A 56,327-nucleotide genomic window follows, 5' to 3' on the forward strand; every position below is an offset into this window, starting at 1 on the left:
AAGAAGCCCATCCTGACGGATGGGCTTTTTTGCGTGTGTTGAAAATGAAAGTGCGGTGAACATCCCGGGGTCACTGCGTTCGCCCGGGCTACAATTACTCTTCTGTTTCTAACCACGCCACAATAAACGCCACTATCTCCGGCAAATTATTCAAATCCAGCACCGGCACATCAACGTTCAGCGTAATATCGCTGGCCACTGCAATCGTGTGTTCATCGATCGTCAACTCGTTCACCGGGTGCCCGGCATCCTGACGAAATAGCAGGATCTTAGCGACGGCTTCATGCTTAAACCCTTCAACCAGCACCAGATCCAACTTTGAAGCATCCATCCTACTGACCAGAAACGCTAGATCTAACTCCTCTTCTTCCGGCGTTTCCGTCATCAGCGCCCAGCGTTGCCGGCTGACAACCAGCGTCTGTGCCGCTCCTGCCTTGCGAAGTTCGTAGCTATCCTTCCCCGGCTTATCTACGTCCATATTGTGATGCGTGTGCTTGATAAGCCCTGGACGGATACCCTTTGCACAAAGTTCAGGGATGAGTTTTTTCAGCAGCGTTGTTTTTCCCGTACCGCTCCACGCGGCAATTGCTAACAATGGGATCATATTCTTTCCTGATTGAGCGTGAGAACTTCCGGGGTGTTTATATTGCCAAATGCCTCTTTCGTGTCGCTAAAATCGACGAAATGGCCGCCAACCTGTCGCATAAATACCATCACGCGGCGTTCGCCACTGGCAAGATAATCCACAATCTGTGGAGCCAGGCTGCGGTGAGCAAGGGCGACCGCAGGGTGGTCGCGCTCGCCATCATGAACCCATACCACTGGGGCATTTTGGCGCTTTTCTACCAGGCGTTCGACAAGATTGTCGGGGATAAACGGCGTATCGCAGGGGCAAAACAGAAACCAATCGCCGGATGTCTGCTGCATAACCGATAACAGTCCGGCAAGCGGCCCAGGGAAGCCTGACAGGGTATCGGCAATCACCGGAAAGCCGCTCTGTCTGTAGATATCCAGATTGCGATTCGCGCTAATGACGACCTCGCTCACCTGTGGAAGAAGACAGTCTGCAACGTGCTGCCACAGCGGCTTGCCGTTAAGCAGCATTAATCCTTTATCCTGCCCACCCATTCTTGAGGCTTTGCCGCCTGCTAACACCACGCCGGTTATCTGGCACTCTGTTTTCACCGCTATCGCCTCTTTTATTGTGGGGTTTACCCTGCTAACGTGTCTCTATCAAGCGTAAGGAGCACGACCATGAAATGTAAACGTCTGAATGAAGTTATTGAACTCCTCCAGCCAGCCTGGCAGAAAGAGCCGGAGCTGAATTTACTGCAATTTTTGCAGAAACTGGCGAAGGAGTCAGGCTATGACGGCGAATTGGCTGATTTAACGGACGATATTCTGATCTACCATCTGAAAATGCGTGACTCCGCCAAAGATGCGGTTATTCCAGGTATTCAGAAAGATTATGAAGAAGACTTCAAAACCGCGCTGTTGCGCGCTCGCGGCGTAATAAAAGAGTAAAAGGTTGTAAGCAGAGCCACCCAAGGCACTGCGAAATGATATCCTGAATCATTCGTATCGTTATCGGATGTCAGGATGAACGACAAGGCTTTCACTTTCCAGACTCTCCACCCGGATACCATTATCGATGCTTTATTCGATCAGGGTATCCGGGTGGATTCTGGACTCACCCCTCTTAACAGCTACGAGAACCGGGTCTATCAGTTTCAGGATGAAGACCGTCGCCGCATGGTGGTGAAATTCTATCGTCCGGAACGCTGGTCGGCGGCGCAGATTCTGGAAGAGCACCAGTTTGCACTGGAGCTGGTCGAGGACGAGGTTCCGGTTGCCGCACCTATCCTATTTAATGACCAGACGCTGCTGACGCATGAAGGCTTCTATTTTGCCGTCTTCCCGAGCATGGGTGGCCGCCAGTTCGAATCAGATAACCTGGATCAAATGGAGTGGGTTGGGCGCTATCTTGGGCGCATGCACCAGACTGGCCGCAAATCGCGCTTTGCCGCGCGTCCATCTATCGGTGTAAAAGAGTATCTGATTGAGCCGCGTGCCCTTTTTGAGCATTCGGTGCTGATCCCCGCCGGTTTAAAAGACCGTTTCCTGAAAGCGACTGATGGCCTGATTGATGTGGTCATGGGGCTATGGCATGGGCGTTTCGATGCATTACGCTTACACGGCGACTGTCATGCAGGGAATATCCTCTGGCGTGATGGTCCGCTGTTTGTCGATCTCGACGATGCACGCAACGGTCCCGCGGTTCAGGATCTCTGGATGTTGCTTAACGGCTCTCCTGCTGAGAGACGTATGCAGCTTGAAACTATCGTTGAGGCTTACGAAGAATTCAGCAGCTTTAATTCAGACGAATTGGCGCTGATTGAGCCTTTACGTGCAATGCGGTTGGTTTATTATCTTGCCTGGATTATCAGGCGTTGGGATGACCCTGCATTTCCGAAGAATTTTCCCTGGTTAACCGGGGAAGATTTCTGGCATCAGCAGATCGCGACTTTTATTGAGCAGGTGAAGGTTCTGCAGGAACCCCCTCTTCAGTTAACGCCAATGTATTAATTCGACACAGTCAGGAGAGAGTGAGTTATGAAAAAGGTTTGGCTTGCGCTGGCAGGTATGATTCTGGCATTCAGCGCATCCGCTGCTCAGATTACCGACGGCAAACAATACGTTACGATCGATAAGCCGGTTGCGGGTGAGCCGCAGGTGCTGGAGTTCTTCTCCTTCTACTGCCCGCATTGCTATCAGTTTGAGGAAGTTCTGCACGTTTCCGACAACGTGAAGAAAAAGCTGCCGGAAGGCACCAAAATGACCAAGTACCACGTTGAGTTCCTGGGCCCATTGGGCAAAGACCTGACTCAGGCGTGGGCGGTAGCGATGGCGCTGGGCGTAGAAGATCAGATCACCGCACCGATGTTTGAAGCGGTACAGAAAACCCAGTCCGTGCAGAGCGTTGCGGATATCCGCAAAGTCTTCACCGACGCTGGCGTGAAGGGCGAAGATTACGATGCCGCCTGGAACAGCTTCGTGGTGAAATCTCTGGTCGCACAGCAGGAAAAAGCGGCGGCCGATCTGCAACTGCAGGGTGTTCCAGCGATGTTTGTTAACGGCAAATATCAGCTGAACCCACAGGGCATGGACACCAGTAACATGGACGTCTTTGTCGCTCAGTATGCTGATACCGTAAAACAGCTTGTTGAGAAGAAATAAAAAAGAAAACGCCGGTCAATGACCGGCGTTTTTGTATTCTGCTTTGATGTTTGTAATCTGATGGTCTTTCTCTTCCCACAGCGCATTCAGCCATAGCTGGAAGCGTCGCTTAAAGTTCTTATCCCCCACGTAATCGCCGTGCATTTCCGGGTCAATGGGACGCAGATTCACGCGGACCACAATGCGCGTTAGCTTACCGCTGAGCATATCGTAGAACGGCGTCTTATCGTTTTCCGGGTAGCAGAGCGTCACGTCGAGCAGCTTATCAAACTGAGCACCTAACACGTTCAGCGCCATGGCAATACCGGCGGCTTTTGGCGGCAGCAAGTTTTGATAAGGCGAACGGGTTTGCAGGCACTTTTCAGGCGTAAAGCGTGAGCCTTCGACAAAGTTGACGATGGTGGTGGGATGCGCACGGAATTTCTCGCACGAGCGACGCGTCGTTTCCACATCTTTACCGCGTCGTTCTGGGTGACGAATCAAATAGCTGCGGGAATAGCGACGCATAAAGGGCATATCCAGCGCCCAGCATGCCAGTCCCATAAAGGGAACCCAGGCCAGCTGCTGCTTCAGGAAATACTTATTCATCGGGATATGCTTACGGAAGATCACGCATAGCACCACGATGTCTGCCCAGCTGTGGTGGTTACAAATCAGCAGATACCAGTTCTTCTTATTGAGTGTCTCGAGCCCTTCAATATCCCACTTGAGCCAGGGATTGAGATGCAATAGCGCCGCCAGCCCTTCACACCAGCAGTACATCATAAAGTTGCAAAATACCGAGACGGAGCGCCAGATTACCGGCACCGGTAAAATCAGTTTAATAATGCCGGCGAGAATAATCGGTATGGAGCACAATATGGTCAATAATATGGTGAGTGCAATACTGATGGGCAGCGTTATCGCAGCGAGTAATCTCGACATAGTTTGTTTATTCAGATAGTTAGTTATTTAACGTGCACATACAAAAAGGCACAAGGCGCTGATTTTACCAGAAAACGCGCTAAATGACGGTTCTTACCTGAAGAGAAAAATTACCGCTATGTCTATCCACACTGTGTGAATTGCCACCAGATCGCTACCATTAACCACGATCAACATATAACATAATGAAAATATTGAATTATTTTGTAGTTAATCATCGATTACATATCATTTGTTATTAGTAAAATAAAACTATTCACAAACTTATCCACAATTTGTTTTGCGCGCGATCGCGAGGATCTGCAAATCTTTTCTCGTTATTTTGGCGAAAAACTCATGTTTTCATGCCGTCTGTGGCATCCTTTACCCATAATCTGATAAACAGGCACGGAAATTATGGTTCAGATCCCTGAAAACCCTCTCATCCTCGTTGATGGATCTTCTTATCTCTATCGGGCATATCACGCATTCCCACCGCTGACGAACCGTGCGGGAGAGCCGACGGGCGCGATGTACGGCGTGCTGAATATGCTGCGCAGCCTGATCCTACAGTATCAGCCAACCCATGCTGCCGTGGTGTTTGATGCGAAGGGAAAAACCTTCCGTGACGAATTGTTTGAAGACTACAAATCACATCGCCCGCCAATGCCGGACGATCTGCGTGCGCAGATTGAACCGCTGCACAACATGGTGAAAGCGATGGGCCTGCCGCTGTTGGCCGTCTCTGGCGTCGAAGCGGATGATGTGATCGGTACGCTGGCGCGTGAAGCGGAAAAAGCGGGCCGTCCGGTGCTTATCAGCACCGGGGATAAAGATATGGCGCAGCTCGTCACGCCGGGTATTACCCTTATCAACACCATGACCAATACCATTCTCGGCCCGGATGAAGTGGTGACCAAGTACGGTGTGCCGCCGGAGCTGATTATTGATTTCCTCGCGCTGATGGGCGACTCCTCGGATAACATTCCGGGTGTGCCGGGCGTGGGCGAAAAGACTGCTCAGGCGCTGCTGCAAGGGCTGGGTGGCCTGGATACACTCTACGGTGAACCGGAAAAAATCGCCGGGCTGACCTTCCGTGGCGCAAAAACCATGGCGGCGAAGCTTGAGCAGAACAAAGATCTGGCCTACCTCTCCTATAAGCTGGCGACTATTAAAACGGACGTTGAGCTGGAGCTGGGCTGCGAGCAGTTGATTGTTGCGGAGCCTGCGGCCGATGAGCTGCTAACGCTGTTCAAGAAATACGAATTTAAGCGTTGGATCACCGACGTTGAGTCCGGCACCTGGATGCAGGCTAAAGGGACGAAACCTGCCGCTAAACTGGCCAGCAAAGCCGTTGACGTTGAAATTGAGGCTGAAGTCGAAGAGACCGCCGCTACGCTGTCGTCCGAAAACTATGTCACCATCCTCGATGAAACCACGCTGGTCAGCTGGATTGAGAAGCTGAAGAAAGCGCCTCTGTTTGCTTTCGATACTGAAACCGATAGCCTCGATAACATCTCTGCCAATATGGTGGGTCTGTCGTTTGCGACTGAACCCGGTATTGCTGCCTATGTTCCTGTTGCTCATGACTATCTCGATGCCCCAGACCAAATCTCCCGTGAGCGTGCTTTAGCGCTTCTCAAGCCACTGCTGGAAGATGAAACGCTGTTGAAGGTGGGTCAGAACCTGAAATATGACCGCGGTATTCTTGCCAACTACGGTATCGAACTGCGCGGTATTGCCTACGACACCATGCTGGAGTCCTACACGCTGGATAGCGTTGCCGGCCGCCATGATATGGACAGCCTCTCTGACCGCTGGTTAAAACACAAAACCATCACGTTCGAAGAGATTGCGGGTAAAGGTAAAAATCAGCTGACCTTCAACCAGATTGCGCTGGAAGAGGCCGGTCGCTATGCGGCGGAAGATGCCGACGTGACGCTTCAGCTGCATCTGAAGATGTGGCCGAAGCTACAGAAGCACGAAGGGCCGCTGCGCATTTTTAATGAGATTGAAATGCCGCTGGTGCCGGTGCTGTCACGCGTCGAACGTAACGGCGTGAAGATTGACCCTGCCGTGCTGCACGCGCATTCGCTGGAGATTGCCAAGCGCCTGGTAGAGCTGGAGCAGAAAGCTTATGAGATTGCCGGAGAAGAATTTAACCTCTCCTCGCCGAAGCAGCTGCAGACCATCCTGTTTGAAAAACAGGGCATTAAGCCGCTGAAGAAAACACCGGGCGGCGCGCCGTCTACGTCGGAAGAGGTGCTGGAAGAGCTGGCGCTCGATTACCCGCTGCCGAAAGTGATTCTGGAGTACCGTGGTCTGGCGAAGCTGAAATCGACCTACACCGATAAGCTACCGCTGATGATCAACCCGAAAACCGGCCGCGTACACACCTCTTATCACCAGGCAGTGACCGCGACAGGGCGACTCTCTTCTACCGATCCAAACCTGCAGAACATTCCTGTGCGTAACGAGGAAGGGCGTCGTATTCGTCAGGCGTTTATTGCGCCGGAAGATTATCTCATTGTCTCTGCCGACTACTCGCAAATAGAGCTGCGCATTATGGCGCACCTGTCCCGTGACGAAGGCCTGCTGAACGCGTTTGCTGAAGGTAAGGATATCCACCGTGCCACCGCCGCTGAGGTATTTGGTCTGCCGCTGGAGAGTGTGAGTGGTGAGCAGCGTCGCAGTGCTAAGGCTATTAACTTCGGCCTGATCTACGGCATGAGCGCCTTTGGCCTGGCTCGCCAGCTTAATATTCCGCGTAAAGAAGCCCAGAAGTATATGGACCTCTACTTTGAGCGTTACCCTGGCGTGCTGGACTATATGGAGCGCACCCGCCAGCAGGCTAAAGAGCAGGGCTACGTTGCTACGCTCGATGGTCGTCGCCTCTATCTGCCGGACATCAAATCGAGCAACGGCGCTCGCCGTGCAGGTGCTGAACGTGCGGCGATTAACGCCCCGATGCAAGGAACCGCTGCCGACATCATCAAACGCGCGATGATTGCGGTGGATGAATGGTTAGAAAGCGAGAAGCCACGCGTTCGTATGATCATGCAGGTACACGATGAATTGGTCTTTGAAGTGCATAAAGACGATCTGGATGCGGTATCGAAGAAGGTGCATGAGTTAATGGAAAACAGTACGACGCTGGATGTGCCGTTGCTGGTGGAAGTGGGCAGCGGTGAAAACTGGGATCAAGCTCATTAAGTATCCGATGAATAACGCTCTTTTTTGTAAGTAAGCAACATAACTTATCTAGTTTTGTGATGAACATTAGAATTCGTTATGTAACAAATGAAAAAAAACTACAAAAAATGCTTTCTGAACGAGGTAAAAAAGAGTAGAGTTAATCTCGTAGGGTACAGAGGTAAGATGTTCTATCTTTCAGACCTTTTACTTCACGTAATCGGATTTGGCTGAATATTTTAGCCGCCCCAGTCAGTAATGACTGGGGCGTTTTTTATTGGGCGAAAGAAAATTTTGCGGCGTGATAAAATTGAATGGTATTGCGTTAAATCAGTGGGATAGAGCGAGCCCGGAACAGGGCGCTGCGCGCCGCTATCCGGGATAAATGCGGGGGTTATTCTTCTGCAGCCTCAACTTCTTCCTGCGGCGGAATATCGTTAAACCAGCTATCCAGCTTCTGACGCAGCTTATCAACACCCTGCTTTTTCAGTGAAGAAAAGGCTTCAACCTGCACGTCGCCATTAAAGGCCAACGCAGCTTCACGAACCTGGTTCAGCTGCGCCTTACGCGCGCCGCTCGCCAGCTTATCCGCTTTCGTCAGCAGCACCAGTACCGGGATTTCGCTAGCGACGGCCCACTCGATCATCTGCTGGTCAAGGTCCTTCAGCGGATGGCGAATATCCATCAGCACCACTAATCCTTTCAAACACAGACGTTTCTCCAGGTATTCACCCAGCGCACGCTGCCATTTGATCTTCATCTCTTCCGGAACCTGCGCATAGCCATAACCCGGCAGGTCGACCAGGCGTTTGCCATCGGCGACTTCAAATAGGTTAATCAGCTGGGTACGCCCCGGCGTTTTTGAAGTACGCGCCAGGCTTTTCTGGTTGGTGAGCGTATTCAGGGCGCTGGATTTCCCCGCGTTGGAGCGGCCGGCAAAGGCCACTTCGATTCCGGTATCGGAAGGTAAGTGGCGGATATCAGGCGCACTGGTGACAAAGTGCGTCTGTTGATAGTTCCAGTTAGTCAAAACGGTCTTCTCCGTTAAATCAGGCAATGCGGGCGATTATACCCGATCGGCAAAAAAAGACTGGTTTTCCTCTTCGTGCATTGACTGTAAGACGATGCCCTTTCGTTTGTAAGACATTTGCCATTATCTCTATGCGAAATTTAGGAAAAAACGGGGGCGACATAATATTCAAATCATTTGAAATCATATAGTTAATTTCGGGCAATATTCTGATTTGTCCATTTTTCACCGTTTCGTTGCTTGTTAGTTTAGCCCAACACTGTAAAGTAGCACCCATCGGTAAGGGCGCCGGAAGGAATTTAGACTCAGGATGAGCGGTCAGGAGCGCCAGGAGGCGAAGACCAAAGGAATCAGCCAGGAAGGCAACGTCTGGAGACGTTAAACACGGATAGGGACAATAACAGGGACTGTTATAGAGCTAACGGATAAACAGGGCGCGTTGAAAGCCAACATGGAATGTAGAACCCGTAAAGGGTTGTGAGTCAGGAAAAAGGCGACAGATTACTCTGTCGCCTTTTTTCTTTGTTTGCTTTCTGCTAGATTCCGGCTCAATTCTATACTGAATAAAACGGCTTAAAGACAGACATCATGAAAAAACCAACCTCTGCACCGCGCAGTAAAGCTCCAGGTAAACAGCGCCGTAAAACGCGCGAAGAACTGAACCTGGAAGCTCGCGAGCGTAAAAACGATAAAAAACACCGTGGTAACGCGGCGGGTAGCCGTGCGACTGGCTCTGACGGTGCATCCGGCTCCAATAAGCAAAAGCAGCAAAAAGATCCTCGTATTGGCAGTAAAAAACCCATCGCGCTGGGCGTTACTGACGCACCGGTCGTGAAACAGCCCAAACCGAAGAGCGAGAAACCTATGCTTTCACCGCAGGCCGAGCTGGATATGCTGGAGAGAGATGAGCGCCTGGACGCGCTGCTGGAACGTCTGGAAAATGACGAAACCCTGACTGCTGAAGAGCAGAAATGGGTCGACGCTAAACTGGATCGCATCGATGAACTGATGCAGCAACTCGGCCTCTCTTACGATGATGACGAAGAAGAAGAGGAAGAAGAGGGCAAGGAAGACATGATGCGCCTGCTGAGAGGCGGCAACTAACGTTTGCACCCGATATACACGTCATCTTTCAAGTTGCCTCTGCGTTGGCTGCGCTCACTCACCCCAGTCACGTACTTATGTACGCTCCTGGGGATTCATTCCCTTGCCGCGTTACTCGGCTTGCAGCCTCGCCCCTTCGGGGCCAGCGCGAGCGCTGTTCAAAACGCTCTAGCGTTTTGTGATGCAACCTGAATGATTTTGTGTATTGGCTTGCCAGTCCTGCTTATAACCCTTTTGGTTGTATGTTATCTGGTGTGGTTATTCGTTAAACTACGACGGTTGTCGCGGCGTCAAAAGTGGCTGCGCAACCGGCTGTTGCTTCGTAACGGAGCAGCACCGGCACGCCGTCGTCGTTCGCGACACCATCGGAAGGAGTGAGCATGTCTGAGCAGTTAATCGACTGGGATCTGGCCCTGATCCAGAAATATAACTATTCCGGGCCGCGCTATACCTCGTATCCCACCGCACTGGAATTCTCCGACGCCTTTGGCGAGTCTGAGTTTCACCACGCCGTTGCGCGTTACCCCGAGCGTCCGCTGTCGCTGTACGTGCATATTCCGTTCTGCCACAAGCTCTGCTATTTCTGCGGCTGCAATAAAATCGTCACTCGTCAGCAGCATAAAGCCGACCAGTATCTCGACGTGCTGGAGCAGGAAATCTGCCAGCGCGCGCCGCTGTTTACCGGCCGTCACGTCAGCCAGCTTCACTGGGGCGGCGGTACGCCAACCTATCTGAACAAGGCGCAAATCAGCCGCCTGATGACGCTGCTGCGCGCGCATTTTAACTTTGATGCCGATGCGGAAATCTCCATTGAAGTCGACCCGCGCGAAATCGAGCTGGACGTTATCGACCACCTGCGCGCCGAGGGCTTTAACCGCCTGAGCATGGGCGTACAGGACTTCAACAAAGAAGTGCAGCGGCTGGTGAACCGTGAGCAGGATGAAGACTTTATCTTCGCGCTGCTCAACCACGCGCGCGAAATTGGCTTCACCTCGACCAATATCGACCTCATCTACGGCCTGCCGAAGCAAACGCCGGAGAGCTTTGCCTTTACCCTGCAGCGCGTTGCCGAGCTGAACCCTGACCGTCTGAGCGTGTTTAACTACGCGCACTTACCCACGCTGTTTGCCGCTCAACGCAAGATTAAAGACGCGGACCTGCCGTCGGCGCAGCAGAAGCTGGATATCTTGCAGGAAACCATCGGCTCGCTGACTCAGGCAGGCTACCAGTTTATCGGTATGGATCACTTTGCCCGTCCGGATAACGAACTCGCTGTTGCCCAGCGCGAAGGCGTCCTGCATCGCAACTTCCAGGGTTACACTACTCAGGGCGATACTGACCTACTGGGCATGGGTGTATCGGCGATCAGCATGATTGGTGACTGCTACGCGCAGAACCAAAAAGAGCTGAAGCTCTATTACCAGCAGGTTGCCGAGCAGGGCAATGCGCTGTGGCGAGGTATCGCGTTAACTCGCGATGACTGCATTCGTCGCGATGTGATCAAAGCGCTTATCTGTAACTTCAGTCTCGATTTTGCGGCAATAGAGCAGCAGTGGGCGCTGAAGTTTAGTGACTACTTTGCCGAAGACCTGAAACTGCTGGCGCCATTGGCGCAGGATGGGCTGGTGGATGTGAATGAGAAAGAGATTAAGGTGACGGCGAAGGGCCGCCTGCTAATTCGCAACATCTGCATGTGTTTTGATGCCTATCTGCGACAGAAGGCGCGGATGCAGCAGTTCTCACGGGTGATTTAGCGATGATATTGCCCGGTGGCGCTACGCTTACCGGGCCAACAGGCCGGATAAGCGCAAGCGCCATCCGGCTTAGCTAAACAGCCCGAGCAGCGCAGCACACAGCACGGCAGCAACGGCCGTCTGTGGTGAATGACCGGCGGCGCCGCTTGAAGCCAAATTAATCAATGATTCAAACATTATCGTCCCCTCGAATTTGCGGGCTGAATAATACTGAACTCATCGAAACAGTAAAGTATAAAATTGCAGCAACTTGCGCGAATCGAGCAATATTTACACTTCACGTTGGCCTTACTCCATTCCCAATTCTTTCAGCTTACGCGTCAGGGTGTTGCGACCCCAGCCAAGCAGGCGAGCCGCTTCCTGTTTGTGCCCCTGCGTGTAGCGTAGCGCGGTGGTCAGCAGCGTGCGCTCCATCTCCGGCTGTGCTTCAGAAAGCAGGTTTTGATGACCGGAACGCAGCGCACGGTCGGCCCACTGCGCCAGCAGCGTTGCCCAGCTATCCGGCAGCGATGTTGCCGTAGTGCTGTCCGGCATGCTGGCTTCAAACAGCTCGCTCGGCAGATCCTGAATCAGCACCTCTTGCCCGGCGGCCATCACCGTCAGCCAGCGGCAGGTGTTTTCCAACTGACGCACGTTACCCGGCCAGGCCAGGCGCGTTAACGCCGCTTCGGTTTCCGGGTGCAGCAGCTTGGCTTCCACGCCCAGCTCGCGTGCGGCAACCTGTAAGAAATGGTGCGCCAGGCGCGGGATATCTTCCCGACGCTCGCGCAGCGGCGGTAGATGGACGCGAATCACGTTCAGACGGTGGAATAAGTCCTCGCGGAATTTACCTTCCTGAACGCGCTGTTCAAGGTTCTGGTGGGTTGCCGCGATGATACGCACGTCAACCTTCACCGGAGCATAGCCGCCCACGCGGTAGAACTGGCCGTCGGCCAGTACGCGCAGCAGACGGGTCTGGACATCCATCGGCATATCGCCAATTTCATCAAGGAACAGCGTGCCGCCGTCGGCCTGCTCGAATCGGCCCTGACGGACGGTATTCGCGCCGGTAAACGCCCCTTTCTCATGACCAAATAGCTCGGACTCAATCAGGTCTTTTGGAATGGCCGCCATGTTGAGCGCGATAAATGGTGCTTTAACGCGAGGACTATGGCGATGCAGCGCATGGGCAACCAGCTCTTTACCGGTACCGGACTCGCCGTTAATCAGCACGCTGATAGACGAGCGGGAGAGGCGACCGATAATGCGGAACACGTCCTGCATAGCGGGCGCTTCACCGATGATATCGGTGGTTGGGTCATTGACCTGTACGTTGCGCGGCTGCTGCTGCTCCTGGTAGTGGCTAATCGCCCGCTCTACCAGCGCTACCGCTTCATCGATATCAAACGGTTTTGGCAGGTAGTCAAACGCTCCCTGCTGGTAGGCGCTAACGGCGGCATCCAGATCGGAGTGCGCGGTCATTATGATGACCGGAAGCATCGGATGGCGCTGCTTAATTTGCGTTAACAGCGCCAGACCGTCCATTCCGGGCATGCGGATATCGGACATCAGCACGTCAGGCGTTTTGGTAGCCAGCGCATCCAGCACCTCTTTTCCGCCTTCAAACGTGGTGCAGGTTAATCCCGCGCCGGTGAGGGCGCGTTCAAGCACCCAACGGATGGAGCTATCGTCATCAACGACCCAGACTATCCCTCGTTGCATAAACACACCTTATTTCTTGATTGGCAGGAAAACCGAGAACTCGGTATGGCCTGGCCAACTGGTAAATTCAATTTTGCCGGAGTGCTGATCGATAAGGCTGCGCGCTATCGACAGACCCAGCCCGGTGCCGCCTTCGCGGCCGCTGACCATCGGGTAAAACAGCGTATCCTGCAAATGCGATGGAATACCGGGGCCGTTATCTTCGATATCAATTCTGGCGGCCAGTCGGTAGCGTACGCCGTGCAGCGTTAACTGAAATGCGGTGCGGGTGCGCAGGACAATTTCGCCCCCTTCCGGGCCAAGCGCCTGCAGCGCGTTGCGCACAATATTCAGCAGAACTTGTTCAATCTGGTCTGGATCGTGCGGAAGTTCCGGCAAACTTGGATCGTAATCGCGCACCAGCGTGACGTTTTCCGGCAGTTCCATCGAAACCAGTTTGACGACGCGCTCTGCCACTTTATGGATGCTCTCGGTGATATGCGTACCGGGATGCTGCGGGCCGAGCAGACGGTCAACCAGGTTACGCAGGCGGTCGGCCTGCTCAATGATGACGTTGGTGTACTCGGTCAGGGCTGGGTCAGGCAGAGCCTTACTGAGTAGCTGTGCAGCGCCGCGTAAGCCACCCAGCGGGTTTTTAATCTCGTGGGCCAGCCCTCGCACCAGATCGCGCGCTGCGATTTGCTGAGCGTGCTGGAGCTGCTCCTGGCTGAGGCGGCGTTGGTTATCCATTGGCGCCATCTCTAGCAGGATAAAACCGTCCGGCAGACGTTGTGCGGTCAGCGAAAGAATATGCGAACGCCCGTCAATCACCAGCGTCACTTCGTTATCGGTAAACCCCTGGCCCGTTTGCAGGCTCTCCTGCATCAAGCCAATGTTCAGCGAGAAATAGCTCAGAAGCTCGGGTAAGGGTGTACCAAAGAGTTTGCGTGCGCTCTGTGCCAGCAGTTGCTGGGCGGCAGGATTCGCATAGTGAACGGCCAGGTCGTCATCGACCAGTAAAATGCTGTTGATTAACGAGTTAAGGATCTGCCCAGCATCGGGCAGTGCGCCTGTTGCCATTTAGCAGTCTCCTGAAAAGGCTTGCACTGTTTTAGTGCAGTATAGCTTTTTACGGGTAAAAAGCGCGAGATATCAGGTTGTTGGTGGAGAAAAAAGCCCATCCTGAGATGGGCTGAAAGTTTCCACGGCAACTTAATTCCAGGGAGTGCGCCAGAGTCCAAGGGCAATGGCGCAGCTACAGCTGGAAAGTACAACTCAAAATACGATTAGACGCTGTAGTACAGCTCGAACTCAACCGGGTGCGGAGTCATACGTACGCGGTCGTTCTCTTCGGTGCGCAGCGTGATGTAAGCGTCGATAGCTTCATCAGTGAACACGCCACCAGCGGTCAGGAACTCGCGGTCTGCATCGAGAGCCTGCAGCGCTTCTTCCAGAGAGCCAGCAACCTGTGGGATCTCTTTCGCTTCTTCTGGCGGCAGGTCGTACAGGTTTTTGTCCATGGCTTCGCCAGGGTGGATTTTGTTCTTGATGCCGTCCAGGCCAGCCATCAGCAGTGCTGCGAAGCACAGGTATGGGTTAGCCGCTGGGTCCGGGAAGCGCACTTCGATACGACGCGCTTTCGGAGAAGCAACAACCGGGATACGGATGGATGCAGAACGGTTACGGGCAGAGTAAGCCAGCATTACCGGTGCTTCATAACCTGGGACCAGACGCTTGTAGGAGTTGGTGGTCGGGTTAGCCAGGGCGTTGATAGCTTTAGCGTGCTTGATAACACCGCCGATGTAGTGCAGCGCTTGCTCGGACAGGCCAGCATATTTGTCGCCGGAGAACAGGTTTACGCCGTTCTTGGACAGGGACATGTGGCAGTGCATGCCGGAACCGTTATCGCCAAACATTGGTTTTGGCATAAAGGTCGCGGTTTTACCGAAGCGGTGAGCGACGTTGTGCACAACATATTTGTAGATCTGAATTTCGTCCGCTTTCTTAGTCATGGTGTTGAAGCGGGTGGCGATTTCGTTCTGGCCAGCCGTCGCAACTTCGTGGTGATGCGCTTCAACAACCAGGCCCATCTCTTCCATGATCAGACACATGGTAGAACGGATGTCCTGTGAGGAATCAACCGGAGGAACCGGGAAATAACCGCCTTTAACGCCTGGACGGTGACCTTTGTTACCACCTTCGTATTTGGTGGAGGAGTTCCATGCGCCTTCGATGTCATCGATAGCCACGTGAGAACCGGAGATGGATGCGCCGAAGCGGATGTCATCAAACAGGAAGAATTCTGGCTCTGGCCCGAACAGAACGGTGTCCGCGATGCCGGTAGCGCGCAGATATTCTTCAGCGCGTTTAGCGATGGAGCGCGGGTCACGGTCATAGCCTTGCAGTGTACCTGGTTCCAGGATGTCGCAACGAATGATCAGGGTAGACTCTTCAAAGAACGGGTCGATGAGAGCGGTAGATGCATCTGGCATCAGAACCATGTCGGATTCGTTAATGCCTTTCCAGCCACCGATAGAGGAGCCGTCAAACATTTTGCCTTCTTCGAAGAATTCGGCATTTACCTGATGTGCAGGAATAGTGACGTGCTGTTCTTTACCTTTGGTATCGGTGAAGCGCAGATCGACAAACTTCACTTCGTGCTCATTCAGCATCGTCAAAACGTGTTCAGCGGACATACTTAACATCTCCCGGATTTATCATTGTCGTCGTGGTAACGAGGTCTTCAATCACTGCTTAAAGTGGCGTTGTTGCCCTGAAATATACAAAGCGAAATCTGTGCCAACTTTTAAATCACCCCCAAAAGGCGTTATCATGCGCACCATAGTGCAAAAGGGCTGCACCACGATAGCGTCTTTGCACCATTATAGTGCTTATCCTGAAGCGATGAGCACCATATTGGTGCAAATTGTGATTGGGTGCCCTTTTTATGCTCCGTGAAAGCGATCACAAAGGAACTCTGCAATACTTGTTTGCGGAGGATCTCTGTGATCCTGTTTTGTAGTGCGATTAATCCGTGTACAATAACGCGCTATTTCTAATGCCCGAGGCAAAGTTGTGATCGAAAATTTGCGTAACATCGCCATCATCGCGCACGTTGACCATGGTAAAACTACCCTGGTCGATAAGCTGCTGCAGCAATCCGGTACGTTTGATGCACGTGCTGAAACTCAAGAACGTGTGATGGACTCCAACGATTTGGAGAAAGAGCGTGGGATTACCATCCTCGCGAAAAACACCGCAATCAAATGGAATGATTACCGTATCAACATCGTTGATACCCCAGGGCACGCCGACTTCGGTGGTGAAGTTGAGCGCGTCATGTCCATGGTTGACTCTGTGCTGCTGGTAGTTGATGCAATGGATGGCCCGATGCCGCAGACGCGCTTCGTGACCAAAAAAGCATTCGCTCATGGTTTGAAGCCAATTGTTGTTATCAACAAAGTTGACCGTCCAGGCGCACGTCCTGATTGGGTTGTTGACCAGGTATTCGACCTGTTCGTTAACCTCGACGCGACCGACGAGCAGCTGGACTTCCCTATCGTTTACGCTTCCGCGCTGAACGGTATCGCAGGTCTGGATCACGAAAATATGGCGGAAGACATGACCCCGCTGTATCAGACCATCGTTGATCGTGTACCGGCTCCAGACGTAGACCTGGATGGCCCGCTGCAGATGCAAATCTCCCAGCTGGACTACAACAACTACGTTGGTGTTATCGGTATCGGCCGTATCAAACGCGGTAAAGTGAAGCCAAACCAGCAGATCACTATCATTGATAGCGAAGGCAAAACCCGTAACGGTAAAGTCGGTAAAGTACTGACTCACCTGGGTCTGGAGCGTATCGATAGCGACCTGGCTGAAGCTGGCGACATCATCGCGATCACCGGTCTGGGCGAGCTGAACATCTCCGACACCATCTGCGACCCGCAGAACGTCGAAGCGCTGCCAGCACTGTCCGTTGATGAACCGACGGTAACCATGTTCTTCAACGTCAACACCTCTCCATTCTGTGGTAAAGAAGGTAAGTACGTTACCTCTCGCCAGATTCTGGACCGTCTGAAGAAAGAACTGGTACACAACGTGGCACTGCGCGTTGAAGAAACTCCGGATGCAGACGCATTCCGCGTTTCTGGCCGTGGTGAACTGCACCTGTCCGTTCTGATTGAAAACATGCGTCGTGAAGGTTTCGAAATGGCGGTTTCCCGTCCGAAAGTAATCTTCCGCGAAATCGATGGCCGTAAACAAGAGCCATTCGAAAACGTAACGCTGGACGTCGAAGAGCAGCACCAGGGTTCTGTCATGCAGGCACTGGGTGAGCGTAAAGGCGACCTGAAAAACATGAATCCAGACGGAAAAGGCCGCGTACGTCTCGACTACGTGATCCCAAGCCGTGGTCTGATCGGCTTCCGTTCAGAATTCATGACCATGACCTCCGGTACCGGTCTGCTGTACTCCACCTTCAGCCACTACGACGACGTTCGTCCGGGTGAAGTTGGCCAGCGTCAGAACGGCGTACTGATCTCCAACGGTCAGGGTAAAGCTGTTGCGTTCGCACTGTTCAGCCTGCAGGACCGCGGTAAGCTGTTCCTGGGCCACGGCGCAGAAGTTTACGAAGGCCAGATCATCGGTATTCACAGCCGTTCTAACGACCTGACTGTAAACTGCCTGACCGGTAAGAAACTGACCAACATGCGTGCTTCCGGTACTGATGAAGCTACCACGCTGGTCCCAGCTCAGAAAATGACTCTGGAACAAGCTCTGGAGTTCATCGATGACGACGAACTGGTAGAAGTTACCCCAACTTCCATCCGTATTCGTAAACGTCACCTGACTGAAAACGACCGTAAACGCGCTATGCGCGGTCCAAAAGAAGATTAATTTCTCTCTTTTGTCGTGACCTAAAACCCCGCCTATATGGCGGGGTTTTTCTTTTTGAAATAGAGAGCGTTTGTTCATGGTCAAAGTTCTCCTTTCCCGCTAGAGTGAAATTTCCACGGCGTGAACGGAGGCAAAAATGCTCTATATCTTTGATTTAGGTAATGTGATTGTCGACATTGATTTCAACCGTGTTCTGGGGACGTGGAGCGATCTTGCTCGCGTGCCGCTGGCTCGGCTAAAGCAGAGTTTCACTATGGGAGAGGTATTTCATCAGCATGAGCGCGGTGAAATATCGGATGAAGAGTTTGCAAAAGCCATGTGCCACGACATGGAACTACCGCTCAGCTACGAACAGTTTGCCCACGGCTGGCAGGCGGTTTTTGTGGCGCTACGCCCTGAAGTTATCGATATCATGAAAACGCTGCGCGAGCAGGGGCATCGTGTGGTGGTCCTGTCTAATACCAATGCGCTGCACACCACTTTCTGGCCTAGCGAATACCCGGAAATCACCGCAGCCTCTGACCATGTCTATCTCTCTCAGGAGATGGGAATGCGCAAACCGGAAGCCCGGATTTACCAGCGCGTACTCGAGTCGGAAGGTTTTTCCGCTGCCGATGCGGTCTTTTTTGACGATAACGCCGATAATATAGAGGGCGCTAACCAGTTGGGGATCACCAGCGTGCTGGTGACCGGGAGAGAAACCCTACCCGACTATTTTATGAAGTCGTTATGCTAAAAACCGTTCATCAAAAACTGATTCATCATACCCGGCCGCTGGTGGCGTGGAGTAAATTCCTCTGGCGGCGCATCGAAGAAGACAATATGACGACGCTGGCGGGTAATCTTGCCTACGTGTCGTTGCTTTCCATTGTGCCGCTGGTGGCGGTGATTTTTGCCCTGTTCGCGGCATTTCCCATGTTTTCGGAAGTTAGCCTGCAGATTCGCCATTTTGTGTTCGCTAACTTCCTGCCTGCAACCGGCGACGTTATTCAGCGCTATATCGAGCAGTTTGTCGCCAACTCCAACAGGATGACCGCGTTTGGTGCCTGCGGCCTGATTATTACCGCGCTGCTGTTGATGTACTCCATCGATAGCGCCTTGAACACTATCTGGCGGAGCAAGCGCACGCGCCCAAAGGTTTACTCTTTTGCCGTCTACTGGATGATCCTGACCCTGGGGCCTCTGTTGGCCGGGGTGAGCCTGGCAATCAGTTCCTATTTGCTGTCGCTACGCTGGGCCAGTGAACTAAACGGCGTAATTGATAACCTGCTGCGTATTTTCCCGCTGCTGCTCTCCTGGTTATCGTTCTGGCTGCTCTATAGCGTGGTGCCGACCACCCAGGTGCCGAATCGTGATGCGATTATTGGGGCGCTGGTAGCGGCATTACTGCACGAACTGGGTAAGAAGGTGTTCTCACTCTACATCACCGCGTTTCCATCCTATCAGCTGATTTACGGCGTGCTGGCGGTGATCCCCATTTTGTTTGTCTGGGTCTACTGGACCTGGTGTATCGTCTTGCTAGGTGCCGAAATAACTGTCACTCTCGGTGAATACCGAAAATTGAAAACAGAACAACAAGAAGCCGAAGAATCATGATTGCATTAATTCAGCGAGTCACCCGCGCTAGCGTCAGCGTGGCGGATGAAGTGACGGGAGAGATTGGCCTGGGGCTGTTGGTGCTGCTGGGCGTAGAGAAGGACGATGATGAGCAGAAGGCAAACCGCCTGTGCGAGCGCGTGCTGGGCTACCGTATCTTCAGCGATGCTGACGGTAAGATGAACCTTAACGTGCAGCAGGCCGGTGGTAGCGTGCTGGTGGTGTCGCAGTTTACGCTGGCGGCCGATACCGAACGCGGTATGCGCCCGGGCTTTTCAAAAGGCGCCGCGCCGGATCGCGCTGAAGCGCTATATGACTATTTTGTACAACGCTGTCGCCAACAGGATATGAACACGCAAACAGGACGATTCGCAGCGGATATGCAGGTGTCGCTGGTCAATGACGGCCCCGTGACGTTCTGGTTACAAGTATGACCACGCTTCCCGTTAGGACGTGGGCGACAAAAGAGAGTGCCATTATGTACCATCTCCGAGTACCGCAGACTGAAGAAGAGTTAGAGCAGTATTACCAGTTTCGCTGGGAAATGCTGCGTAAACCCCTGCATCAGCCCAAAGGTTCCGAACGTGATGCCTGGGATGCCATGGCGCACCATCAGATGGTGGTTGATGAACTGGGAAAGCTGGTCGCCGTAGGGCGGCTGTACATCAACGCGGATAATGAAGCCTCCATCCGCTTTATGGCGGTGCATCCTGACGTTCAGGATAAAGGGCTGGGGACGCTTATCGCGATGACGCTGGAGTCCGTCGCGCGTCAGGAAGGGGTTAAACGCGTCACCTGCAGCGCACGTGAAGACGCCGTACCGTTCTTTTCCAAGTTAGGATTCAAGAACGAAGGGGAGATAACTACCCCGCAGACCACGCCCGTTCGCCATTTCCTGATGATTAAACCCGTTGCTTCGCTGGATGATATTCTGCATCGCGGCGACTGGTGCGCACAGCTGCAGCAGGCCTGGTACGATCATATTCCGCTCAGCGAGAAAATGGGCGTGCGTATCCAGCAGTACACCGGGCAGAAATTCATTACCACCATGCCGGAAACCGGCAACCAGAACCCGCACCATACGCTGTTTGCCGGCAGCCTTTTCTCACTGGCCACCCTCACCGGCTGGGGGCTTATCTGGCTGATGCTGCGCGAACGCCACCTGGGCGGCACCATTATTCTTGCCGATGCCCATATCCGCTACCGAAAACCGATCACCGGAAAACCGACCGCCATTGCCGACCTCGGCTCACTTAGCGGCGATCTGGACCGACTGGCTCGAGGGCGTAAAGCGCGCGTGCAGATGCAGGTTGAGCTGTTCGGCGATGACACCCCAGGCGTGGTGTTTGAGGGAACCTATATCGTGCTGCCTGCAAAACCCTTCGGTTCGTATGTCGAGGGTGGGAACGAAGAGGAGTAAGGTCTCTCTCTTCGCCCAACATATTCAGTGGCCTGCCACCCGTCGGGCCACATCCTCCATCGCCTCCCGCGCTGCCTGGCTGACGCCGCCAAGCTGGAAAAAGCCGTGAATCACTCCGAGATAGCGCTTAGAGGTGCAGGACACGCCTTGTCGGGTAAGCCGTTCATACAGCGCTTCCCCTTCATCGCGGAGCGGATCGTATTCGGCGGTGATGATATGCACTGGCGGCAAGCCGCTAAAATCGTCACGCCAGAGCGGGCTAGCTTCCGGGTGCAGTGGGTCGTTTTCCTGAAGATACATTTCAAAGCCGGAGAGCAGCGTGTCGCGGGTAATGATGTAGTCCTGGCCATTGCTGACATAGCTTGCAAAGCTGGCTGTTGCGTCAAGCATAGGGTAAATCAGCACGAGTTTCGCGGGAGCCCACACGGCAGAAGCCTTCAGCCGCAGCCCAGTTACCAACGCCAGATGTGCGCCCGCGCTGTCACCCATTAGCGTCATTCGCTGGCGGTCAATACCCAGCTGCTGCGCGTATTTGTGGATGAGGTTTGCACCACGCTCGGCGTCGTCATGGGCGGCGGGGAAAATGTGTTCTGGCGCCAGACGATACTGCACCGCAATCACCCGGCATCCGCTGTGCCAGGCTAACTGCCGCAGCTGATTATCGTGAGTGATAAACCCACCGCTGACAAAACAGCCGCCATGAAAGTAGATAATGCAGGGGAGTGAAGAGGCCGCATTTAGCGGCGAAATGACGCGAAATGTCATCCCTTCCAGCACAATATCTTCTGATTTGACACGAATCTCTTTCTCGCCCGCCAGCGCCGTGCTGGCAATATAACCCTTTCTCCGGTCATCAATATTCTGCTCGCGTGAAGAGGGACGACCCGCCGCAATAAACTCAGCAACTAACTGCGCAATGCCGTTTTCCAATGCCATGATGATCTCCTTTTTGCTGTATAAACATACAGCTTTATAGCTTGGTTTATCGCGAATGAAAACGGAGAAATGGGGTGAGGTGGTGATTGTGGATAGCGGCTCGCAAAAATAGGAAGACCGTTAGTTTCTTCGATTTAATTCCGGTACGGTAAGTTATATCAATCATACGCCATTGACGTATGGTCTGGTTTGACTAATATAAGCCAATGGCGTACTGAATATGCTATTTATAGAAACGGAATTCTTTACCGAAGATGTCAGAAAACTGCTGGATGACGGTGAGTATCACCGGCTGCAATTATTCATGGCACAGCACCCTGATTGCGGCGATCTGATTCAGGATACAGGCGGTCTGCGAAAAATTCGCTGGCGGTCGCGAGGCAAGGGAAAGCGCAGCGGTGTGCGTATTATCTATTTTTATCAGAGCCATAAATTTGAGATTCGCTTGTTGCTGATTTATCAAAAGGGTATTAAGGACGATATCACGCCGCAGGAGAAAGCGATTCTGCGTGTATTGAATGAGAGGTGGTAGATGGACAAGGCACTCTTTGAGCGGTTAACCCAAAGCATGGCGCAAATGAATGAGATCATTGAAGGAGATCGGGAACCTTCACGGACCTTTCGCATTGATGCGATGAAGATCAAAGCCATCCGACAGGCTTCAGGATTATCCCAGCCTCGGTTTGCAGAGCTTATCTCCGTTAGTGTCGATACGCTGCGCAACTGGGAGCAGGGTAGGCGTTCGCCAACGGGCCCAGCAAAAGCGCTGTTACGTGCTATTGCTAACGATCCCAGAAATGTTTTGCAGGCGCTGAGCGACTGAGGAAAAACCCGGCAGCATGTGTGCTATCCGGGCTTGTGGAAAATTACTCCCCTTCCCCCGGGAACAAGAACGGGTTAATCGAGCTGCGGGCGAACCCTTCCTGCTCCATTCGCGCGTCCAGTACCAGCGAGGCGAGGTCGTCGGCAACCGCTTCGACTTTCGGGTCTTTTTCCTGATACAGAATCTTCAGGTAAGTGCCGCAGTCGCCGCAGCTTTCGGCTTTGATGGCAGCCTGCTCGTTATCCAGCGACCAATAGTGCAAGTCGCGGCTCTGTTCGCAGTTGCTGCACTTCACGCGCACCACGTGCCACTCGGTTTCACACAGGTTGCAGTGCAGATAGCGCAGTCCCTGAGTGGTACCAATTTGCACCATGCTGGAGACCGGCATTGAGCCGCAAACTGGGCAGAATTGGCGCTGCTCGCCGTATTCGGCGCGGGCTTTGCCCGGAATCAGGCTGGCCATTTGCGCCCAGTAGAGTGATAACGCGGCCCAGATAAACGGCGCTTTATCACTGCTCACGGAAGCAAAATCAGAGGCAAACAGCGCGCTCGCCATCTGCTCCAGCTCCTGCTCGGAGGCTTTCTCCAGGTTCTCGATGACCGCCAGCGCGGGGCCACTCATCTCTGGCTTCAGCTCGGCAATCATTGATTGCAGCAGCGTGTGCCAGTGCTTGTCGCGCGGCAGAACGTGAATATCCAGCGGCGGTTTGCCCTGTTCATTCGCTTCTTTGATGCGCGCGGTGAGATCCATCTTCAGCGGGTGGTCGTACAGCACCACTTCCTGAGCGTGGGCGATCAGCGCCGCAAAGCGCAGGTAATCACCCAGCGGATTATTCTCTGCCAGCTCGCGCAGACGTTCGGCACGGCGGTTGTAGAGGTTCTTGAGTCTGGGGAACAACAACGGCGGGATGGTTTCCGCCGTACGTTTCTCGCTCGAACCCAGCTCATCTTGCGGGATTATGCGAATACTCATTCAGATGACTTTTCCTGTTTCTGGCGGACTTCACGGTACCAGCGCGGGTGGTGTTTCTTCGCCCACGTTTTGGTAACCCATCCCTCCACCATCGCGGTAATGGTGCCTTTCACCCAAAGGGCGGCGTAGATATGCACCATGATAACCACAATTAACGCCACTGCGGCAAATGAATGCAGCATGAGCGCAAATCGGATCACCGGGATTGAGAAAGCAGGCGCAAAGTACGGACGCCAGATAATCACACCGCTCACCAGCAGCAGCACCAGGAAGATAATCGCCGCCCAGAATACGCATTTCTGGCCGAAGTTATAACGCCCGGTGTCACCTACTTCCTCGTTGACGACGATCTTACGAATATTCTTCGCCCAAAAGATATCATCCCGATTGATTAGATTGTGGTGCCAGTAGCGGAAAAACATGATGATAAACGAGGCAAACATGATGACCCCGACAAACGGGTGCAGAATTCGCGCCAGCTGCGGAGTCCCCATGATTTGCATCAGCCAGTTGAAGGAGGGGAAGAAAAATCCCAGCCCGCTTATCGCCGCCAGCATGAAGCAGAAGGCGGTGACCCAGTGGTTGATGCGTTCCGGCGCCGTGTAGCGCACGATGGTGTCACGTTTTTTCATTTGCGCACCTCATCGTCTTTCTCATCCAGATTGTCTTCTTCCTCTTCTGCACGGTTCGGACCGACCCCGACGTAGTGGAAGATGCTCGCGGCGAAGGTCGCAGCAAAGCCGATGGCGGCCAGCGGTTTCCAGACGCCTTTCCAGAACTTCACGGTAGCGCTGATTTCCGGGTTCTCCGGCAGACCGTGGTACAGATTCGGTTTGTCGGCGTGGTGCAGCACGTACATCACGTGCGTACCGCCAACGCCTGCCGGATCGTACAGGCCCGCATTGTCGTAACCGCGGGTTTTCAGTTCGGCCACGCGCTCGCCCGCCAGCACTTTCATATCCTCTTTGGAACCAAAGTGGATAGCGCCGGTTGGGCAAGTTTTCACGCATGCTGGTTCTTGCCCGACGTTCACACGGTCGACGCACAGCGTACATTTGTAGACGCGGTTGTCTTCCGGGTTGAGTCGCGGCACGTTGAACGGGCAGCCTGCGATACAGTAGCCACAGCCAATGCACTGCTCGGACTGGAAGTCGACGATGCCGTTGGCATACTGAATGATAGCCCCTTCTGACGGGCACGCCTTCAGGCAGCCCGGGTCGGCGCAGTGCATACAGCCATCCTTACGGATGAGCCACTCCAGTTTGTCGTTCTGTTCCACTTCCGAGAAACGCATCACCGTCCAGGATTTGGCGGTTAAATCCGCCGGGTTGTCGTACACCCCGACGTTGCTGCCAATCTCGTCACGGATATCGTTCCACTCTGAACAGGCCACCTGACAGGCTTTACAGCCGATACAGGTGGTCACGTCGATAAGCTTCGCCACCTCTTCCTGGTGATCCCGCGCGCGCGGCGCGGGAGTGAAACCGTTAGTGGCGGAACGACGGATAATGTCCTGCGATTGATAAGCCATAGGTCGTCTCCGTTACACCTTTTCCACGTTCACCAGGAAGGACTTGAATTCCGGCGTCTGCGAGTTCGCATCGCCGACGGACGGCGTCAGGGTGTTGGCAATAAACCCTTTCTTCGCCACGCCTTCATAGCCCCAGTGGATTGGAATACCGATGGTATCGATATCCTTACCGTCAACTTTCAGCGTGCGGATACGCTTGGTCACCACCGCCTTGGCTTTGATATAGCCGCGGTTGGAGGAGACCTTCACGGTATCGCCGTGGCCGATGCCGAGCTTATCGGCCAGCTTCTCACCAATCTCCACGAACTGTTCCGGCTGTGCGATGGCGTTAAGCAGCGCATGCTTAGTCCAGTAGTGGAAGTGCTCGGTCAGACGGTAGGTGGTACCGACGTACGGGAACTTATCCGCTTTACCCAACGCTTCCCTATCGCCTTTAAAGATACGGGCGGCAGGGTTGGAGATGACGTTCGGGTGCAGCGGGTTAGTGCCCAGCGGCGTTTCAAACGGCTCGTAGTGTTCCGGGAACGGACCTTCTGCCATCTTATCGAGGGCGAACAGGCGACCCATCCCTTCCGGCTGCATGATAAACGGCCCGACGTTGCTGCCCGGCGCCGCGGTGCTGTAGTCCGGAATATCCACGCCGCCCCATTTCACGCCGTCCCATTTGATGAGCTGGCGCTTCGGATCCCACGGGTTACCCTGTGGGTCTGCGGAAGCACGGTTATAGAGGATGCGGCGGTTCAGCGGCCATGCCCAGGCCCAGCCCAGCGTGTTGCCAAGGCCGGATGGATCGGCGTTATCGCGACGCGCCATCTGGTTGCCGTCCGGCGTCCAGCTACCGGCAAAGATCCAGCAGCCGCTGGCGGTGGTACCGTCATCGCGCAGTTGAGCGAACGAGCTCAGCAGTTGGCCTTTCTTCACGATAACCGCACCGGTAGCCGGGTCGACAATATCCGCCAACGCTTTACCGTTGTTCTCCATCGCCACTTCCTCAGACGCAGGCTCATCCGGCGTTGAGTAGTTCCAGCTCATATTCAGTACCTGCTCAGGTACCGGGCCGCCTTCTTCGGCGTACATCTTACGCAGGCGTAAGAAGATACCGGCCAGGATCTCACCGTCGGTGACGGCATCCCCCGGGGCGTCCGCGCCCTTCCAGTGCCACTGCAGCCAGCGGCCGGAGTTCACGATAGAGCCGTTCTCTTCGGCGAAGCAGGTGGACGGCAGGCGGAACACTTCGGTCTGGATTTTCGACGGGTCAACATCGTTCGACTCGCCGTGGTTTTGCCAGAAGGTCGCCGTTTCGGTGTTGAGCGGGTCAATGGTGACGAGGAACTTCAGTTTAGAAAGCGCCGCGACGGTTTTGTTTTTGTTCGGGAATGAGGCAACCGGGTTAAAGCCCTGGCACAGATAGCCGTTGACCTTGCCCTCTTTCATCATCTCGAAGTACTGCAGGACGTCGTACCCTTTGTCCCACTTCGGCAGCCAGTCAAAGCCCCAGCTATTTTCCGCCGTTGCTTTATCGCCGTAGAAGGTCTTCATCATCGAGACGAAGAATTTCGGGTAGTTGCCCCAGTAGTTCACCTGACCATCCAGCAGCGGCTTAGGCGTGTTGGCGGTGAGGTAAGTTTGCAGGTCAGTCTGCTTCTCGTTTGGCAGCGTCATATAGCCCGGCAGGCTCGTTGACAGCAGGCCGAGGTCAGTCAGACCCTGGATGTTGGAGTGGCCGCGCAGGGCGTTCACGCCGCCGCCTGCCATGCCCATATTACCGAGCAGCAGCTGGATCATCGCCATGGTACGGATGTTCTGCGAACCGATGGAGTGCTGCGTCCAGCCCAGTGCATACAGGAACGAGGCGGTTTTATCGTGCGCGCTGGTTTCTGCGATGTACTCGCAGACTTTCAGGAAGTCGGCTTTTGGCGTACCGCAGATATTTTCAACCATCTCCGGCGTATAGCGGGAAATATGTTGTTTCAGCAGATTCCAGACGCAGCGCGGATGGGTGAGGGTGGTATCGCGTTTAGCGTGACCGTTCTCATCCAGCTCGTAGTTCCAGGAGGTCTTATCGTACTTACGCGCTTCGGCGTCGTAGCCGCTGAACAGGCCGTCGTTGAAGCTAAAGTCTTCACGCACGATAAGGCTGGCGTTGGTATAGGCTTCGGTGTACTCACGGTTGAATTTTTCGTTATTCAACAGGTACAGCATCACGCCCGACAGGAAAGTAATGTCGGTACCGGAGCGAATAGGGGCGTAGAAATCCGCCACTGACGCGGTTCGCGTAAAGCGGGGATCGATAACAATCAGCTTCGCGCCGTTATGGATCTTGGCTTCCATCGCCCAGCGGAACCCCACCGGATGCGCTTCTGCCGCGTTCCCACCCATCACGACGATGAGGTTGGCGTTCTTGATATCAACCCAGTGGTTGGTCATCGCACCGCGACCAAATGTTGGAGCAAGACTTGCTACCGTTGGTCCGTGTCAGACACGCGCTTGGTTGTCGACCGCGAGCATACCGAGCGCGCGGGAGAATTTCTGCGTTAAGAATCCGGTTTCGTTACTGGAAGCAGAGGCGCACAGCATACCGGTGGTCAACCAACGGTTAACGGTGGTACCTGCTTCGTTTTTCTCGATAAAGTTGGCGTCGCGGTCGGCCTTCATCAGCTTAGCGATGCGGTCGAACGCTTCGTCCCAGCTGATTTGCTGCCATTTATTGGAGCCAGGTGCGCGGTATTCAGGGTACTTCAGACGGCTTTCAGAGTGGATAAAGTCCACCAGACCTGCCCCTTTCGGGCACAGCGCGCCGCGGTTTACCGGGTGATCCGGGTCCCCTTCGATGTGGAAAATTGAGGCTTTTGCGTTTTTTGCGCCGTCGCCGAGGCTATACATTAAAAGCCCACAACCGACAGAGCAGTAAGTGCAGGTGTTACGGGTCTCACGGGTGCGCAGTAATTTATACTGCCGTGTTTCCGCGAGTGCGATGCCTGGGGCAAATCCCAGTGCGGCTGCCGTGGTTCCTGCCATACCGCCAGCGCAGATCTTAAAGAACTGCCTTCTGCTGACCTGCATGGTTCGCTCCTTGTTTCGACATTGTCATTGCTTGTAGTTGTTCTCCGTCGTAGTCAGACGAAGATTCTGAATACTAAGATGCCCTCAGTTCCAGGAGGGCTTTGGTTCAGAATACCACAATATCGGTAGGCTTGTTCTAATGCGGTTAATGGCAGGTGAATGGATTTTGCTGGGGTTAACATTGAATCGTGAGATTTATCACATTTAACCCTGTTTATCGCGCTAATTTGGTGGGCGATTAGCGAAGATAACCACAAGGTAGTACCTATAGTTTACACCGTCTTTTTGTAGCAGAATGTCGCTAAAAAATGCGCACTGTGCGTTATTGCACCACAAAGTTGATCCATAATAAGCCTTAATTCCCTCCTGTTGTGATGGAATAGATGCCCCTTATTTTTGATGTCGTTCAGAGTACTTGCCGTGTTTAATGTTAAAGATGAAGTCGAACCCTCGTTGCAGTTGATTGGCGCGGTCGAGCGTTCCGTCTTCAGAAGGCCAAAAATTATGCAACCGACACAGGATATTCTTGCTGAAGAAGTTCCCGTTGCGCTGGTCTACAACGGCATTTCTCACGTCGTGATGATGGCGACGCCGAAAGACCTCGAAGCCTTTGCGATTGGTTTTTCCCTGTCGGAAGGCATCATCGAACATCCGCGTGAAATTTTCGGCATGGACGTGGTGCCAGCCTGCAACGGCACGGAAGTCAGAATTGAACTCTCCAGCCGCCGCTTTATGGGGCTCAAAGAGCGTCGCCGCGCGCTCGCCGGGCGCACCGGATGTGGCGTCTGCGGCGTTGAACAGCTCAACGATATCGGTAAACCCATTCAGCCGCTGCCTTTCAGCCAGACCTTCGACCTGGCCCATCTTGATCATGCGCTCAGACACTTAAACGATGTTCAGCCAGTTGGCCGCGAAACGGGCTGCACCCATGCGGCGGCTTGGATCATGCCGTCGGGGGAGCTGGCGGGCGGGCATGAAGATGTGGGTCGCCATGTGGCGCTGGATAAACTGCTGGGTCATCGTGCGCAGGAAGGCGCGCGCTGGCAGCGGGGCGCCGCGCTGGTTTCCAGCCGCGCCAGCTATGAAATGGTGCAGAAGTCCGCCATGTGCGGCGTCGAGATTTTGTTTGCGGTCTCCGCAGCCACCACCCTGGCGGTGGAAGTGGCCGAGCGCTGCAACCTGACGCTGGTGGGCTTTTGCAAACCAGGCAGAGCGACGATTTATACCCACCCAGAGCGTTTATTGACGGAGTAATGATGCCAGGCAGCCAGCAAAATGCTGCCTGAAAACGCCATCTCCATGATGATAGCCACCGGCGAACCGACAATCACATTGTTTAGCACCCAGCATAAACTGCCCCCCAGCGTGTATCCTCGCAGTTTATTGGTCTTATCCTGAAAAGAGGCGAAGGTCATCAGCAGACTGCCGGCCAACGGCAACAGGTTCGTCATTCCCTGCCAGAAACAGGCGCTACAGATTACCGACGCCGCCATAAATATCCACATTGCCCATAGACGCCGCGTCAGGATCGCTGTCGTAAAGCGGCAAGCCGCAATCGCCATCAACCCGGATGCCACAGGCTGCTCCAGCAGATAAAAATGGAGCGCCAGCAGGCTGGTTGAGCTGGCAAGAAGGGTTAGCGTCATGGTTCGGCGGCGAAAGTGAAAGGCGGAAATATCCAGCCCAAAGCTGATGCCGGCAAGGATCTGGGAAACAAGAAATGTGGTCATAACGGACGCCATTGCACAAATGAATGGCGGAACAATAAGTGACGCCATCGGCGATGGCGTTAACCTTTGTTAAGACGTTGGCGAATACGCGAAAGGCTGACCGGCGTAATCCCGATATAGCTGGCGAGATCCCGCTGCGTAAGCTGTGACTCCCAGTCCGGGAACTGGCTCTGAATATACCGATAGCGTTGCTCAGGGGTATTGAGCAGCAGCATCTGCTCCTTTTTTTCTTTGTAGATAAGTTGCTGAATGAGAAGCTGCATTTTGCAGTCCTGATTTTCGGCGGCATCCAGAAAAGAGAGGGGAACTTCACTGACTTCTCCCGCCGCGAGCGCCTGCAGGCTGTAATCAGCAGGGGTAGCCGTTAGCCAGTTGAGATATAAAAAGCAGCACTCCCCCGCAAAATAGAACTCTTTTACCCGCTCTACGCCCTGGTCTGAGTGATAAACCGCGCGAACAACACCATGATGCAAATAGTAAAAATGATTTTGCACCTCTCCCTGATGCAAGAGCCAGGTGCCTGCAGGCAGCGGTTTTTTTCGGTTCTCCAGTAATCCTTTTTGATCCTGATTGAATAGCATATTTCTATCTCAAAAAAATTGAATGATAAATGCAAATCATTCCGCTATTAGTTGATGGGAGTGTGGCCTACTATTTATCACATCAAGGCAATGTGCCTTATCCAAACAACTAAATTAAAGGGTTTACATCATGAAAAGCATCAAAACTTTTGTCGCAGTTATCGCACTCGCCGCTTCTTTCGGTACCTTCGCTGCTCAGACCGTGACCGCAACCGCCTCTACCATTGACGGTGCAGAAGCGAAAATTGCCGCCCAGGCTGAACAGGCGGGGGCAAGTTCCTACAAAATTACCCAGGCTTATTCCGGTAACCGCGTGCACATGACCGCCGAACTGACCAAATAAGCTTCCGCTACTGTCGAAAGAGCGCCCTCGGGGCGCTTTTTTCGTTTTTAAGCGGTAGACCAGATAAGCCCTCGTCTGGAAGCACTCGCGCAAGTTGCCTGATGGCGGCGTAAATACCTTTTCTGACCTATCGTTTCTCGCCGCAGGCCAGCGCCTGACTATATAAATCCTCTGAAGGATGTCGTTTATAAACGTGTTGAAATCTCATGCTGCAGCGGCTCACCTTTCAACCAGCGCTGGAATTCATCCAGTACGCAGTGAACCAAACGCCGGGTCTCATTATTCAGCGCTCCAGCAATATGGCTGGTTAACTGCACGTTCGGAAGTGTATATAACGGTGATGTTGCATCAGGTGGTTCAGGTTTGGTGACATCCAGAATAGCGGTCAGATCGGGGCGTTCTTCCAGTACGTTGATGAGGTCTTTTTCGTTTACCTGCATGCCTCTCCCGGTATTAATAAATACGGCTCCAGTACGCATTCTTTGAAAAAGATTTCTATCAAGAATACCTATGTTATCAGCGCGGTTAGGTAAATGATTACTGATAACCCACGCACTAGAAAAGGCATCTTCCAAAGAAAGCGTTCGTTTATCCGGCCTTGATGGAATCACCACCACATCAAGAGCGAACGGAACTAATAAAGTTTGCAACGCTTGAGAGATTGCGCCTGCACCAAGTAGCGCAACCCGTTCTTGATAATTTCCGGGCGCGGAATGCTGGTTCGCCAGCACTGAAAATTGTTCCGGGCAACTGTATTCCCGCTGATTACGGTAATAGCCCTTACAGCCTAATAAGATCTGTGCGAGACAAAATTCAGCGACAGGAACAGCATTGGCTCGCCATGCACTGACAATTTTTATCTTACGAGCGAGATAGGGAGCCGAGAAGTAATCCGTCGCACCCGCAGCATAAAAAATAACCTTCAGGCTAGATAAGTTATCCAGCTGTACTTCACTTAAGGTGAACATACCCCAGGTGGAAAAAATGAACTCAATGTCTTTTAGCGCCGATAGGTGCTGGTTGATATTTTCCGGGGTAATGAGTACAGGATAGAGATTGCAGCGAGAAGCAATGTCGGTGAGATGAATTGATTGAAAAACCTGATGAAATTTCTCAGGCTGACAAGAAAACAACGCGGCATGCCAGACCATAAATACTCCGTGCCAGGCTCCCTTGTCTTGAAGGGAGCCTGGGAGGGGTTAAATAATCCCAACGCCTGCGGCGGCGAAACCGAAGACAATCAGCATGATGAGCACTTTGTTCGGGCTCACTTTTTTGTTCAGTAGCTTCAGGCAGCCCAACACCAGCAGCAGCGGAATCAGCCCGACGCAGATTTTGTCGAGGATCTCCTGCAATACAAACGGCTGCCCGGCGATGGTGGTTTTAAAGGTGGTGGTAAATTTCACCATGCTGGCGCTCATTGCACCCACCATCATCAGGCCCATCATGGCCGAGGCTTTGGTGATGCAGGAAAGTAAGCCAGACTGCGTCGCTTCGGCGATGTACTTCGAACCCAGCCGATAGCCCATGACTCCACCGTAGTAGCGCAGCAGTAAGCTTGGGATGTTGTAAATCAACAGGAACAGCAGCGGCCCCAGCGGGTTCCCCTGTGATGCCAGGCCGATCGCAATCCCCGTTGCAATGATGCGCAGCACGCCATAGAAGAAGGAGTCGCCGACGCCCGCGAACGGCCCCATCAAGGCCACTTTGATACCGTTAATACTGGAGGTATCAAATTCTGGGTTGGCGGCATTCTCTTTTTCCATTGATAGCGTCAGGCCCATAATGAACGGCGCCAGATGCTGGTTGGTATTGAAAAACTGGCTGTTGCGTTTGAGCGACTCAACGTAGCCGTGCGGGTTGCCGGTATAGATCTTCTTGAGCAGCGGCGCCAGAATCCAGCCGTAGCTCAGCCCCTCCATACGGGTGAAGTTCATGGAGCCCAGCAGCTGGAACTGGCGGAAGAACAGCTGGCGGAACATCTTTTTCTCATCCTTGCTGTCGTCGCCTGCGCTTACCGCGCTGTTGTGGATATCAGTCATTGAAGAACCCATCCTTATCGTCAACCGACGCACTTGCGGCAGTGGTGGCTTGTTTATTGGCTTTCAACTGGTTGAATTCGTTGAAGCAGATATAAACGGCAACGGAAGCGGCGATAATCGCGATGCCCATAATCGGCAGTTGCAGATAAGCCGCCATGGCGAAGCCGATAAAGAAGAAGGCTGCGATATTTCGGTTCCACAGTGCCTTGAGCAAAATGGCAAAGCCCAGAGCGGGAAGAATGCCGCCAACCGCCGTCATACCGCGCATAACGGTATCCGGAATGCTTTCCACCAGGCTGCGGATCACATCGGTACCAAACAGAATGCCGAAGAAGGCCAGTACCGCAAACGGCACGCCGTAGAACATCGTCATTCCTAGGGTGATGCCGAGCGCGGCGCGGTCGCGCCCCTCTTCAAGCAAAGCGTCATATTTCTCAACCAGTGCGGTATAAACCAGCTTCAGCACCTGGTAAACAAAGACCGCCAGCAGGCTGATCGGCAGGGCTAATGCCACCGCAACCGCAGGTTCAGCGTGGGTGAGAATGGTGAACGCAGTAGCCAGAACCGAACCCACCGCCAGGTCGGCAGGCACCGAGCCGCCGATGGTGATAGTGCCGAGAAAAATCAGCTCAAGCGTAGCGCCGATGATAATTCCCTGCTGAAAATCTCCCAGCACGAAACCGACCATCGCGCCGCAGATTAGCGGGCGTTCAATCAGCGGCTGGCCGAGCGTATGGTCAGCGAACTTGGCGATATACATCACCAGCGCGACAAGTAGTGCAGACGTTAACATAGCGACCTCGCTTAACTAGCAGCGTTATCCAGCATCTCAATCAGGTTTTTCACCGGATGAGAGGGCAGTACCTGGTATTCCACCTTCACGCCGCGCGCGGCGATGGCATGAAAATCAGCCACGTCTTCCGGCGTCACGTACACGGTGTCGCTAATGCGTTTTTTCGCCGCCAGATTGTCGGTGATACGCCCAAAGTTGGCGACGTTCAGGGTTTTGATGCCGTCAGCCTGTTCAACGAGGCGACGCGCATCGGCGGCATTGTTGACGATCACCATAATTTTCATCGCCTCGGAGCGCGGGTCGTTGAGAATATCGCCCGCGTCTTTGACTGCCATAATCGCGCACTTCGCGGTATCAGGAGCCGCCATGCGCAGCGACATCTTCTGCACTTCGTTATTCACGATCTGATCGTTGGCGACCAGAATACGGTTAACACCGAGATGCTTGGTCCAGACCACGGCAACCTGGCCGTGGATCAGGCGATCGTCAATTCGTACTAAAGAAATCATGTGTAGCTCCAGTTAGCAAAAGTAGGGGGTCCAGACGCGGGAAAGGCGAACCAGGGCTTCGAAATAGAAATAATCGCCCCAGAGGTTAGGTTCGTTAATGCCCATGTTGCGGCCAAAGTTATAAACACCTTCACGCAGCAGGCCGTCCTGCGTGGGGGCAAAATAGTGCTCCCGCAAATTGCGCATCATCAGTTCGATGGCATTGCCGTAAGCGGGGCGCAGCGGGTCGGTTAACGGCAGCAGAGTAAGCAGCTCCGCCAGACCGCAGGCGGCAACGGCGGCAGCGGAGGTATCTCGCAGCGCGGTATCCTGCGGCGTGAAAATCAGATCCCAATAGCAGACAAAATCTTCTGGCAGACGGTTGAGAAAATAGTGCGCCAGCTTACGCGCCAGCTCCGGCTGAGCGGCGTCACCGGTATGGCGGAAGCCCAGCGCAAAGCCGTAAATCCCCCACGCCTGGCCGCGCGCCCAGCACGAGCTGTCGCTGAAGCCCTGATGGGTATCGCCGCGCAGCGGTTGGCCGCTGTGCACATCCATATAGAAAGTGTGGAAGCTGGAAGCATCTTCTCGCACCAGATAACGCGCGGCCTGCGCCAGGTGACGCGTCGCGGCTTCCCGCCACGCGGCGTTGCCGGTCTCATTGGCGGCCCAGAACAGCAGCGGCACGTTGAGGTTGCAGTCGATGATCATGCGTCCCTGGCGCGCCGGGTCGTTGAGATCGCCCCAGGCCTGGATCACGCCCGCCGTTTCGTTAAAGCGGTGATACAGCAGCTCAGCGGCGCGCAGCGCCAGACCACGGGCGCGAAGGTTGCCGGTGAGCTTCCAGGCGTTGACGCAGGAGAGCAGATAGAGAAAGCCCAGGTCGTGGGTGTCGACTTTAATCTGCTTATCAAGACGCTCTTCAAAACTGTCGAGCAACCCTTCCGCTACAGTGCGGTATTTGTCGTCGCCGGTCACTTCCCAGGCCAGCCACAGCATGCCGGTCCAGAATCCTTCGGTCCAATCGACCTTTTCTACCGCCGGGTAGCGGCCATCCGTTGCGCTGGCCGCCGGAAAGGTAGCGGTAAAGCGCGGCAGCATGGCATCAACCTTGGCGAGCACTTCGCGGAGCGCTTCGTTCAGCCAGCGTGAGTCTAAGCCCGGCTGCGTCGTAAGGTAGCGGCGATCGAGGGTTTCCAGCGCAACGTTCATGGCTGTGTCTCCGTGGCAAAAAAGTCGTCGATATCATCATCAGCGGCAGGCTGGGCGGCCTGGCGAGCGGCGAGAATTTCCGGCTGCACGTTCATGTACTGCATCGCGCCGCTGGCGGCGGCAATGGCGTCCTCAAGACGTGATGGAGTATCCGCATGATCGGAGAGGCAAAACTCCATCAGCATAATCAGATTGGCACCGCTAATAACCTGAACATGCGGGTATTTCACCAGCATCTGTACGGCGGTGTTGTTGACGCTGCCGCCGGGCATATCGGTAAACAGCACCAGCTCTTTTTGCTGGCCGAGCGTCTGTTGGGCGAGGGCCTCAAAGCGCACCGCCAGTTCGGCCGTGGAGCCAATCTCACCGCAGTAGGCGCAGATGGGCGTGACGCCATGATCGTCTCCAACCAGCAGGTTCAGCGCTGACACAATCCCTTCCGCATAGCGCCCGTGGGTTGCGATGTACATCTCTCGCATGTCGAATTCCTTCATTTTTTTCGGTATCTGTTGAGGATATTGCAACCGCCGTGCCATATTTTTATCTATATGATTTAATAGAGGAAATAATTAGTGTCCAGCGGTGTCGGTGGTGTTGATAGCGGCAAGAATGGGAGTGTCGAAGCGTCTGCCAGCCTGCGCTGGCAGAACGTTTAGTTGAGCGGGGCGGGCGCAATCCACGGTTCCATGATTTCATAAATCATCAGGACTTCGGTGAGCGGCAGGGTGATGTTGTACTTACGGTTGAGCGCCTGGAAGAAGGTGTCGTGCACGGCGACAAAGGCCTGCTGCTCAAGCGTCAGCCCAGCCTCCTCGCGATGGCGAACGCCGTTATTGACCATGACGCGTTCAATCATCAGCGCGATGTGCATAAACAGGTTAATGCGCAGGTAGCTCTCAAAATGAATTTTGTAGAACGCCTCATACTGTTTAATCACGGCTTCGACTTCATCGATAATCACTACCGGGTTGAGGAAGTTCAGGCGGCTGGCAACGCCCTCGACGGTAAACAGCTTCACCACCTCTTCGACCATGGGTTCTAACCCGCCTTCCATCAGCAAGCCGTTGAAGTAGTCTCGTTTAAGCACCTGGGCTTTTTCTTTGATCAACTGTTCGACGCTGATGAGCGGGATGTAGCCCGCTTCCAGATCGGTGGTCGTGATGATAAGCCGTGTGCCGTTGAGCGCCGGGTCTGCGCGGGCGATTTTCCACTTCAGGTCGTCATATTCCATGGTGAGGATGTCGATCTCTTCCTGCGGCAGGTAGCGCTGGACGATATCTTTCAGCTTGCGGGAAATACCCTCACCGGAGATGCAGGAAATGATAATCTTATTACCCGGCAGCATCCCCGCGTAGTAGCGCGTTTCCACCTCATAAGCACCCTTAGCGCCTTCGATAATTGCCTCCATCGGCAGCTTATCCTGGATTTTCCCCGCAATATCCAGCGCCATGGCGGTACTGACGTTGTTAATGACCAGCAGCTCGCCGTGCAGATGCAGCTTAATCTCTTCGTAGATCTCCTTGAGCGAGCCCATGTCGACCAGGATGATTAGCCCGGCCCCCTGCTTAAGGCGTGATAGATGCGCAATCAGCAAATCGATAATTTCGCGGGTGGAGGTGGCGTTCGGCATATCGAAGGCTTTGAAGTAGTAACCGCCGGTAAGCTGGTTTGCGATGCCGGCGATACTGGAGGCGGTCGAACGCCCGTGGGAGACGATAATCCCTTGAATCGGTGAGTCTTCACCTGCCAGCGAATGGAAGGTGCAGCTCAACAGGGGGAGTAGCAGCGGTAGAGGTGCGTGGTTCACATGCCTTTCCAGCAAAGCCATACATTCTTCAGCCAGCAGGCGCGCCTTCCCGGACACATAGTCAGCGATGGTCTGGAGCTCATCAATTTGCTCGGCGTGCTGAGGGGCATGCAATGCATAGGTCAGGCACAGCCAGACTGCTTTGCGGATCTCCTGCCCGCAGGCCACGCCGGTCAGGTTCTCCAGCTCATTAACGGCGTGCATAGTGTTTTGCCAAATATAGCCGCTGTAGAGCGCTTCCTGCGGGACGATGCCGTTCACCGTCGTGAGCAGATGTTCAATTTTGCGATTGAGCAGCATTACGTTGCCGCTGTGGCAAAACTCGCGAAAAATGACCTCGTCATGCATGGCTTTAGGCAGCAGGGCGTGGGCATTCAGGCTGTCTCCCGGTTTGCTGGCCGAAATCACCAGCGTCTCCCCGCCAGGGTGCGCGCCGTGGAGCGTGATGGCATTGGCGTCGCGGTTATCGCTCCAGGCGCTGGCGCACATGACTTTGATCTGGTTTTTCAGCTCGCCAATATTCCCCCGTACGGGTGAGGTGACGAGCTGGTGCATGAGCTGGGTATCCAGGTGGATATCTCGCCGCAGGCTCATCGCTTCCTGATGCAGGAACAGATTCACCTGCGCCACCCGCTCGGTCAGCGGACGGGAGATAAAATTGGGCAGCGTCACGCGCACCGGAATACGACGGCGGAAGGTATTGAGCAGTACCGTTTCGATATTTTCGGTGGTAGCGAAGATAAATCGCAACGAAGCAGGGTGGCGCGTGCGGTTATCGCCCAGGCGGTAGAAATAGCCTTTATCCATAAACAGGAACAATTTTTCCTGATTCTCTGCGGACAGTCGGTGCACCTCATCCAGGAAAAGAAAACCGCCGTTCGCATCATCAAACGCACCACGTTTGTCGCGGTCGGCGCCGGTGAAGGCGCCGCGGGTATAACCAAACAGGGTGGCGGACAGCAGTTCGGGGTTGTTGGCGTAGTCGGCGCAGTTCAGCTCTACAAAAGGTTTATCTGCGGCGATAACCCCACGATCTAAGGCATATTGATAAATGAGCGACGCGAGATGGCTTTTCCCCACGCCGCTTTCGCCAGAAAGCAGGATCGGCAAACCCTCTCCCGGGTAGTCTACCGCCGAGCGACATAGCGCGACGGCTTCTGCCAGGCTACCTTCGGCGCCGGTCAAATTCATAAAAGCATCGGACTGTTTCGACACTAATCTCGACGGCAGTACCCTTTGGCCCCCGTTGTGCTGCACATGAAAGCGAACCGGGCGAGTGTTTTCCTTACTCAAACGACCATCGTCGCATAGCCTGTTCAGATAATGACTGATGACGCTACGGTTAACCTGCATAAAGTCGGCACAGTCCTGGGCCGTGAATCCTGAAGGGCTTTCCGCATAGTGCGTGAGTATTTTGTGGAATAATTTTTCTTTTGCTGACAGCGCCATTTTTCAATGTCCTGCATAGAGTAGAAAATAGCGTCGAAAATAATTGGACACTAGACACTAATGTTTTTATTAGACACTCGATACTCTCCTCGCTTATATAGTAAAGTGAAACCCTGTTTTAACTGGAATGTGATCGCGATCGACCGATGTTTACTGCTGATATCTGCGGGTGGGCGCGAACGCTTCAGTTGCGGTTGTCGTTCCGGGCAACCGGTCAGTTCCTGACCTTGCTCTCCCTCTTGAGGCAAAAATATGTGTTGATGGTCACGATTTTGCGTTCTCATCAAAAAGCCATTTATCCGGAAAACCATTGGTTTAATTGCGGATATTAAAAAAGAAAATAACCTCATGATAAATAAAGTTTTTAATTAATGAATGTGGCGACAATCTCAATTTATAAATGAGATATTAATCACAAAAAACAGGTTGTTTTAATAGGTGTCAATATTAGCACTGGCCTAAATTATCGCAATTATGTGATCTTCGTTGCAAATAGATGTCTTGAAGTCAGGGAAAAATGCTTTCACGGAAACGGGTGAGGGCTGAAGATGAAAATCGGTATTGTCATTAGCGGCGGAGATGTCTCCGGAATAAATAATTTTATTTTCCAGGTCGCTAAAATCGCCAATGCGCAGATCACATTATTTAATGGTGGCATACCGGGTTTATTAGAGAAAAACCACCATGAGGTCTCCTGGTGTGATTTAGTGGATTTTTCTATTTCCGCTATCCCGATGATTACTTCCGGGCGCACGGCACGGAAATTACAGCGCAGTGAGTACGAAAATATTGCCAGAAAAATAAAATCATTACGTATTGATGTGCTGATTATGGCCGGAGGTGATGGCAGCCTGCAATTCCTGAATACGCTCAGTGAATTTGATATCAACTGCTTTGGCGTCGGTATGACGATCGACAATGATGTTTATGGCAGCGACTACACCATTGGTTTTTCTACCGCCTGCGAGCAAATAATCAAAGAGGTATCGCGCCTAAGAAATACCGGCAGGGCGCTTCCTGGGCGCGTTTTTATGGCGGAGATTCTGGGCGGTTACTGCGGCGAGTTAACGCTGCAATCGGCAATAAAAGCGAATGCCGATCTGGCGCTGATCCCGGAGGCACAGATCCCTCTCGACGCCCTTGCTGAGCGGATAAAGCAAAAGCTAAGCTGCCAGAATAGCGTGATTATCCTCTGCTCGGAGGGCTACACCCGCGAGTACTCTCCGGGTTTCCAGGGCGCTATTGATACCATGATAAAGCAGCTTGAACCGCGTATTGGCGTCCGTATCCGCAAAACCATCATTGGTTACGGCTTACGTAGTGGCGACCCGACCTGTGAGGAAATTTATCAGGGTACAATTATGGCGAATGAAGTGGTTCGCTGTATTCAATCTGGTATGAGAAATAAAGCCGTTATTATTAACTCAAGTAATAAACCTATTCCGATTGATTTAGTCAGTATGAAAAAACGTCTGGTTGATACCGACGGACACTATTATAAACTTGCCAAACAACTCAATATAATTTGAGGAGACCCTACATGCTGAAAATTCTCTGCGTATGTGGCTGCGGCCTCGGCTCAAGCTTTGCTATTGAAATGACTGCAAAGGCCGTTTTAAAAAAACTGGAAATTCCGGCACATATTGAACACACCACGGTATCGGAGGCCGGGGCATTTAAATCTGACATGATTCTGACGCAAAAAACCTTTGCCGATATTCTGACAGCCGATGCCAGCGAAGAAGAGATAAAACGTGTGGTGATATTAAATAAGCTGACGGATAAAGATGAGATCGAGCAAAAAATTGTCGCATTTTTAAATGAACGTAATTTACAGGTAGCCGACTATGAATAGTGTCGTTGAGTTTATCGTCAAAGATTTGCTCGGCCAGGCTTCAATACTCATCGCCTTTATTGCGATGCTGGGGCTTATCCTACAGAAAAAATCACCGGGCAAGACGGCTGAGGGCACGTTTAAAACCCTGCTCGGATTTTTAATCATGATGGCCGGTATCAACATCATTGTGGCCACGCTGACGTTCCTGAATGACATCTTCACTCAGGGCTTTGGCATGAAGGGCTACATTACCGATGTGGCGGCGATTGCCGGTTTAGCCAACCGCGAGTTGGGTTCCGAAGTGGCGCTGACGCTGCTGGTGATTTTTGCCGTCAACATCATCATCGCTCGCCTGACGCCGCTGAAATATATCTTCCTCACCGGCCAGGCGCTGCTGTGGATGGCGACTATTGGCGCCGTTATCGGCTATAAAGCCGGGCTGACGGGGCTGCCGTTGATTTTGACCGGTGGGATCTTCGGCGGCGTAATGGCGGTACTGATGCCCGCGCTGGCGCAGCCGGTGGTTCGGCGGATCACCGGCTCGGATGATGTTGCGCTGGGGCACTTCTGCACCATTGGTTACCTGGTGCAGGCGGCGGTCGCAAAAGTGGTCGGCAAAGGCTCTCGCTCTACGGAAGATCTTGAATTACCGGATAACTTCAAGTTTCTGCAGGATACCTATCTCGCCATGGCGGTGGTCATGGTGCCGATGTACCTCATCCCGGCAGTGGCGGCAGGCCCGGCGTATATCGGCCAGTTCTCTAACGGTATTAACTACCTGATGTACGCCTTTATGCAGTCCATCCAGTTTGTGGCTGGGGTCTTCGTTCTCTATAGCGGCGTGCGCCTGCTGCTCAATGAACTGGTGCCGGCGTTTCGCGGGATTGCAATGCGTATCGTCCCCGATGCCAAGCCGGCGCTGGACTGCCCGGTGCTGTTCCCTTATGCACCTAACGCCGTGATTGTTGGTTTCCTGGCGACCACGGTAGGTTCGATCATTGGCATGCTGGTCTTTCCGATGTTCGGTCTGGCGATGATTCTACCCGGCCTCCTTACTAACTTCTTTGCGGGCGGCACGGCTGGCGTATTCGGTAATGCGCTGGGCGGTCGCCGCGGGGCGATGATTGGCGGCGTGGTGCACGGGCTGTTTATCACCTTCCTGCCTGCCATCCTGGTACCGATGCTTGAAAGTTACGGCTTTACCGGCGTGACGTTCAGCGATTCGGATGTGATTAGTTCTGGGCTGGTATTAGGCCACGCCTTCCAGAATAACTGGTTATTTGTCGCGTTGTTTATTGTCTTTGTCGCCGCACTGGCATGGTTTGTAAACGGTAAATCAGCTAAGCCGAAAGGGGAAAACGTTCATGAGTCTGTATAACTTCAACGATATTCTTAACATTGCCCAGCAGAGAGATTTTAAAGCCATCGGATCGTTTAATTTGCACTGTATTGAAATGCTGCCCGCTTTTTTCAAAGCCGCACAGCAAAGCAATAGCCCGTTAATGATTCAAATCTCCACCGGGACGGCAGAATATTTAGGTTATCGTTTATTAGTAGATGCCGTGACCTCGCTGGCAGAAAGCGAAAATGTGCCGACCTGTCTGCATCTGGATCACTGTTCGGATATTAGCGCCATTGAAACGGCGATGAACGCCGGGTTTTCATCGGTGATGTATGACGGTTCTCACCTTAACCTGGAAGAGAATATTGGTAACACGCGCATTGTCGTCGAAATGGCACGCCCGCGTAATATAACGGTCGAGGGCGAGTTGGGCGCCATTGGTGGCTCCGAAGACGGCAAAGCTGTTGCCGTTGAGGATATCTGTTTCACCACGGTAGAGGATGCCAAACGTTTTGTGGATGAAACCCAGGTCGACATGCTGGCGGTCTCCGTCGGCACGGTACACGGGCTGTATACCGGCAAGGCAAAAATCCAGCACCAGCGACTTAAGGAGATTAGCGCGGCAACCGGCGTGCCTCTGGTGTTGCACGGCGGCACCGGCGTGAGCGATGAGGATATGCGCCTGGCGGTGACTGAGGGAATTAACAAGGTCAACGTTGGCACGGAAATGAATGTGCAGTGGGTTGACCAGTGCAAAACCGCATTTGAAAAAGGCAAAGTGAATGACAGCGTGCGGAAGTTTTTAATTCCAGCTAATAATGCCGTGACTCACGTATTAATGGAAAAGATCGCTTTATTTAAATAAACGTCTCTTTATTACTCGAGATTTCGTTACCCTGTTATTCATCAGGGAGGGGATTTGCTATGTTTGAATCATTGAAAACGTTGTGGAAAAAGCAAAACAGCCCGTTAGAAGATTATGACGAACAGTCGCTTCTGCTGGCGGAGGAAATATCCCGATTAGAAGGTGAATTACAGGGTAACCCGAGTGATGGCGAGATACAGAAAGCATTAATGTTGATTTATAACCGGGCGCTGTCGGTATATGCCAAAAGCAAGACGCACCGGCAGGAAATTGACGCACTGTTTATCCGTATCGATGAATTACGCAACATTATTCGCCGTAACATTTAGGGAGTGGGCATGACGATAAAAGAGCTACTCATAGAAGCCGATGCTATTCAGGTTGGCGTAGCGGAGTCGGACTGGCAGAAGGTGATTCAGTTGGCGGCCATGCCGCTGATTAAAAACGGTTACATCTCGGCTGATTACGGTCAGGCCGTTATTGAAAACACCCTGAATCACGGCGCGTATTATGTGTTTGACGAGGGGGTTGCCATTCCGCATGCGCGTCCCGAGTGCGGCGTGAAGCGGAACTGTTTTAGCCTGGTGCTGTTGGAAAAACCGATTCGCTTTGCCGAAAGCGAAGCCGCGGATATTGTCATTATGTTCGGCGCGCAGGACAGTAATGCGCATATTGAAGAGGGGATCCGCGCCATTATCTCGCTGCTGGATAACGATGAGCGCATGGCCAAACTGCGGGCGGCGAACTCGAAAGAGGAGGTGGTGGCGCTGCTATGAAAAGAGATCTTACGCCGAACGGTAAAACCGTCATTCTGGTGAACGGTATACCCGCCTCTGGAAAGAGCACCATCGCACGCCAGCTTTCACAGACGTTTGGCCTGCCGCTGCTGACTATCGACGGTATTAAAGAGCCCTTTATGGCGCGCTTTACCGATATCGATCGCCCCTTCAACCGCCAACTCGGCTGCGCCGCCTACGAGGCTATCTGGTCGATTGTGGAACAGTCCCCGGCGAGCTGTGTCTGGGTGATTGATGCCTGGTTTGGCTTCCAGCCTAAAGAGATGCTGCAGCGACTCGCCCAGAAAGCGGGGGTTGAACGGATTGTCGAAGTCTGGAATCAGATCCCTCCTGACGTCGCGGTAGCGCGCTATGCTCAGCGGTTAGCGCAGCGTTTGCCGGGTCATCCAGGAGAAGAGTATCTACCCGAACTGGCACTGCTGGCCGAGCGGGCCGAACCGATGCGTCTGGGGACAGTGTATTGCGTCGATCAGCAAACGCTGCCCAATATTGAAGAGGTCTACGACTGGGTTGAAGCGCAGCTGCGATAGTGTTGTAAAATTGATCAATTTATTTGAATGATGACAACAAATCCTTCCGCTTTTCGTTGAACGATGTGAGGGCTATTATTTATCACATCAAGGCAAAACGCCTTATCCAAACAACCAAGTGAAAGGGTTTACATCATGAAAAGCATCAAAACTTTTGTTGCAGTTATCGCACTCGCCGCTTCTTTCGGTACCTTCGCTGCTCAGACCGTCACCGCAACCGCCTCCACCATTGACGGTGCAGAAGCGAAAATTGCCGCTCAGGCAGAACAGGCAGGGGCAAGTTCCTACAAAATTACCCAGGCTTATTCCGGTAACCGCGTGCACATGACCGCCGAACTGACCAAATAAGCTATCCGCTACTGTCGAAAGAGCGCCCTTGGGGCGCTTTTTTCGTTTTAGCGGTAGGCCGGATAAGGCGTTTACGCCGCCATCCGGCAATCTGCGCGAATTCTGCCGGATGGCGCGTTGCTTATCCGGCCTACTTTAGTTGATACCTGCCAGACGCAGCAGCGCGGTCGCCACCGCAGCGGCAATAATCACCACGATAAGCGGCGCTTTGCGCCAGGCCAGAAACACCGCAAAACCTACCCCCAGCACGCGCGCCGCACCGGAGAAATGCTCTCCCTCATAGAACGTGGTCGCCAGCGCGACGGAAAAGAGCAGCACCGTGGCGGCATCGGAAAGCAACGCCTGCGAGCGCTCGGAAAAGGCCAGGCGGTTGCCTAGCTTTGCGCCGCCGAGGCGCATCAGATAGGTTCCCAGTGAAAGAATGACGATCCCGGCGATAAACAGCGTCATGTTACCCATTATTTTTTCCTCGCCAGCAGGCCAAACAGAGAAAGCAGGACCGGCAGCCCGACAGGTGCAAAGGGAACGGCAGCGAGCGACAGCGCCGCACCGCTGCAGGCACGAATCAGCGTGGTACGGTTTTTAAAGGCCGGGATCACTAACGCCAACAGGATGGCCGGAAAAACGGCATCCAGCCCGATGGTTTCCGGGGCCGGTAATAACCGTCCTACCGCCGCGCCAAACAGCGCGCCGAGTGGCCAGAAGAGGGCGACGCCAACCCCGCAGAGCCAGAAAGCGGCTTTACGCTGCTCGGGCGCGGGCTGCGAGAGGCCGAAGACCACGCTCTCGTCATTCATGATATGGCAGCCAATAAAGCTGGCGGCGCGCTTGCCCACCAGGTCACGCACCGTCACGCCGAAAGGAATATGGCGGGCATTGACTAGCAGGCCAGCAGCAGCGGCCGCCAACGGGTTACCGCCGCTGGCGACAATCCCGATAAACATAAATTCTGACGCGCCCGCGAGGACGGAGACCGAGAGCAGCAGCGGCACCCATAGCGGAAAACCGTAGGCCATTGCCAGCGAGCCATAAGAGACGCCGACCACGCCGACCGCCAGACAGACGAGGAAAATCGCCTTAATCGTGCTGCCTTTCAGGCAGGAGAACATTTTTAATGACATCTAAATTTACCATATCGAACGATATATCCATTATAATGAACGAATCAGTGTGGTAGTTCAAGATGAACGTTTCGTTCGATATATAAAACGATGGAGTTGTGTATGACACAGCCAATCAGCGTGATTGCCAAAAGCCTGGTGCGTGAGCGAGCGAGGACCGGATTGTCTCTGGCCGAAATCGCCCGCCGTGCCGGTATTGCCAAATCGACGCTTTCCCAGCTTGAAGCCGGGAACGGTAATCCTAGCCTGGAAACCTTATGGGCGCTTTGCGTCGCGCTGGACATTCCTTTTGCGCGTCTGCTTGAGCCGCAGCCCAATAAAACCCAGGTGATCCGCCGGGGGGAAGGGACGAAGGTCATCGCCGAGCAGGCCAATTATCAGGCTACGCTGCTTGCGACCTGCCCGCCGGGGGCGCGCCGTGATATCTATCTGCTGACCACGCAGCCGGGCGCAGACCGTATTTCACATCCGCATCCGCCGGGCTCTATCGAGCACATTATTGTCACCCAGGGGCGAGCACAGGTTGGCCCGACCGCCGCGCCGGAAGAGCTGAACGCCGGTGACTACATCTGCTACCCTGCCGACGAGCCGCACCTTTTTAAAGCGCTGGAGCCGGATACGCTGGCGATCCTGGTTGCCGAGCAGAACTGACCATAAAGACGCGCGGTGATATATCAATAACTGCGCGTATATTTATATATTAAAAATAATATTATATTTTTATTATTATCTTTATTGGATACACCTTATTTATATATTCATGGTTTATTTTTCTTTTCCCCTTCCGACCTGTTACCTCGCTCACGATATTAAACATAGGGTTATTTACCGGCTGAAACAATTTAGCTAGTGTCTTTAGGCTTGTTATGAAATATGTCTGTGCGTAACTGGCGATTTCTACTGGTGTATGAATAACAGTAATACATTCATATCCATTATAAAAAATACCAAAAATCATATTTTGATTTTTCGGCATATTCTTTATTTCAAGGAAAGCAAATAATGAAGAAATCGACGCTCTCGCTGGCAATAGGATTATTGTTGGTGGCCAATACCGGTTTTGCGAAAACAACGAACATGACGTTAGAGCAAAGGCTGGCGCAGTTAGAATCACGTCTGGAAGCAGCAGAGAATCGTGCCGCTAAAGCGGAGCAGCAGGTTGAAACGCTTCGCGTTCAGCAGGCGGCTGAAATTAAAGAGATCAAAGCCACGCAGGGAAATACGCCGGTGAACGGTCAGGCTTCTGCCCAGGAGACCCGCATCAACGCGGATAAGCCTAATCTTATTTTGTCCGGCTATGGCGATCTGAAAATATACGGCGATGTTGAATTTAATATGGATGCGGAAAGTAAGCATGGCTTACTGGCCATGACCAACCCGAGCTATAGCAGCGACCCTTCCAATGAACAGTGGGATATCAACGGGCGTATTTTGTTGGGATTTGACGGCATGCGTAAGCTGAATAACGGCTATTTTGCCGGTTTCTCCGCACAACCGCTGGGCGATCTCTCCGGGACGGTGAATATTGATGATGCGGCGTTCTTCTTTGGTAAAGAGGATGACTGGAAAATTAAAGTGGGTCGTTTTGAAGCCTACGATATGTTCCCATTAAATCAGGATACGTTTGTTGAGCACTCCGGTAATACCGCTAACGACCTCTACGACGACGGCAGCGGCTATATCTATATGATGAAAGAAGGTCGCGGTCGTTCTGATTCCGGCGGCAGCTTCCTGATGAGCAAGCAGCTAGACAACTGGTATTTCGAGTTAAACACCCTGCTGGAAGACGGCACCTCGCTCTACAACGATGGCAACTATCATGGCCGTGAGATGGAACAGCAGAAAAACGTCGCTTATCTGCGCCCGGTTATTGCCTGGTCGCCAACTGATGAGTTTACGGTGTCAGCGGCGATGGAAAGCAACGTTGTTAACAATGCGTACGGCTATCACGATAAGAAAGGTCGTTTTGTCGACCAGTCTGACCGCACCGGTTACGGTATGACCATGACGTGGAACGGTCAGAAGGCCGATCCTGATAATGGCGTGGTGATTAACCTGAACACGGCCTACCTGGATGCGAACAATGAACAAGACTTTACCGCGGCGACAAACGTGCTGTGGAAAGGCTTCGAATTGGGTTACATCTACGCGCATAACAAGATTGATGATTATGCCGGCGTGGTGTGCGACGACGACTGCTGGATCAACGATGAAGGGACCTACGATATTCATACCATCCACGCGTCCTACCAGTTCGCTAACGTGCTGGATATGCAGAACTTTAATATCTATCTCGGGACCTACTACTCTATCCTGAACAGCGATGGCGACGGTTATAATGGCGATGGTTCTGATGATCGCTACGGTGCGCGCGTTCGCTTTAAATACTACTTCTAAAAAAATAAAGGCCTCTGGAAACAGAGGCCTTTTTCTTGTTGTTGTGCGGGCTCGGTGCCAGTTCCCGGCGTCGCTTCGCTCGGCCGGGCTACTATAAGGCTTTTGTAGGCCTGATAAGCGCAGCGCCATCAGGCAATTCGGCGCTTATGCCAGGTAAAACACCTCTTTAAGCTCGGCGCTAACCGGGCTGTTATCCGGGTTAGACGGCATCACGTCGGTCATGTGCTTCCACCAACGCTGGCAAACCTCGGTGTTCGCCACCGCGTTCCAGCGCTCTTCGGACTCAATCTCCACGGTCGCAAACAGCAGGTTACGTTCTTTATCGAGATAAATGGCGTAATGGTGCGCCCCGTGCGCTTTCAGTACTGCTTCTAGCTCCGGCCAGATTGGGCTGTGACGGCGCTGATACTCTTCGTGTGCGTTGGCGTTAACCTGCATCACAAAGGCTTTGCGGATCATAATGCCTCCAGGTACAGCTCGCGCACTTCATCGCGGCTGGCGGTTCGCGGGTTGCAAGGCGCGCATGGGTCGGCTAGCGCTTTATCCAGCCAGCCTTCGATATCGGCTTTGGTGACGCCCAGTTTGCTGAACCCTTCAGGAATGCCCACGCGCGCACTCAGCTTGCGGATGGCGTTGATCGCCTCCATGCTCGCCGCTTCGTCGCTCATGCTGCGGGTGTCCACGCCCATCGCCTGCGCCACGCGGGCAAAGCGCGCCACGGCGTTCGGGCGGTTAAAGTTTTCAATGATCGGCAGCAGGATGGCGTTGCACACGCCGTGCGGCAGGTTGTGCGTGGCCCCCGGTTGGTGCGCCAATGCATGTACCAGCCCCAGACCGGCGCTGTTAAACGCCATGCCTGCCAGATACTGACCAAACGCCATCTGTTCGCGGGCTTCCAGGTTATGACCATCGTCGACGGCTTTCGGCAGCCACAGGGTGATAAGGCGAATCGCTTCGAGTGCGTTGGCATCGGTTAACGGGTGTGCACCGACGGAAACATACGCTTCAACCGCATGGGTCAGTGCATCCATACCGGTGGCGGCGGTGACAGAAGCTGGAATATCAAGCATCACGCTCGCATCGTCCACGGCGATATCCGGGATGATGTTGGCGTCGATAATCACCTCTTTGACCTGGCGCGCGGTGTCGATAATGACTGCGTTGCTGGTCATCTCTGCTGCCGTGCCCGCTGTCGTGTTGATGGCGACAAGATGCACGCCAGCGTTCAACACTTTGCCCACGCCAGAGTATGCGGTGGACGGGCCCGGGTTCGCGGTCAGAATTTTGATTGCTTTCGCGGTGTCAATCGGGCTGCCGCCGCCGAAGGCAATAATGTAGTCACATTGATTAGCCTGGTAGGCCGCGTAGCCTTTCTGCACCAGCTCTTCCGTCGGGTTCGGGAAAACCTCATCAAACAGGTGATAAGGCATTTTATGCGCGTCCAGCGCGGTGAACAGGCTGTCCAGCAGGCCCAGTTTCACCAGCTGACCGTCGGTAACGATCAGCGCTTTGCCCCATTGCTTACCGGCAACCAGGTTGACCATATCCCCAATGGCGCCTGCACCGTGCAGGCTGATTTTTGGCAGTGCTAACATAAAACTCATGGTGTTTCTCCTTAAATACCTAACTTATGAAATCCCGTTATCCCCTCATCCGCTGGGGTGAGGAGCATATTTATATTCGTCGTCTCTGCATCACCCGCCGGGCGATAATCGGCAGTGAAATCACCACGATCAGCATCGCGCCGATGATGATGGACATCACGATGCCTGGGACGTTAAGCAGGCTGAGCCCGAAGGTGACCAGCCCCATCAAAAACGCCGCGATAATCACGCCGACCATGCTGCCTGAGCCGCCAAGAATGTTGACGCCGCCGAGCACCGCCATGGTGACCACCGCCAGCTCCCAACCCATAGCGATGGTCGGGCGGGTACTGCCCAGACGTGAGGTCAGCAGCACCGCCGCCAGACCAGACATCAAGCCTACCAGCGCGAAGAGCATCAGGTTGTGACGCTTGACGTTAATCCCTGAATACCATGCGCCGGTGGGGTTATTACCGATGGCGTAGGTGCGACGACCAAAGTTGGTTTTGTGCAGCAGGAAGGCAAATGCTGCGGCGAGCACGATAAACAGCGCAAACTCAAACGACAGCGCGCCCCATACGTAGCCCTGGCCGAACCAGGCGAAGCTCTCCGGGTATTTGTTCAGCGCCTGATCGCCCAGCAGAATGTAGGTAATGCCGCGATACAGGCTCATCGTGCCGATGGTGATAACGATGGAAGAGAGGTTAAAGCGGGTCACCAGCAACCCGTTAAACAGCCCGCACAGCAGGCCAACTCCCAGCCCAACGCAAACTAACAACGGCGTATCCATTCCCGCGGCGGCGCAGAAGCCCATCAGCGTCGAGCTCAGGGCAATGGTCGACGCCACCGACAGGTCAATTTCCCGGGCGATAATCAGCATTGCCATCGGCAGCACGATAATTGCCTTCTCGGTGAAGTTGAAGGTGGCGTCCGACAGGTTCCAGATGTTGAGGAAGTAGGGCGAAGCCAACGCGTTGCCGACAAACACCAGCAGCGTGACCGCCAGTAAAAAGCCTTCCCAGCACAGCAGCCGCTGGAATAACGACGGCGCGGTAACGTCGGTTTTAATCTCGTCCGGCATCATTATTTTGCTCATGAGCGCACCGCCTGTTTCTGTCGGGCCAGCGCGGCATCGCGCAGGATCAGCCGTCCTTTGCGTTTATTGCCGCGTTCGTTCAGCAGGACGGCAATCACAATGACCGCGCCGGAAATCGCCATCTGCCAGAACGGTGAAATGCCGATCACCGGCAGGGCGTTGTTGATGATGCCGAGGAACAGCGCGCCGCACAGGCAGCCGACAACGCGTCCAGTGCCGCCCATGGTGCTGATACCGCCAATGACGCAGGCGGCGACAACCTGTAGCTCGAAGCCGTTCGCCACATCGACGTAGGCCACGGCGAAGCGCGAGATCCACAAATAGCCGCAGAACCCGGCCAGCGCGCCGGAGAGGCAGAAGCTGACGAACTGCATTTTCCCGGCGTTGATCCCGGTGTAGTAAGCGGCGGTCGCGTTGCCCCCGGCGGTGTACAGCGCGCGCCCGGTGCGGCTAAAGCGCAGGAAGTAGCCGACCAGCAGCAGCGCGGCGACGGCAAACCAGCTTAATACCGGCAGGCCCAGCAGCGAGGCGCGCGGCAGGCCGAGGAAGTCGGCGCTCATCTGGTGTGAGTTCACCCAGCCGCCGTCGGAGAGCAGGAAGATAATGCCGCGGTAGATGCTCATGGTGCCAAGCGTCACCACAATCGCCGGAATACCGAGCTTCCACACCAGCAGGCCGTTAATCATCCCCATCACCAGACCCAGCACCGTTGCCAGCAGCAGCAGCGCCCAGACCGGCACGGTGGGATAGTGGAAGTTAAGCAGGGCGACAATCATCCCGGTGAGCGCCAGGTTGGCGGCCATCGAAAGGTCGATACCTTTGGTCAGCAGCACCATCATCTGCCCCAGCGCGAGGATGATTAAGATGGCGGTATCGTTGAACATCTCCACCAGGTTGCCTGGCGAAACGAACGACGGCACGCGGCTGCCGATGGCGACGATCATCAAAATGATCACTGCGGCGAGCAGCCCTTCGCGGTGTTTAAATAAGGATTGCCACATTTATGCTGCCTCCTTACCTGCGCCGCTGGCGGCGCTGACGATAGTTTCTGCGGTGGCTTCACCGGCCTGATATTCCGCGACCATCAGCCCTTCATGCATCACGATAATGCGGTCGGCCATGCCCATCACTTCCGGCAGCTCTGACGACACCATAATCACCGCCAGCCCCTGGGCAACCAGCTCGGACATAAACTGATGCACGGCGGCTTTTGAGCCGATATCGATACCTTTGGTGGGTTCATCAAGAATGATGACCTCCGGATGGGTCGCCAGCCATTTGCCGATCACCACTTTCTGCTGGTTGCCGCCGGAGAGCGTCTCCACCGGCTGACGCCAGCTAAAGGCTTTGACCTGTAGACGGCGGGCGTATTCGTCGGCAAGCTGCCATTCGCGGGCGTCGTTGAGCACGCCGCGCGGGTTGAGTTTGCTCAGCTGCGGCAGGCTGATGTTCTGAGCAATCGGCAGTTCAATAATCGCTCCTTGCTTCTGCCGCTCTTCCGGCACGCAGACAATCCCGGCGTTGATGGCATCGGCCGGCTGGCGAAAATGCACCGCTTTGCCGTTCAGGACAATCTCACCAGAAGAGGGGTGTGACACGCCGGAAAGCGCCTGCATGAGCTCGGTGCGCCCGGCGCCGACAAGCCCATAAAAGCCGAGGATCTCGCCTTTTCGTAGGGTGAAGTTGATATGGGCAAATTCGGTCGGGTGGCACAGGTCTTTTACCTCCAGCACCACATTGCCTTTTTCGCACGCCACTTTCGGGTAGGTTTGCGTGATTGCACGGCCGACCATCATGGCGACCATTCGCTCTTCGGTTATCTCATTGATTGCGCCGGAGCCAACGTACACGCCGTCGCGCAAGATGGTGTAGTGATCCGCCAGTTCAAAAATTTCATCAAACTTGTGCGAGATAAACAGGATGGCTTTGCCTTCCAGCTTTAAACGCTCAACGATTTGATAAAACTCTAGAATCTCGTGCTGGGAGAGGGCGGCGGTGGGTTCGTCGAGGATCACCACCTGCGCCTCAAACGACAGTGCGCGCGCGATTGCCACCATATGGCGCTGGGCAATGCTAAGGGTTTTTAAGATGGCGCGCGGGTCAATCTGCACGTCGAGGCGGGTGAGTATTTCCCGCGCTTTCTGGTGCATGGCGGGCCAGTCGAGCTTCTTCAGCCAGCCTTTATAGAGGTACTGGCCAACAAAGATATTTTCGGTGACCGAGAGCTCATCGAACAGCACGGTTTCCTGATGAATCGCGGTGATCCCCACCCGGTGCGCGGAGTCCGGCGTAGGCAGGGTAATGGGAATCGTTTTATAGAGAATTTCGCCCTCTTCGGGCTGATAAATGCCGGTCATCACTTTGACCAGCGTGGACTTGCCCGCGCCGTTTTCACCGATTAACGCGGTGACCTTGCCGGGCCAGAGATCGAGCTGCACGTTTTCAAGCGCGCGCACGCCGGGGAAGACCTTGGTGATCCCCTTAAGCTGCAGCAAAGGTGTAGCCATGATAAGTCTCCATCGTAGGGGATTTGTAGGGCGGGTAAGCCATAGCGCACCCGCCGTTTTGCCGGATGGCGCTAGCGCTTATCCGGCCTACAAAACGCATCAGAAGATTTTCGAGAACTTATCAATATTGCTGGCATCGTAGACGAACGGCTCGGACATCGCGCCGTTACCGTCAGCATCGAGCTTCACTTTGCCCAATTTACCCATGCTGGCTTCAGTTTTGGTTGCCGTACCTTTTACCAGGTCGTCAGCAAGATAGGTGGCGGCATAGCCCAGATCGATCGGGTTCCAGATAGCGAAGCTTTTGCTCGCGCCGGACTTAATCGCCCCGGCCATTTCAGACGGCAGCCCCAGCCCGGTCACGTAAACCTTGCCGATTTTTCCCTGATCCTTCACCGCCTGCGCCGCCGCTACGATACCGACGGAGGAGGGGGAGACAATCACTTTCAGGTCCGGGTAAGACTTCAGCAGCCCGACCGCTTCGCGGTAGCTCTTATCCGACAGGTCGTCGCCGTAGGCGACGGTCACCAGGTTGATGGACGGATAGTTCGGCAGCACCTTTTTCATCTCGCCAATCCAGATGTTCTGGTTGGTGGAGGTTGGCGTCGCGCTCAGAATGGCGACGTCGCCTTTCTCGACGTTCAGCGCTTTCAGCGCATCGGCGGCGAGCTTGACGTTGGTTTCGCCAATCAGCTGATTGTTCGAGGGGTTCAGGTGAATCTGGCGGCCACCTGCGGCAACGCCGGAATCCCATGACACCACCTTAATGCCACGCTGCATGGCTTTTTTCAGCACTGGCACCACCGCATCGGGATCGTTGGCGGAAATGGCGATCGCATCAACGCCCTGGGCGATCAACCCGTTGAGCACTTCGATCTGCGCTTCCGCCGTGGTGGTGGTTGGGCCGGTATAAATGACTTTTACATCGCCTAACTCTTTGGCCGCCTCCTGTGCGCCAACGTTCGCGGCTTCGAAGAAGCCATTGCCTAAGGATTTCGCCACAAGGGCAATTTTCACTTCAGCTAAAGCGGAACCGGACAACGCCAGGGCGGCAACGGTGAGGATGAAGCTTGCTTTTATTTTCATTGCTTGTACTCCACGGTTTTTGAGTTAGTTGATTTGCAGGTAACAGAGTTTCCCCTGCGGATCGTTGCCCGCAGGGGTTATGCGATGTTCTTATTTATACAGATTTAATGCGCTGGCCATCGGGGTGACGCCAAAGCGCTGGCCGAGGGCAATCAGTTCTTGCTGGGTGATGGTCTGCTTCATGCCGCCCATCGAGTACACCTTCACCAGCACTTCTGCCGATTTTTCGGCGGTATCGATCAGACCAAAGGTTTCGTCGAGCGTAGGGCCGCTGCCGAAGACGCCGTGGAACGGCCACAGCACCAGGGAGTGTTGCTGCATTTCGATGGCGGTTGCCTGGCCAATTTCATCGGTACCCGGCACCATCCACGGCAGAATGCCGACGCCGTCCGGGAAGACCACCAGACACTCGGTGCTGCCTTCCCACAGTTTGCGGGTAATCAGCGCGGAGTCGTTTTCCAGTACGTAGGTCAGCGCGATCAGGTTGGTCGCGTGGCAGTGCATGATGACGCGGTCTTTACCACCGGTCAGTTTGATACGTTCGCAGTGTGACAGGAAATGCGCCGGCAGTTCGGAGGTTGGTACGGCTTCGTGAGTCAGCCCCCACAAAATATGGTAGCCCGCGCCGTCGCTATCGACTTTTACCACGCCGAGGTTGGCGGCCGGGTCGAGCTGCACGTTGCGGAAGAATTTGCCGGAGCCGGTGACGATAAACGGCGTGTTCGCCAGCATCGGCATCGGCTGGCTCAGGGCGATATAGCGCGGTTTAGCGTGGAAATCGGCGGTGAACGGCGCGATATCCGCGTCGTCCAGGCGCAGCGTCAGGTTGCCGCCGTTGCGTTCGTCCCAGCCTTTCAACCAGGCGTCAGAGGTGGCTTTAATCATGCCCTGGACGAACCAGGAATCGGTAATGGTCTGCATAGTCTTGTTATCCTGTGTACTTTGATGCCCGATGGCGCTGCGCTTATCGGGCCTACAATGGCTGTTGTTTCGTAGGCCGGCTAAGGCAAAGCCGCCATCCGGCAATCGCACTCGATTATTTACGCTTATTCAGAATCTCTTTCTCGTAGCTGCGCACGCTCTCCAGCCATTGGCTGCCCGCCGGGGTATCGTTGCGCTGGCAATACATTTCCCACACCGCCTGCCACGGCAGGCATTTCTGCTCTTCCAGCAGCGCCAGACGGGCGGTGTAGTCACCGTCAACTTCCAGCTGACGCAGCTGTTCGGTTGGTTCCAGCAGCGCGCGCAGCAGGGCTTTTTTCATGTTGCGGGTACCGATAACCCACGCTGCGATACGGTTGATGGAGGCGTCGAAGAAATCGAGGCCGATGTGCACACGGTCAAACAGGTCGTGGCGGATGATTTCGCTCGCGATAGCCTGGGTTTCGTCATCCAGCAGCACCACGTGGTCGCTGTCCCAACGTACCGGGCGGCTCACGTGCAGCAGCAGGCGCGGCACGTAGAGCATGGCGGCGGAGATTTTGTCGGAGATAACTTCGGTTGGGTGGAAGTGACCGGCATCCAGGCACAGCGCGGTCTGGCGGCTGGTGGCGTAGCCCATATAGAACTCGTTAGAGCCGACGGTGTAGCTCTCTGCGCCAATGCCGAACAGTTTGCTCTCGACGGCATCGATGTGATGCGCCGGGTCCAGTTTTTCGCTGATGACTTCATCCAGCGCGGCGGCCAGGCGCTGGCGCGGCGCTAAACGGTCAACGGTGACGTCTTTCATGCCGTCCGGGATCCAGATGTTCATCACCGAAGGCGTACCCAGCTGTTCGCCAAAGTAGGCGGAAACGCGGCGGCTGGCCTTGCAGTGGTCAATCCAGAACTGGCGAATTTTCGGGTCGGCGTGGGACAGCGTAAAGCCGTCTGCACTCAGCGGGTGTGAGAAGCAGGATGGGTTAAAATCGAGGCCCAGCTTGTGTTTTTTCGCCCACTCAACCCAGTTTTTGAAGTGCTCAGGTTTGATCTCGTCGCGCGCCACCGGGGTGTCAGACTCCAGATAGATAGCGTGCAGGTTCAGACGTTTTGGCCCGGGGATCAGGCTCAGCGCCTGCTCCAGGTCGGCGCGCAGCTCGGTCGCGTTACGCGCTTTGCCCGGGTAGTTACCGGTCGCCTGAATGCCACCCGTTAAACTGCCTTCTGGATTTTCAAAACCCGCGACGTCATCGCCCTGCCAGCAGTGCATCGAAACCGGTAAGCGGTCCAGCTGGCGTAACGCCTCTTCGACAT

57 protein-coding genes (1 of these 57 running past the window's edge) are annotated in these 56,327 nt (G+C 54.0%); 25 read left to right on the top strand and 32 right to left on the bottom strand.

Translation table 11 applies throughout. The features are described 5' to 3' along the window. Positions 1-94: 94 nt before the first annotated feature. On the bottom strand, positions 95-604 hold the full coding sequence (gene mobB / locus ACLGE8_RS18185; protein ID WP_411000259.1) for a molybdopterin-guanine dinucleotide biosynthesis protein MobB: 510 nt from the start codon (positions 602-604) through the stop codon (positions 95-97). Then, a complete protein-coding gene (gene mobA / locus ACLGE8_RS18190; protein ID WP_411000393.1) occupies positions 601-1,128 on the bottom strand; it encodes a molybdenum cofactor guanylyltransferase MobA in 528 nt (175 codons plus the stop codon). Before mobA ends, mobB begins: the two co-directional genes overlap by 4 nt. Positions 1,129-1,254: 126 nt before the next feature. On the opposite strand from mobA, the gene ACLGE8_RS18195 reads away from it, so the two are divergent. The 3 genes from ACLGE8_RS18195 to dsbA all read left to right on the top strand — a co-directional run bounded on the left by ACLGE8_RS18195 (position 1,255) and on the right by dsbA (position 3,237). Continuing rightward, positions 1,255-1,524, top strand: coding sequence for a YihD family protein (locus tag ACLGE8_RS18195; protein ID WP_035892297.1), 270 nt, complete (start codon positions 1,255-1,257; stop codon positions 1,522-1,524). Between the two features lie 75 nt (positions 1,525-1,599). Then, positions 1,600-2,586, top strand: a complete 987-nt coding sequence (locus tag ACLGE8_RS18200; RefSeq protein WP_411000261.1) for a serine/threonine protein kinase — start codon at positions 1,600-1,602, stop codon at positions 2,584-2,586. Between the two features lie 27 nt (positions 2,587-2,613). Further along, the gene (gene dsbA / locus ACLGE8_RS18205; RefSeq protein WP_411000263.1) at positions 2,614-3,237 is read left to right on the top strand and encodes a thiol:disulfide interchange protein DsbA; all 624 of its coding nucleotides are present in this window, start codon (positions 2,614-2,616) and stop codon (positions 3,235-3,237) included. Positions 3,238-3,252: 15 nt separating this feature from the next. Here dsbA and ACLGE8_RS18210 read toward each other — a convergent pair whose 3' ends face one another. Beyond that, positions 3,253-4,161: an acyltransferase gene (locus ACLGE8_RS18210; protein ID WP_411000266.1), complete on the bottom strand. Its 909-nt coding sequence runs from the start codon at positions 4,159-4,161 to the stop codon at positions 3,253-3,255. A 396-nt stretch (positions 4,162-4,557) separates the two neighbouring features. On the opposite strand from ACLGE8_RS18210, the gene polA reads away from it, so the two are divergent. After that, a complete protein-coding gene (polA, locus tag ACLGE8_RS18215; RefSeq protein ID WP_411000268.1) occupies positions 4,558-7,353 on the top strand; it encodes a DNA polymerase I in 2,796 nt (931 codons plus the stop codon). A 373-nt stretch (positions 7,354-7,726) separates the two neighbouring features. On the opposite strand, the gene yihA is transcribed toward polA, so the two are convergent. Continuing rightward, positions 7,727-8,362, bottom strand: a complete 636-nt coding sequence (gene yihA / locus ACLGE8_RS18220) for a ribosome biogenesis GTP-binding protein YihA/YsxC (RefSeq protein WP_035892382.1) — start codon at positions 8,360-8,362, stop codon at positions 7,727-7,729. 588 nt (positions 8,363-8,950) lie between these two features. Here yihA and yihI point away from each other — a divergent pair. Both yihI and hemN read left to right on the top strand, forming a co-directional pair. Beyond that, positions 8,951-9,466 carry a Der GTPase-activating protein YihI gene (gene yihI, locus ACLGE8_RS18225; protein WP_411000270.1) on the top strand — a complete coding sequence of 172 codons (516 nt, stop codon included), beginning with the start codon at positions 8,951-8,953 and terminating at the stop codon, positions 9,464-9,466. Positions 9,467-9,846: 380 nt separating this feature from the next. Next, positions 9,847-11,220 (top strand): oxygen-independent coproporphyrinogen III oxidase, encoded by a 1,374-nt coding sequence (hemN, locus tag ACLGE8_RS18230; protein WP_411000272.1) that lies wholly within the window; start codon positions 9,847-9,849, stop codon positions 11,218-11,220. Between the two features lie 69 nt (positions 11,221-11,289). Here the strand turns inward: hemN and ACLGE8_RS18235 are convergent, their stop codons facing one another. The 4 genes from ACLGE8_RS18235 to glnA form a co-directional block, all read right to left on the bottom strand. Further along, positions 11,290-11,397 (bottom strand): YshB family small membrane protein, encoded by a 108-nt coding sequence (locus ACLGE8_RS18235; RefSeq protein WP_411000274.1) that lies wholly within the window; start codon positions 11,395-11,397, stop codon positions 11,290-11,292. A 111-nt stretch (positions 11,398-11,508) separates the two neighbouring features. Then, a complete protein-coding gene (glnG, locus tag ACLGE8_RS18240; RefSeq protein ID WP_035892305.1) occupies positions 11,509-12,921 on the bottom strand; it encodes a nitrogen regulation protein NR(I) in 1,413 nt (470 codons plus the stop codon). Positions 12,922-12,930: 9 nt separating this feature from the next. Next, on the bottom strand, positions 12,931-13,980 hold the full coding sequence (gene glnL / locus ACLGE8_RS18245) for a nitrogen regulation protein NR(II) (RefSeq protein ID WP_411000276.1): 1,050 nt from the start codon (positions 13,978-13,980) through the stop codon (positions 12,931-12,933). Positions 13,981-14,186: 206 nt separating this feature from the next. Continuing rightward, entirely contained in the window at positions 14,187-15,596 is a 1,410-nt protein-coding gene (gene glnA / locus ACLGE8_RS18250; protein ID WP_035892307.1) for a glutamate--ammonia ligase, read from the bottom strand. Between the two features lie 379 nt (positions 15,597-15,975). On the opposite strand from glnA, the gene typA reads away from it, so the two are divergent. The 5 genes from typA (at position 15,976) to fabY (ending at position 20,815) form a co-directional block, all read left to right on the top strand. Beyond that, positions 15,976-17,799, top strand: coding sequence for a ribosome-dependent GTPase TypA (typA, locus tag ACLGE8_RS18255; protein ID WP_035892308.1), 1,824 nt, complete (start codon positions 15,976-15,978; stop codon positions 17,797-17,799). 136 nt (positions 17,800-17,935) lie between these two features. After that, on the top strand, positions 17,936-18,535 hold the full coding sequence (gene yihX, locus ACLGE8_RS18260) for a glucose-1-phosphatase (protein WP_411000278.1): 600 nt from the start codon (positions 17,936-17,938) through the stop codon (positions 18,533-18,535). Further along, a complete protein-coding gene (locus tag ACLGE8_RS18265; protein WP_411000280.1) occupies positions 18,529-19,395 on the top strand; it encodes a virulence factor BrkB family protein in 867 nt (288 codons plus the stop codon). The genes yihX and ACLGE8_RS18265 overlap by 7 nt, the downstream gene beginning before the upstream one ends. After that, positions 19,392-19,829, top strand: coding sequence for a D-aminoacyl-tRNA deacylase (gene dtd / locus ACLGE8_RS18270; RefSeq protein ID WP_185668851.1), 438 nt, complete (start codon positions 19,392-19,394; stop codon positions 19,827-19,829). The genes ACLGE8_RS18265 and dtd overlap by 4 nt, the downstream gene beginning before the upstream one ends. 44 nt (positions 19,830-19,873) lie before the next feature. After that, on the top strand, positions 19,874-20,815 hold the full coding sequence (gene fabY / locus ACLGE8_RS18275; RefSeq protein ID WP_411000282.1) for a fatty acid biosynthesis protein FabY: 942 nt from the start codon (positions 19,874-19,876) through the stop codon (positions 20,813-20,815). Between the two features lie 24 nt (positions 20,816-20,839). Here fabY and ACLGE8_RS18280 read toward each other — a convergent pair whose 3' ends face one another. Beyond that, positions 20,840-21,751: an alpha/beta hydrolase gene (locus tag ACLGE8_RS18280; protein ID WP_411000284.1), complete on the bottom strand. Its 912-nt coding sequence runs from the start codon at positions 21,749-21,751 to the stop codon at positions 20,840-20,842. A gap of 220 nt (positions 21,752-21,971) precedes the next feature. On the opposite strand from ACLGE8_RS18280, the gene ACLGE8_RS18285 reads away from it, so the two are divergent. Together ACLGE8_RS18285 and nadS are read left to right on the top strand one after the other, a co-directional pair. After that, the gene (locus ACLGE8_RS18285; RefSeq protein ID WP_411000286.1) at positions 21,972-22,283 is read left to right on the top strand and encodes a type II toxin-antitoxin system RelE/ParE family toxin; all 312 of its coding nucleotides are present in this window, start codon (positions 21,972-21,974) and stop codon (positions 22,281-22,283) included. Continuing rightward, the gene (nadS, locus tag ACLGE8_RS18290; protein ID WP_411000288.1) at positions 22,284-22,574 is read left to right on the top strand and encodes a NadS family protein; all 291 of its coding nucleotides are present in this window, start codon (positions 22,284-22,286) and stop codon (positions 22,572-22,574) included. It begins immediately after the preceding gene. A 43-nt stretch (positions 22,575-22,617) separates the two neighbouring features. Here nadS and fdhE read toward each other — a convergent pair whose 3' ends face one another. The 4 genes from fdhE to fdnG are packed head-to-tail and all read right to left on the bottom strand — an operon-like array spanning position 22,618 to position 28,141. Beyond that, a complete protein-coding gene (fdhE, locus tag ACLGE8_RS18295; RefSeq protein WP_411000290.1) occupies positions 22,618-23,547 on the bottom strand; it encodes a formate dehydrogenase accessory protein FdhE in 930 nt (309 codons plus the stop codon). Beyond that, a complete protein-coding gene (gene fdoI / locus ACLGE8_RS18300) occupies positions 23,544-24,179 on the bottom strand; it encodes a formate dehydrogenase cytochrome b556 subunit (protein ID WP_220439049.1) in 636 nt (211 codons plus the stop codon). Before fdoI ends, fdhE begins: the two co-directional genes overlap by 4 nt. Beyond that, positions 24,176-25,078, bottom strand: coding sequence for a formate dehydrogenase subunit beta (fdxH, locus tag ACLGE8_RS18305; RefSeq protein ID WP_035892321.1), 903 nt, complete (start codon positions 25,076-25,078; stop codon positions 24,176-24,178). Before fdxH ends, fdoI begins: the two co-directional genes overlap by 4 nt. 12 nt (positions 25,079-25,090) lie before the next feature. Then, positions 25,091-28,141, bottom strand: a complete 3,051-nt coding sequence (gene fdnG, locus ACLGE8_RS18310; protein ID WP_411000292.1) for a formate dehydrogenase-N subunit alpha — start codon at positions 28,139-28,141, stop codon at positions 25,091-25,093. Between the two features lie 504 nt (positions 28,142-28,645). On the opposite strand from fdnG, the gene fdhD reads away from it, so the two are divergent. Continuing rightward, a complete protein-coding gene (gene fdhD / locus ACLGE8_RS18315) occupies positions 28,646-29,395 on the top strand; it encodes a formate dehydrogenase accessory sulfurtransferase FdhD (RefSeq protein WP_411000293.1) in 750 nt (249 codons plus the stop codon). Here fdhD and ACLGE8_RS18320 read toward each other — a convergent pair. Together ACLGE8_RS18320 and ACLGE8_RS18325 are read right to left on the bottom strand one after the other, a co-directional pair. Next, complete coding sequence (locus tag ACLGE8_RS18320; RefSeq protein WP_411000295.1) at positions 29,362-29,871, bottom strand: YgjV family protein; 510 nt, start codon at positions 29,869-29,871, stop codon at positions 29,362-29,364. The genes fdhD and ACLGE8_RS18320 overlap by 34 nt on opposite strands. Positions 29,872-29,930: 59 nt before the next feature. Further along, positions 29,931-30,452: a Crp/Fnr family transcriptional regulator gene (locus tag ACLGE8_RS18325; protein ID WP_411000297.1), complete on the bottom strand. Its 522-nt coding sequence runs from the start codon at positions 30,450-30,452 to the stop codon at positions 29,931-29,933. 130 nt (positions 30,453-30,582) lie between these two features. Here ACLGE8_RS18325 and ACLGE8_RS18330 point away from each other — a divergent pair, with 130 nt between their 5' ends. Then, positions 30,583-30,795, top strand: a complete 213-nt coding sequence (locus ACLGE8_RS18330; RefSeq protein WP_395597071.1) for a DUF1471 domain-containing protein — start codon at positions 30,583-30,585, stop codon at positions 30,793-30,795. Positions 30,796-30,980: 185 nt separating this feature from the next. Here ACLGE8_RS18330 and ACLGE8_RS18335 read toward each other — a convergent pair whose 3' ends face one another. The 7 genes from ACLGE8_RS18335 to ACLGE8_RS18365 all read right to left on the bottom strand — a co-directional run bounded on the left by ACLGE8_RS18335 (position 30,981) and on the right by ACLGE8_RS18365 (position 38,586). Beyond that, entirely contained in the window at positions 30,981-31,946 is a 966-nt protein-coding gene (locus ACLGE8_RS18335; RefSeq protein ID WP_411000299.1) for an NAD(P)-dependent oxidoreductase, read from the bottom strand. A 48-nt stretch (positions 31,947-31,994) separates the two neighbouring features. Beyond that, positions 31,995-32,837, bottom strand: a complete 843-nt coding sequence (locus ACLGE8_RS18340; protein ID WP_411000300.1) for a PTS system mannose/fructose/sorbose family transporter subunit IID — start codon at positions 32,835-32,837, stop codon at positions 31,995-31,997. Further along, on the bottom strand, positions 32,830-33,630 hold the full coding sequence (locus tag ACLGE8_RS18345; RefSeq protein ID WP_333499955.1) for a PTS sugar transporter subunit IIC: 801 nt from the start codon (positions 33,628-33,630) through the stop codon (positions 32,830-32,832). The genes ACLGE8_RS18340 and ACLGE8_RS18345 overlap by 8 nt, the downstream gene beginning before the upstream one ends. Before the next feature lie 11 nt (positions 33,631-33,641). Then, positions 33,642-34,139 (bottom strand): PTS sugar transporter subunit IIB, encoded by a 498-nt coding sequence (locus tag ACLGE8_RS18350; protein WP_333499954.1) that lies wholly within the window; start codon positions 34,137-34,139, stop codon positions 33,642-33,644. A gap of 12 nt (positions 34,140-34,151) precedes the next feature. Continuing rightward, the gene (locus ACLGE8_RS18355; protein WP_411000302.1) at positions 34,152-35,330 is read right to left on the bottom strand and encodes a glycoside hydrolase family 88 protein; all 1,179 of its coding nucleotides are present in this window, start codon (positions 35,328-35,330) and stop codon (positions 34,152-34,154) included. Beyond that, complete coding sequence (locus ACLGE8_RS18360) at positions 35,327-35,809, bottom strand: PTS sugar transporter subunit IIA (protein ID WP_411000304.1); 483 nt, start codon at positions 35,807-35,809, stop codon at positions 35,327-35,329. Before ACLGE8_RS18360 ends, ACLGE8_RS18355 begins: the two co-directional genes overlap by 4 nt. A 173-nt stretch (positions 35,810-35,982) precedes the next feature. Beyond that, positions 35,983-38,586 (bottom strand): sigma 54-interacting transcriptional regulator, encoded by a 2,604-nt coding sequence (locus ACLGE8_RS18365; RefSeq protein WP_411000306.1) that lies wholly within the window; start codon positions 38,584-38,586, stop codon positions 35,983-35,985. A 548-nt stretch (positions 38,587-39,134) separates the two neighbouring features. Here ACLGE8_RS18365 and ACLGE8_RS18370 point away from each other — a divergent pair. From ACLGE8_RS18370 to ACLGE8_RS18405, 8 genes are all read left to right on the top strand, one after another. Continuing rightward, positions 39,135-40,115, top strand: a complete 981-nt coding sequence (locus ACLGE8_RS18370; protein WP_411000308.1) for a 6-phosphofructokinase — start codon at positions 39,135-39,137, stop codon at positions 40,113-40,115. A gap of 11 nt (positions 40,116-40,126) precedes the next feature. Next, complete coding sequence (locus ACLGE8_RS18375; RefSeq protein WP_185668838.1) at positions 40,127-40,441, top strand: PTS sugar transporter subunit IIB; 315 nt, start codon at positions 40,127-40,129, stop codon at positions 40,439-40,441. Then, entirely contained in the window at positions 40,434-41,801 is a 1,368-nt protein-coding gene (locus tag ACLGE8_RS18380) for a PTS sugar transporter subunit IIC (RefSeq protein ID WP_333499949.1), read from the top strand. The genes ACLGE8_RS18375 and ACLGE8_RS18380 overlap by 8 nt, the downstream gene beginning before the upstream one ends. Beyond that, positions 41,788-42,630: a class II fructose-bisphosphate aldolase gene (locus ACLGE8_RS18385; RefSeq protein WP_411000310.1), complete on the top strand. Its 843-nt coding sequence runs from the start codon at positions 41,788-41,790 to the stop codon at positions 42,628-42,630. Before ACLGE8_RS18380 ends, ACLGE8_RS18385 begins: the two co-directional genes overlap by 14 nt. 59 nt (positions 42,631-42,689) lie before the next feature. Further along, positions 42,690-42,959: a hypothetical protein gene (locus ACLGE8_RS18390; RefSeq protein WP_411000312.1), complete on the top strand. Its 270-nt coding sequence runs from the start codon at positions 42,690-42,692 to the stop codon at positions 42,957-42,959. 9 nt (positions 42,960-42,968) lie between these two features. Then, the gene (locus ACLGE8_RS18395; protein ID WP_411000314.1) at positions 42,969-43,406 is read left to right on the top strand and encodes a PTS sugar transporter subunit IIA; all 438 of its coding nucleotides are present in this window, start codon (positions 42,969-42,971) and stop codon (positions 43,404-43,406) included. Further along, on the top strand, positions 43,403-43,957 hold the full coding sequence (locus tag ACLGE8_RS18400) for an AAA family ATPase (RefSeq protein ID WP_411000316.1): 555 nt from the start codon (positions 43,403-43,405) through the stop codon (positions 43,955-43,957). The genes ACLGE8_RS18395 and ACLGE8_RS18400 overlap by 4 nt, the downstream gene beginning before the upstream one ends. A 135-nt stretch (positions 43,958-44,092) precedes the next feature. After that, a complete protein-coding gene (locus tag ACLGE8_RS18405; RefSeq protein ID WP_395597071.1) occupies positions 44,093-44,305 on the top strand; it encodes a DUF1471 domain-containing protein in 213 nt (70 codons plus the stop codon). Between the two features lie 135 nt (positions 44,306-44,440). Here ACLGE8_RS18405 and ACLGE8_RS18410 read toward each other — a convergent pair whose 3' ends face one another. Both ACLGE8_RS18410 and ACLGE8_RS18415 read right to left on the bottom strand, forming a co-directional pair. Beyond that, positions 44,441-44,764, bottom strand: a complete 324-nt coding sequence (locus tag ACLGE8_RS18410) for an AzlD domain-containing protein (RefSeq protein ID WP_333499944.1) — start codon at positions 44,762-44,764, stop codon at positions 44,441-44,443. Continuing rightward, complete coding sequence (locus tag ACLGE8_RS18415; protein WP_411000395.1) at positions 44,764-45,414, bottom strand: AzlC family ABC transporter permease; 651 nt, start codon at positions 45,412-45,414, stop codon at positions 44,764-44,766. Before ACLGE8_RS18415 ends, ACLGE8_RS18410 begins: the two co-directional genes overlap by 1 nt. A 114-nt stretch (positions 45,415-45,528) precedes the next feature. On the opposite strand from ACLGE8_RS18415, the gene ACLGE8_RS18420 reads away from it, so the two are divergent. Next, the gene (locus ACLGE8_RS18420) at positions 45,529-46,077 is read left to right on the top strand and encodes a helix-turn-helix domain-containing protein (RefSeq protein ID WP_411000318.1); all 549 of its coding nucleotides are present in this window, start codon (positions 45,529-45,531) and stop codon (positions 46,075-46,077) included. 351 nt (positions 46,078-46,428) lie between these two features. Then, complete coding sequence (locus ACLGE8_RS18425; protein WP_411000320.1) at positions 46,429-47,823, top strand: carbohydrate porin; 1,395 nt, start codon at positions 46,429-46,431, stop codon at positions 47,821-47,823. Between the two features lie 144 nt (positions 47,824-47,967). Here ACLGE8_RS18425 and rhaM read toward each other — a convergent pair whose 3' ends face one another. From rhaM to rhaA, 8 genes are all read right to left on the bottom strand, one after another. Next, positions 47,968-48,282 (bottom strand): L-rhamnose mutarotase, encoded by a 315-nt coding sequence (gene rhaM / locus ACLGE8_RS18430; protein WP_411000322.1) that lies wholly within the window; start codon positions 48,280-48,282, stop codon positions 47,968-47,970. Next, the gene (gene fucO, locus ACLGE8_RS18435) at positions 48,279-49,427 is read right to left on the bottom strand and encodes a lactaldehyde reductase (protein WP_411000324.1); all 1,149 of its coding nucleotides are present in this window, start codon (positions 49,425-49,427) and stop codon (positions 48,279-48,281) included. Before fucO ends, rhaM begins: the two co-directional genes overlap by 4 nt. 70 nt (positions 49,428-49,497) lie before the next feature. Next, a complete protein-coding gene (locus ACLGE8_RS18440; protein ID WP_411000326.1) occupies positions 49,498-50,502 on the bottom strand; it encodes an ABC transporter permease in 1,005 nt (334 codons plus the stop codon). After that, positions 50,499-51,503 (bottom strand): ABC transporter permease, encoded by a 1,005-nt coding sequence (locus tag ACLGE8_RS18445; RefSeq protein WP_411000328.1) that lies wholly within the window; start codon positions 51,501-51,503, stop codon positions 50,499-50,501. Before ACLGE8_RS18445 ends, ACLGE8_RS18440 begins: the two co-directional genes overlap by 4 nt. Continuing rightward, positions 51,504-53,009 (bottom strand): sugar ABC transporter ATP-binding protein, encoded by a 1,506-nt coding sequence (locus ACLGE8_RS18450; protein WP_411000330.1) that lies wholly within the window; start codon positions 53,007-53,009, stop codon positions 51,504-51,506. A gap of 99 nt (positions 53,010-53,108) precedes the next feature. Then, on the bottom strand, positions 53,109-54,095 hold the full coding sequence (rhaS, locus tag ACLGE8_RS18455) for a rhamnose ABC transporter substrate-binding protein (RefSeq protein ID WP_035892339.1): 987 nt from the start codon (positions 54,093-54,095) through the stop codon (positions 53,109-53,111). A 90-nt stretch (positions 54,096-54,185) separates the two neighbouring features. Beyond that, on the bottom strand, positions 54,186-55,016 hold the full coding sequence (rhaD, locus tag ACLGE8_RS18460; protein ID WP_411000332.1) for a rhamnulose-1-phosphate aldolase: 831 nt from the start codon (positions 55,014-55,016) through the stop codon (positions 54,186-54,188). Between the two features lie 115 nt (positions 55,017-55,131). Next, a protein-coding gene (gene rhaA, locus ACLGE8_RS18465) for an L-rhamnose isomerase (RefSeq protein ID WP_395597060.1) crosses the window boundary here: on the bottom strand, positions 55,132-56,327 show its 3' portion. 64 nt of this gene lie beyond the right edge of the window; 1,196 of the gene's 1,260 nt are visible here — the last part of the coding sequence; its start codon lies beyond the right edge, outside the window; it ends in the stop codon at positions 55,132-55,134.

Origin of the sequence: Kluyvera sp. 142486, from assembly GCF_046569695.1 — a bacterium.
Taxonomy (GTDB): domain Bacteria; phylum Pseudomonadota; class Gammaproteobacteria; order Enterobacterales; family Enterobacteriaceae; genus Kluyvera.

Coding starts and splice junctions, on each gene's coding strand:
- mobB (WP_411000259.1), bottom strand. CDS start 604: ATGATCCCATTGTTAGCAATTGCCGCGTGGAGCGGTACGGGAAAAACA.
- mobA (WP_411000393.1), bottom strand. CDS start 1,128: ATGGGTGGGCAGGATAAAGGATTAATGCTGCTTAACGGCAAGCCGCTG.
- ACLGE8_RS18195 (WP_035892297.1), top strand. CDS start 1,255: ATGAAATGTAAACGTCTGAATGAAGTTATTGAACTCCTCCAGCCAGCC.
- ACLGE8_RS18200 (WP_411000261.1), top strand. CDS start 1,600: ATGAACGACAAGGCTTTCACTTTCCAGACTCTCCACCCGGATACCATT.
- dsbA (WP_411000263.1), top strand. CDS start 2,614: ATGAAAAAGGTTTGGCTTGCGCTGGCAGGTATGATTCTGGCATTCAGC.
- ACLGE8_RS18210 (WP_411000266.1), bottom strand. CDS start 4,161: ATGTCGAGATTACTCGCTGCGATAACGCTGCCCATCAGTATTGCACTC.
- polA (WP_411000268.1), top strand. CDS start 4,558: ATGGTTCAGATCCCTGAAAACCCTCTCATCCTCGTTGATGGATCTTCT.
- yihI (WP_411000270.1), top strand. CDS start 8,951: ATGAAAAAACCAACCTCTGCACCGCGCAGTAAAGCTCCAGGTAAACAG.
- hemN (WP_411000272.1), top strand. CDS start 9,847: ATGTCTGAGCAGTTAATCGACTGGGATCTGGCCCTGATCCAGAAATAT.
- ACLGE8_RS18235 (WP_411000274.1), bottom strand. CDS start 11,397: ATGTTTGAATCATTGATTAATTTGGCTTCAAGCGGCGCCGCCGGTCAT.
- glnG (WP_035892305.1), bottom strand. CDS start 12,921: ATGCAACGAGGGATAGTCTGGGTCGTTGATGACGATAGCTCCATCCGT.
- glnL (WP_411000276.1), bottom strand. CDS start 13,980: ATGGCAACAGGCGCACTGCCCGATGCTGGGCAGATCCTTAACTCGTTA.
- glnA (WP_035892307.1), bottom strand. CDS start 15,596: ATGTCCGCTGAACACGTTTTGACGATGCTGAATGAGCACGAAGTGAAG.
- yihX (WP_411000278.1), top strand. CDS start 17,936: ATGCTCTATATCTTTGATTTAGGTAATGTGATTGTCGACATTGATTTC.
- ACLGE8_RS18265 (WP_411000280.1), top strand. CDS start 18,529: ATGCTAAAAACCGTTCATCAAAAACTGATTCATCATACCCGGCCGCTG.
- dtd (WP_185668851.1), top strand. CDS start 19,392: ATGATTGCATTAATTCAGCGAGTCACCCGCGCTAGCGTCAGCGTGGCG.
- fabY (WP_411000282.1), top strand. CDS start 19,874: ATGTACCATCTCCGAGTACCGCAGACTGAAGAAGAGTTAGAGCAGTAT.
- ACLGE8_RS18280 (WP_411000284.1), bottom strand. CDS start 21,751: ATGGCATTGGAAAACGGCATTGCGCAGTTAGTTGCTGAGTTTATTGCG.
- ACLGE8_RS18285 (WP_411000286.1), top strand. CDS start 21,972: ATGCTATTTATAGAAACGGAATTCTTTACCGAAGATGTCAGAAAACTG.
- nadS (WP_411000288.1), top strand. CDS start 22,284: ATGGACAAGGCACTCTTTGAGCGGTTAACCCAAAGCATGGCGCAAATG.
- fdhE (WP_411000290.1), bottom strand. CDS start 23,547: ATGAGTATTCGCATAATCCCGCAAGATGAGCTGGGTTCGAGCGAGAAA.
- fdoI (WP_220439049.1), bottom strand. CDS start 24,179: ATGAAAAAACGTGACACCATCGTGCGCTACACGGCGCCGGAACGCATC.
- fdxH (WP_035892321.1), bottom strand. CDS start 25,078: ATGGCTTATCAATCGCAGGACATTATCCGTCGTTCCGCCACTAACGGT.
- fdhD (WP_411000293.1), top strand. CDS start 28,646: ATGCAACCGACACAGGATATTCTTGCTGAAGAAGTTCCCGTTGCGCTG.
- ACLGE8_RS18320 (WP_411000295.1), bottom strand. CDS start 29,871: ATGACCACATTTCTTGTTTCCCAGATCCTTGCCGGCATCAGCTTTGGG.
- ACLGE8_RS18325 (WP_411000297.1), bottom strand. CDS start 30,452: ATGCTATTCAATCAGGATCAAAAAGGATTACTGGAGAACCGAAAAAAA.
- ACLGE8_RS18330 (WP_395597071.1), top strand. CDS start 30,583: ATGAAAAGCATCAAAACTTTTGTCGCAGTTATCGCACTCGCCGCTTCT.
- ACLGE8_RS18335 (WP_411000299.1), bottom strand. CDS start 31,946: ATGGTCTGGCATGCCGCGTTGTTTTCTTGTCAGCCTGAGAAATTTCAT.
- ACLGE8_RS18340 (WP_411000300.1), bottom strand. CDS start 32,837: ATGACTGATATCCACAACAGCGCGGTAAGCGCAGGCGACGACAGCAAG.
- ACLGE8_RS18345 (WP_333499955.1), bottom strand. CDS start 33,630: ATGTTAACGTCTGCACTACTTGTCGCGCTGGTGATGTATATCGCCAAG.
- ACLGE8_RS18350 (WP_333499954.1), bottom strand. CDS start 34,139: ATGATTTCTTTAGTACGAATTGACGATCGCCTGATCCACGGCCAGGTT.
- ACLGE8_RS18355 (WP_411000302.1), bottom strand. CDS start 35,330: ATGAACGTTGCGCTGGAAACCCTCGATCGCCGCTACCTTACGACGCAG.
- ACLGE8_RS18360 (WP_411000304.1), bottom strand. CDS start 35,809: ATGCGAGAGATGTACATCGCAACCCACGGGCGCTATGCGGAAGGGATT.
- ACLGE8_RS18365 (WP_411000306.1), bottom strand. CDS start 38,586: ATGGCGCTGTCAGCAAAAGAAAAATTATTCCACAAAATACTCACGCAC.
- ACLGE8_RS18370 (WP_411000308.1), top strand. CDS start 39,135: ATGAAAATCGGTATTGTCATTAGCGGCGGAGATGTCTCCGGAATAAAT.
- ACLGE8_RS18375 (WP_185668838.1), top strand. CDS start 40,127: ATGCTGAAAATTCTCTGCGTATGTGGCTGCGGCCTCGGCTCAAGCTTT.
- ACLGE8_RS18380 (WP_333499949.1), top strand. CDS start 40,434: ATGAATAGTGTCGTTGAGTTTATCGTCAAAGATTTGCTCGGCCAGGCT.
- ACLGE8_RS18385 (WP_411000310.1), top strand. CDS start 41,788: ATGAGTCTGTATAACTTCAACGATATTCTTAACATTGCCCAGCAGAGA.
- ACLGE8_RS18390 (WP_411000312.1), top strand. CDS start 42,690: ATGTTTGAATCATTGAAAACGTTGTGGAAAAAGCAAAACAGCCCGTTA.
- ACLGE8_RS18395 (WP_411000314.1), top strand. CDS start 42,969: ATGACGATAAAAGAGCTACTCATAGAAGCCGATGCTATTCAGGTTGGC.
- ACLGE8_RS18400 (WP_411000316.1), top strand. CDS start 43,403: ATGAAAAGAGATCTTACGCCGAACGGTAAAACCGTCATTCTGGTGAAC.
- ACLGE8_RS18405 (WP_395597071.1), top strand. CDS start 44,093: ATGAAAAGCATCAAAACTTTTGTTGCAGTTATCGCACTCGCCGCTTCT.
- ACLGE8_RS18410 (WP_333499944.1), bottom strand. CDS start 44,764: ATGGGTAACATGACGCTGTTTATCGCCGGGATCGTCATTCTTTCACTG.
- ACLGE8_RS18415 (WP_411000395.1), bottom strand. CDS start 45,414: ATGTTCTCCTGCCTGAAAGGCAGCACGATTAAGGCGATTTTCCTCGTC.
- ACLGE8_RS18420 (WP_411000318.1), top strand. CDS start 45,529: ATGACACAGCCAATCAGCGTGATTGCCAAAAGCCTGGTGCGTGAGCGA.
- ACLGE8_RS18425 (WP_411000320.1), top strand. CDS start 46,429: ATGAAGAAATCGACGCTCTCGCTGGCAATAGGATTATTGTTGGTGGCC.
- rhaM (WP_411000322.1), bottom strand. CDS start 48,282: ATGATCCGCAAAGCCTTTGTGATGCAGGTTAACGCCAACGCACACGAA.
- fucO (WP_411000324.1), bottom strand. CDS start 49,427: ATGAGTTTTATGTTAGCACTGCCAAAAATCAGCCTGCACGGTGCAGGC.
- ACLGE8_RS18440 (WP_411000326.1), bottom strand. CDS start 50,502: ATGAGCAAAATAATGATGCCGGACGAGATTAAAACCGACGTTACCGCG.
- ACLGE8_RS18445 (WP_411000328.1), bottom strand. CDS start 51,503: ATGTGGCAATCCTTATTTAAACACCGCGAAGGGCTGCTCGCCGCAGTG.
- ACLGE8_RS18450 (WP_411000330.1), bottom strand. CDS start 53,009: ATGGCTACACCTTTGCTGCAGCTTAAGGGGATCACCAAGGTCTTCCCC.
- rhaS (WP_035892339.1), bottom strand. CDS start 54,095: ATGAAAATAAAAGCAAGCTTCATCCTCACCGTTGCCGCCCTGGCGTTG.
- rhaD (WP_411000332.1), bottom strand. CDS start 55,016: ATGCAGACCATTACCGATTCCTGGTTCGTCCAGGGCATGATTAAAGCC.